This window comes from Cupriavidus sp. 01L46 (genome assembly GCF_056399905.1).
On record NZ_JBFTSF010000007.1, the window covers coordinates 1 to 57,671 of the forward strand.

General features: G+C 67.1%; 44 protein-coding genes, 1 tRNA gene and 1 pseudogene (1 of these 46 running past the window's edge). 16 read left to right on the forward strand and 30 right to left on the reverse strand.

Annotation, left to right across the window (positions count from 1 at the left end; genetic code table 11):
* From AC1DS3_RS02500 to AC1DS3_RS02535, 8 genes are all read right to left on the reverse strand, one after another.
* On the reverse strand, nt 1–712 hold a 712-nt coding region (locus AC1DS3_RS02500; RefSeq protein WP_477126629.1), incomplete at its 3' end, for a branched-chain amino acid ABC transporter permease.
* A gap of 179 nt (nt 713–891) precedes the next feature.
* Nucleotides 892–2,100 (reverse strand): ABC transporter substrate-binding protein, encoded by a 1,209-nt coding sequence (locus AC1DS3_RS02505; protein WP_477126630.1) that lies wholly within the window; start codon nt 2,098–2,100, stop codon nt 892–894.
* Between the two features lie 95 nt (nt 2,101–2,195).
* Nucleotides 2,196–2,921 (reverse strand): ABC transporter ATP-binding protein, encoded by a 726-nt coding sequence (locus tag AC1DS3_RS02510; RefSeq protein ID WP_043350837.1) that lies wholly within the window; start codon nt 2,919–2,921, stop codon nt 2,196–2,198.
* A gap of 9 nt (nt 2,922–2,930) precedes the next feature.
* On the reverse strand, nt 2,931–3,707 hold the full coding sequence (locus AC1DS3_RS02515; RefSeq protein ID WP_441635796.1) for an ABC transporter ATP-binding protein: 777 nt from the start codon (nt 3,705–3,707) through the stop codon (nt 2,931–2,933).
* A gap of 392 nt (nt 3,708–4,099) precedes the next feature.
* Nucleotides 4,100–5,800 carry a GMC family oxidoreductase gene (locus AC1DS3_RS02520; RefSeq protein WP_441635798.1) on the reverse strand — a complete coding sequence of 567 codons (1,701 nt, stop codon included), beginning with the start codon at nt 5,798–5,800 and terminating at the stop codon, nt 4,100–4,102.
* Nucleotides 5,801–5,970: 170 nt separating this feature from the next.
* Nucleotides 5,971–6,918, reverse strand: coding sequence for a lysophospholipase (locus AC1DS3_RS02525; RefSeq protein ID WP_477126631.1), 948 nt, complete (start codon nt 6,916–6,918; stop codon nt 5,971–5,973).
* Between the two features lie 50 nt (nt 6,919–6,968).
* Nucleotides 6,969–7,469, reverse strand: coding sequence for a Cu(I)-responsive transcriptional regulator (gene cueR, locus AC1DS3_RS02530; protein ID WP_441635802.1), 501 nt, complete (start codon nt 7,467–7,469; stop codon nt 6,969–6,971).
* Nucleotides 7,466–9,937: a heavy metal translocating P-type ATPase gene (locus AC1DS3_RS02535; protein ID WP_441635804.1), complete on the reverse strand. Its 2,472-nt coding sequence runs from the start codon at nt 9,935–9,937 to the stop codon at nt 7,466–7,468. Before AC1DS3_RS02535 ends, cueR begins: the two co-directional genes overlap by 4 nt.
* Nucleotides 9,938–10,198: 261 nt before the next feature.
* Here AC1DS3_RS02535 and AC1DS3_RS02540 point away from each other — a divergent pair, with 261 nt between their 5' ends.
* Nucleotides 10,199–10,411: a heavy-metal-associated domain-containing protein gene (locus AC1DS3_RS02540; RefSeq protein WP_441635806.1), complete on the forward strand. Its 213-nt coding sequence runs from the start codon at nt 10,199–10,201 to the stop codon at nt 10,409–10,411.
* A gap of 66 nt (nt 10,412–10,477) precedes the next feature.
* Here the strand turns inward: AC1DS3_RS02540 and AC1DS3_RS02545 are convergent, their stop codons facing one another.
* The 4 genes from AC1DS3_RS02545 to AC1DS3_RS02560 form a co-directional block, all read right to left on the reverse strand.
* Nucleotides 10,478–11,206, reverse strand: a complete 729-nt coding sequence (locus tag AC1DS3_RS02545; protein ID WP_477109312.1) for an OmpW/AlkL family protein — start codon at nt 11,204–11,206, stop codon at nt 10,478–10,480.
* 230 nt (nt 11,207–11,436) lie between these two features.
* Entirely contained in the window at nt 11,437–12,396 is a 960-nt protein-coding gene (locus tag AC1DS3_RS02550) for a delta(1)-pyrroline-2-carboxylate reductase family protein (protein ID WP_441635810.1), read from the reverse strand.
* Nucleotides 12,397–12,493: 97 nt separating this feature from the next.
* Nucleotides 12,494–13,498 carry an aldo/keto reductase gene (locus AC1DS3_RS02555; protein WP_441635812.1) on the reverse strand — a complete coding sequence of 335 codons (1,005 nt, stop codon included), beginning with the start codon at nt 13,496–13,498 and terminating at the stop codon, nt 12,494–12,496.
* 112 nt (nt 13,499–13,610) lie between these two features.
* Complete coding sequence (locus tag AC1DS3_RS02560; RefSeq protein WP_441635814.1) at nt 13,611–14,522, reverse strand: LysR family transcriptional regulator; 912 nt, start codon at nt 14,520–14,522, stop codon at nt 13,611–13,613.
* Between the two features lie 175 nt (nt 14,523–14,697).
* On the opposite strand from AC1DS3_RS02560, the gene AC1DS3_RS02565 reads away from it, so the two are divergent.
* Both AC1DS3_RS02565 and AC1DS3_RS02570 read left to right on the forward strand, forming a co-directional pair.
* A complete protein-coding gene (locus AC1DS3_RS02565) occupies nt 14,698–16,242 on the forward strand; it encodes an MFS transporter (protein WP_441635816.1) in 1,545 nt (514 codons plus the stop codon).
* A gap of 55 nt (nt 16,243–16,297) precedes the next feature.
* Nucleotides 16,298–17,224, forward strand: a complete 927-nt coding sequence (locus AC1DS3_RS02570) for a LysR family transcriptional regulator (protein ID WP_441635818.1) — start codon at nt 16,298–16,300, stop codon at nt 17,222–17,224.
* On the opposite strand, the gene pbpC is transcribed toward AC1DS3_RS02570, so the two are convergent.
* From pbpC to AC1DS3_RS02590, 4 genes are all read right to left on the reverse strand, one after another.
* A complete protein-coding gene (gene pbpC / locus AC1DS3_RS02575) occupies nt 17,225–19,426 on the reverse strand; it encodes a penicillin-binding protein 1C (RefSeq protein WP_477126632.1) in 2,202 nt (733 codons plus the stop codon). It lies immediately after the preceding gene.
* Nucleotides 19,423–20,124 (reverse strand): lysoplasmalogenase, encoded by a 702-nt coding sequence (locus tag AC1DS3_RS02580; RefSeq protein WP_441635822.1) that lies wholly within the window; start codon nt 20,122–20,124, stop codon nt 19,423–19,425. The genes pbpC and AC1DS3_RS02580 overlap by 4 nt, the downstream gene beginning before the upstream one ends.
* Nucleotides 20,121–26,147: an alpha-2-macroglobulin family protein gene (locus tag AC1DS3_RS02585; protein ID WP_477126633.1), complete on the reverse strand. Its 6,027-nt coding sequence runs from the start codon at nt 26,145–26,147 to the stop codon at nt 20,121–20,123. Before AC1DS3_RS02585 ends, AC1DS3_RS02580 begins: the two co-directional genes overlap by 4 nt.
* A gap of 87 nt (nt 26,148–26,234) precedes the next feature.
* Nucleotides 26,235–26,714, reverse strand: a complete 480-nt coding sequence (locus AC1DS3_RS02590) for an Lrp/AsnC family transcriptional regulator (protein ID WP_150987569.1) — start codon at nt 26,712–26,714, stop codon at nt 26,235–26,237.
* A 272-nt stretch (nt 26,715–26,986) separates the two neighbouring features.
* On the opposite strand from AC1DS3_RS02590, the gene phhA reads away from it, so the two are divergent.
* From phhA to AC1DS3_RS02610, 4 genes are all read left to right on the forward strand, one after another.
* Nucleotides 26,987–27,919, forward strand: a complete 933-nt coding sequence (gene phhA, locus AC1DS3_RS02595; protein ID WP_477126642.1) for a phenylalanine 4-monooxygenase — start codon at nt 26,987–26,989, stop codon at nt 27,917–27,919.
* A 147-nt stretch (nt 27,920–28,066) separates the two neighbouring features.
* Complete coding sequence (locus AC1DS3_RS02600; RefSeq protein ID WP_253929198.1) at nt 28,067–28,384, forward strand: 4a-hydroxytetrahydrobiopterin dehydratase; 318 nt, start codon at nt 28,067–28,069, stop codon at nt 28,382–28,384.
* Nucleotides 28,385–28,538: 154 nt separating this feature from the next.
* Nucleotides 28,539–29,243 carry a response regulator transcription factor gene (locus AC1DS3_RS02605; protein WP_043350877.1) on the forward strand — a complete coding sequence of 235 codons (705 nt, stop codon included), beginning with the start codon at nt 28,539–28,541 and terminating at the stop codon, nt 29,241–29,243.
* A gap of 25 nt (nt 29,244–29,268) precedes the next feature.
* Nucleotides 29,269–30,888, forward strand: coding sequence for a sensor histidine kinase (locus AC1DS3_RS02610; RefSeq protein WP_441635826.1), 1,620 nt, complete (start codon nt 29,269–29,271; stop codon nt 30,886–30,888).
* Between the two features lie 46 nt (nt 30,889–30,934).
* Here AC1DS3_RS02610 and AC1DS3_RS02615 read toward each other — a convergent pair whose 3' ends face one another.
* Nucleotides 30,935–31,492: an SET domain-containing protein gene (locus AC1DS3_RS02615; RefSeq protein ID WP_441635828.1), complete on the reverse strand. Its 558-nt coding sequence runs from the start codon at nt 31,490–31,492 to the stop codon at nt 30,935–30,937.
* Nucleotides 31,493–32,916: 1,424 nt separating this feature from the next.
* Here AC1DS3_RS02615 and AC1DS3_RS02620 point away from each other — a divergent pair.
* The 4 genes from AC1DS3_RS02620 to AC1DS3_RS02635 all read left to right on the forward strand — a co-directional run bounded on the left by AC1DS3_RS02620 (nt 32,917) and on the right by AC1DS3_RS02635 (nt 36,402).
* Complete coding sequence (locus tag AC1DS3_RS02620; RefSeq protein ID WP_006162250.1) at nt 32,917–33,195, forward strand: HU family DNA-binding protein; 279 nt, start codon at nt 32,917–32,919, stop codon at nt 33,193–33,195.
* A gap of 238 nt (nt 33,196–33,433) precedes the next feature.
* On the forward strand, nt 33,434–34,402 hold the full coding sequence (locus tag AC1DS3_RS02625; protein ID WP_477126634.1) for a DUF2272 domain-containing protein: 969 nt from the start codon (nt 33,434–33,436) through the stop codon (nt 34,400–34,402).
* A gap of 204 nt (nt 34,403–34,606) precedes the next feature.
* A complete protein-coding gene (locus tag AC1DS3_RS02630; protein ID WP_441635832.1) occupies nt 34,607–35,371 on the forward strand; it encodes a class II aldolase/adducin family protein in 765 nt (254 codons plus the stop codon).
* 47 nt (nt 35,372–35,418) lie between these two features.
* Nucleotides 35,419–36,402 carry a 2-dehydropantoate 2-reductase gene (locus tag AC1DS3_RS02635; RefSeq protein ID WP_441635834.1) on the forward strand — a complete coding sequence of 328 codons (984 nt, stop codon included), beginning with the start codon at nt 35,419–35,421 and terminating at the stop codon, nt 36,400–36,402.
* A 241-nt stretch (nt 36,403–36,643) separates the two neighbouring features.
* On the opposite strand, the gene rarD is transcribed toward AC1DS3_RS02635, so the two are convergent.
* Complete coding sequence (gene rarD, locus AC1DS3_RS02640; protein ID WP_441635836.1) at nt 36,644–37,534, reverse strand: EamA family transporter RarD; 891 nt, start codon at nt 37,532–37,534, stop codon at nt 36,644–36,646.
* A 106-nt stretch (nt 37,535–37,640) separates the two neighbouring features.
* Nucleotides 37,641–38,774: a TRAP transporter substrate-binding protein gene (locus tag AC1DS3_RS02645; RefSeq protein WP_477126635.1), complete on the reverse strand. Its 1,134-nt coding sequence runs from the start codon at nt 38,772–38,774 to the stop codon at nt 37,641–37,643.
* Nucleotides 38,775–39,251: 477 nt separating this feature from the next.
* On the opposite strand from AC1DS3_RS02645, the gene AC1DS3_RS02650 reads away from it, so the two are divergent.
* Complete coding sequence (locus AC1DS3_RS02650) at nt 39,252–40,973, forward strand: carbohydrate porin (RefSeq protein WP_441635838.1); 1,722 nt, start codon at nt 39,252–39,254, stop codon at nt 40,971–40,973.
* Here AC1DS3_RS02650 and AC1DS3_RS02655 read toward each other — a convergent pair.
* The 10 genes from AC1DS3_RS02655 to def all read right to left on the reverse strand — a co-directional run bounded on the left by AC1DS3_RS02655 (nt 40,957) and on the right by def (nt 51,588).
* A complete protein-coding gene (locus tag AC1DS3_RS02655; protein ID WP_441635871.1) occupies nt 40,957–41,757 on the reverse strand; it encodes an aquaporin in 801 nt (266 codons plus the stop codon). The two genes, AC1DS3_RS02650 and AC1DS3_RS02655, sit on opposite strands and share 17 nt — an antisense overlap.
* A 554-nt stretch (nt 41,758–42,311) precedes the next feature.
* A tRNA-Phe gene (locus AC1DS3_RS02660) sits at nt 42,312–42,387 on the reverse strand.
* Between the two features lie 60 nt (nt 42,388–42,447).
* Nucleotides 42,448–43,152 carry a response regulator gene (locus AC1DS3_RS02665; RefSeq protein WP_441635840.1) on the reverse strand — a complete coding sequence of 235 codons (705 nt, stop codon included), beginning with the start codon at nt 43,150–43,152 and terminating at the stop codon, nt 42,448–42,450.
* 52 nt (nt 43,153–43,204) lie between these two features.
* Complete coding sequence (locus AC1DS3_RS02670; RefSeq protein ID WP_477126636.1) at nt 43,205–45,673, reverse strand: sensor histidine kinase; 2,469 nt, start codon at nt 45,671–45,673, stop codon at nt 43,205–43,207.
* Nucleotides 45,670–46,539, reverse strand: a complete 870-nt coding sequence (locus tag AC1DS3_RS02675; protein ID WP_441635843.1) for a DUF4390 domain-containing protein — start codon at nt 46,537–46,539, stop codon at nt 45,670–45,672. The genes AC1DS3_RS02670 and AC1DS3_RS02675 overlap by 4 nt, the downstream gene beginning before the upstream one ends.
* Before the next feature lie 19 nt (nt 46,540–46,558).
* Nucleotides 46,559–47,911: a 16S rRNA (cytosine(967)-C(5))-methyltransferase RsmB gene (rsmB, locus tag AC1DS3_RS02680; protein WP_441635845.1), complete on the reverse strand. Its 1,353-nt coding sequence runs from the start codon at nt 47,909–47,911 to the stop codon at nt 46,559–46,561.
* Between the two features lie 232 nt (nt 47,912–48,143).
* The gene (gene htpX / locus AC1DS3_RS02685) at nt 48,144–49,004 is read right to left on the reverse strand and encodes a zinc metalloprotease HtpX (RefSeq protein WP_459372351.1); all 861 of its coding nucleotides are present in this window, start codon (nt 49,002–49,004) and stop codon (nt 48,144–48,146) included.
* A 187-nt stretch (nt 49,005–49,191) separates the two neighbouring features.
* A complete protein-coding gene (locus tag AC1DS3_RS02690) occupies nt 49,192–49,833 on the reverse strand; it encodes a LysE family translocator (RefSeq protein ID WP_441635848.1) in 642 nt (213 codons plus the stop codon).
* 91 nt (nt 49,834–49,924) lie between these two features.
* Entirely contained in the window at nt 49,925–50,938 is a 1,014-nt protein-coding gene (fmt, locus tag AC1DS3_RS02695) for a methionyl-tRNA formyltransferase (RefSeq protein WP_477126637.1), read from the reverse strand.
* Nucleotides 50,939–51,072: 134 nt separating this feature from the next.
* The gene (gene def / locus AC1DS3_RS02700) at nt 51,073–51,588 is read right to left on the reverse strand and encodes a peptide deformylase (RefSeq protein ID WP_477109315.1); all 516 of its coding nucleotides are present in this window, start codon (nt 51,586–51,588) and stop codon (nt 51,073–51,075) included.
* Nucleotides 51,589–51,750: 162 nt separating this feature from the next.
* Between def and AC1DS3_RS02705 the strand changes: the two genes are divergently transcribed.
* The 4 genes and pseudogenes from AC1DS3_RS02705 to AC1DS3_RS02720 all read left to right on the forward strand — a co-directional run.
* Nucleotides 51,751–52,923 (forward strand): LysM peptidoglycan-binding domain-containing protein, encoded by a 1,173-nt coding sequence (locus AC1DS3_RS02705; RefSeq protein ID WP_477126638.1) that lies wholly within the window; start codon nt 51,751–51,753, stop codon nt 52,921–52,923.
* Nucleotides 52,924–52,958: 35 nt separating this feature from the next.
* A complete protein-coding gene (dprA, locus tag AC1DS3_RS02710) occupies nt 52,959–54,074 on the forward strand; it encodes a DNA-processing protein DprA (protein ID WP_477126639.1) in 1,116 nt (371 codons plus the stop codon).
* A 98-nt stretch (nt 54,075–54,172) separates the two neighbouring features.
* Complete coding sequence (locus AC1DS3_RS02715; protein WP_441635857.1) at nt 54,173–54,577, forward strand: thioredoxin family protein; 405 nt, start codon at nt 54,173–54,175, stop codon at nt 54,575–54,577.
* Nucleotides 54,578–54,846: 269 nt separating this feature from the next.
* Nucleotides 54,847–57,447: pseudogene (locus tag AC1DS3_RS02720) on the forward strand (DNA topoisomerase III); the annotation flags it as partial.
* Here the strand turns inward: AC1DS3_RS02720 and AC1DS3_RS02725 are convergent.
* Nucleotides 57,378–57,671, reverse strand: the 3' portion of a protein-coding gene (locus AC1DS3_RS02725; RefSeq protein WP_477126640.1) for a LysR family transcriptional regulator. It continues 660 nt past the right edge of the window; the window shows 294 of its 954 coding nt (coding positions 661–954); the start codon falls outside the window, past its right edge — the gene reads right to left on this strand; its stop codon occupies nt 57,378–57,380. The pseudogene AC1DS3_RS02720 and the gene AC1DS3_RS02725 overlap by 70 nt on opposite strands.

A 57,671-nucleotide genomic window follows, 5' to 3' on the forward strand; every position in this document is an offset into this window, starting at 1 on the left:
CCACCACCGCGAACACGATGATGATCAGGTTCTGCCCCATCAGCGGCGAGATCTGGATCACCGGCGCAGCCAGCACGCCCGCAAACGCCGCCAGCGCCACGCCGAACCCGTAGGTCAGCGTCACCATCAGCGGCACGTTGACGCCAAAGGCTTCAACCAGCTTGGGGTTCTCGGTGCCGGCACGCAAATAGGCGCCCAGCTTGGTCTTCTCGATCAGGTACCAGGTGGAGAAGCACACCACCAGCGAGGCAGCCACCACCCAGGCCCGGTAGTTCGGCAGGATCATGAAGCCGAGATCCGTGGCGCCGCTCAGCGCCTCGGGCGCCGAGTACGGCAGCCCCGACACCCCATAGATCGAGCGGAAGATGCCTTCGATCACCAGCGTGATGCCGAGCGTCAGCAGCAGGCCGTAGATATGGTCGAGCTTGTAGATCCAGCGCAGCATGGTGCGCTCGATCACGATGCCGATCAGCGCCACCGCCAGCGGCGACAGCACCAGCATCACCCAGTAGTTGAGCCCGGCGTACTCCATGCCCATCCAGGCCAGGACCGCGCCGAGCATGAACAGCGCCCCGTGGGCAAAATTGATGACGTTGAGCAGCCCGAAGATGACCGCAAGGCCGAGGCTCAACATCGCATAGAAGGCACCGTTGACCAGTCCCAGCAGTAACTGGGACAGCATGGCGGGCAGAGGAATACCGAAGATGTCCATCGCAGGCGTTACCGTTTGCGCACCAGCCGGGATTCGTCGTTCCCCGCCAGGCAGGCGCTGTCAAAATGAAGCGAAGAAAGACACTGGCCCCCGCTCCCGATCCCGGTCAACATGCAACGGTCCCGGGCGGGGGCGCCATACCTCAATCAACTCAACGCAACTTAACTCAGTTCACACGCTTACTTCTTCATCATCGCGCACTTCGATTCCGCCACCGTGGTGAAAGCCTGCTCACCCGGGATCGTGGCCACCACCTTCAGGTAGTCCCACGGCTTCTTCGATTCGGCCGGCGACTTCACCTGCATCAGGTACATGTCGTGGATGCCGCGGCCGTCCTGGCGAATGTAGCCCTTGGTGTAGAAGTCGTTGATCTTCATCTTCTTGAGCTCGGCCATGACCTTGTCCGGATCATCCGTCTTGGCTGCCTCGACCGCCTTCAGGTAGGTATGCGCGGCGGAGTAGTCGGCAGCCTGCAAGCTGCTCGGCATCTTCTTCATCTTGGTGAAGAAGCGCGCGGCGAACTTGCGCGTATCGTCGTTCATGTCCCAGTACCAGCTGTCGGTCATCAGCAGGCCTTCGGTGTTCTTCAAGCCCAGGCTGTGGATGTCGTTGATGAACATCAGCAGGCCAGCGATCTTCATCGTCTTGGTGATGCCGAATTCCTTGGCCGCCTTGATCGAGTTGATGGTGTCGCCGCCGGCATTGGCCAGGCCCAGGATCTGCGCCTTGGACGATTGCGCCTGCAGCAGGAACGACGAGAAGTCGGAGGCCGACAGCGGATGGCGCACCGAGCCCACCACCGTGCCACCGTTGGCCTTCACCACGGCCGCGGTATCGTTTTCCAGCGAGTGGCCGAAGGCGTAGTCGGCGGTCAGGAAGAACCACGACTTGCCACCCTGCTTGACCACCGCGCTGCCGGTACCCTTGGCGAGCGCCACCGTGTCATACGCATAGTGCRCGGTGTACGGCGAGCACTCTTCGTTGGTCAGGCGCGCCGAGCCGGCACCGATATTGAAGTAGACCTTCTTCTTCTCCGAGGCCACCTTGTTCATGGCCAGGCCGGTAGCGGAATTGGTGCCGCCGATCAGCACGTCCAGGCCCTGCTGGTCCATCCACTCGCGCGCCTTCGAGGCGGCGATGTCGGCCTTGTTCTGGTGATCGGCCGAGACCAGCTCGATCGGCTTGCCCAGCACCTTGCCACCGTTGTCCTCGATTGCCATCTTGATGGCTTCGAGGCCGCCCGGGCCGTCGATGTCGGCGTACAAGCCGGACATGTCGGTGATGTAGCCGATCTTGACGGTATCGCCCGAGACCTGCGCCGATGCCGAACCCATTGCCACGCCCGTTACGATTGCCGCCAGAGCGACCGCCAGCCGAGTCATCTTCATTGTCTGTCTCCTTAGTTTCGGCGGCACCTGACGCCACCCGTTCCTGCCCTAAAACAATGCCTGCGATTCATGACAGCGCCGCGCGCCGATTCGAATCAGACCCCAAGCAGCTCGTTCAGCACCGGCATCTTGGCCTGCAGCTCCGCAGCCGCGAAGCGCTCGACGATCGTGCCGTGTTCCATCACATAAAAACGGTCGGCCAGCGGCGCGGCAAAGCGGAAGTTCTGCTCCACCATCACCACCGTGTAGCCCTTTTTCTTGAGCATCAGGATCATGCGCGCCAGCGCTTGCACGATCACGGGCGCAAGGCCCTCCGAGATCTCGTCGAGCAGCAGCAGGTTGGCGCCGGTGCGCAGGATGCGCCCGACGGCAAGCATCTGCTGCTCGCCGCCCGACAGGCGCGTGCCCTGGCTCTGGCGGCGCTCCTTCAGGTTGGGGAACATCTCGTAGATCTCGGCCTCGCTCATGCCGGTGACCGCGCTGGTGCCCTGCCCTTTCAGCAGCGGCGGCAGCATCAGGTTTTCCTCACACGACAGGCTGGCGAAGATGCCCCGCTCTTCCGGGCAATAGCCGATGCCGCAGTGCGCGATCTTGTGCGTCGGCATGCCGATGGTCTCGGTGCCGTTGACGCGGATCGAGCCCTTGCGCTGGCCGGTCAGGCCCATGATGGCGCGCAACGTGGTGGTGCGCCCGGCGCCGTTGCGGCCCAGCAGCGTCACCACCTCGCCGGCATTCACGGTCAGGTCCACGCCATGCAGGATGTGCGATTCGCCGTACCAGGCGTGCAGGTCCTTGATTTCTAGTGCGGGCGTTGTGCTCATCCTGGCTCCTCAGTGCGCGCCCTGCAGTTCAGCCTCGACGGTGCCCATGTAGGCCTCCATCACGCGCGGGTCTTTCGATACCTCGGCGTACGGCCCCTCGGCCAGGATCGCGCCGCGCTGCAATACCGTGATCTTGTCGGCGATCGACGAGACCACGTTCATGTTGTGCTCCACCATCAGGATGGTGCGCCCCACCGCCACCTTGCGGATCAGCTCGGTGACGCGCGCCACGTCTTCGTGGCCCATGCCCTGGGTCGGCTCGTCCAGCAGCATCATCTCCGGCTCCATCGCCAGCGTGGTGGCGATCTCGAGCGCGCGCTTGCGGCCGTACGGCAGGTTGACCGTTACCGTCTGCGCCACATCGGTCAGCCCGACCTGCTCCAGCAGTTCCATGCCGCGCGCGTTCAACGCGTCGAGCGTGCCCTCGCTGCGCCAGAAATGATAGGAAGTGCCAAGTTGCCGCTGCAGCCCGATGCGCACGTTCTCCAGCACCGTCAAGTGCGGGAACACGGCAGAGATCTGGAACGACCGGATCACCCCGCGCCGGGCGATCTGCGCCGGCTTCTCGCGGGTGATGTCGATGCCGTTGAACAGGATCGTGCCCGTGGTCGGCTCGAGGAACTTGGTCAGCAGGTTGAAGCAGGTGGTCTTGCCGGCGCCGTTGGGGCCGATCAAGGCATGGATGGAGCCGCGCCGCACCTTGAGGTTGACGTCGCTTACCGCGGTGAACCCCTTGAACTCCTTGGTGAGGTTCCGCGTCTCCAGGATCGTTTCTTGCTGATTCATGGTCTCCTGCCCGCCCTCTTGCTGCGGCGCCGGCTTCTGGTCGGCACCGCCAAATGGTCAGAACTGTGGTGCCAGTCGCACCACCACCGCACAGGTCACGCCAATCCAGTTGCGCTCCCCGTGGCTGTTGCGGCTCTCGCGCCGCTTGTATTTATTTACCGCCTTTATTGCTGCCTGGATGTCCGCCGTGCGCGCCCGTCCCGGAACGCGCGACGCGCCCTTGTGGGGGCGCGCCAATGTGAGCGGTGCTGCACGGCATCTCGGCGTCTATTGTGTGCGTCTGCTGCGTCGCAAAACATCCGGGTTTGCACTGATTATGAAACATGAACCAGATGTCAGGTTGGTGTCAGGTTCGCCGCGCGTTTGCCGCGCGTCCACGGCAGGCGGCGTACTCAAGCCTGGGTTGTGGCTCCCGTTTTGATGGCCTGTGGAGCCCCCGCAGGGGAAACAGCACCGAGCGCGGCCCCTTGCCCCACGCCGCTCGCGCGCCGGCGCCGGTCCTCGCGGATCATGTCGCTGGCGCGCTCCGCGATCATGATGGTCGGGGAGTTGGTGTTGCCCGAGGTGATCAGCGGCATGATCGATGCATCGACCACGCGCAGGCCATCGATGCCGATCACGCGCAGGCGCTGGTCCACCACCGCCTGCGGGTCATCGGGGCGGCCCATGCGGCAGGTGCCCACCGGATGGAAGATGGTGGTGCCGATCTCGCTCGCGGCCTGGGCCAGTTGCTCGTCGGTCTCGAACGCCGCGCCCGGCAGCCATTCCTGCGGCTTGTAGGGCGCGAGCGCGGGCGAGGCCACGATGCGCCGCGTCAGCCTCAGGGAATCCGCCGCGACCTTGCGGTCGGCGTCGGTCGTCAGATAGTTGGGCGCGATCACCGGCGCGTGGCGGAAATCCGGATCGGCGATGTGCACGCTGCCGCGCGAAGTCGGGCGCAGGTTGCACACACTGGCCGTGAACGCATTGAAGCGATGCAACGGATCACCGAACTTGTCGAGCGATAGCGGCTGCACGTGGTACTCSAGGTTGGGCCGCGCATACGATGCATCCGAGCGCGCGAAAGCGCCGAGCTGGGACGGCGCCATGCTCATCGGGCCGCTCTGGTTGACCGCGTACTGCAGGCCGATGCCAAGCTTGCCCCACCAGCTTCCCGCGCGCGTGTTGAGCGTGCGCACGCCCTCCACCTTGACCACGCTGCGCAGCTGCAGGTGGTCCTGCAGGTTTTCGCCCACGCCGGGCAAGGCATGGCGCACCGCGATGCCCGCCGCCTGCAGCCGCTCGGGCTGGCCGATGCCGGACAGTTCCAGCAACTGCGGCGTATTGACCGCGCCCGCCGCCAGGATGACCTCCTCGCGCGCGGCCACCGTGAATGGATTGCCGCCGCCGAGATAGTCCACGCCGGTGCAGCGGCGTCCCTCGAACGTCAGCGCGCTCACCTGGGCGCCGGTGACGATCGTCAGGTTCGGCCGCTCCGCCGCGCGGCGCAGGAACGCCTTCGCGGTATTCCAGCGGATGCCGCGGCGCTGGTTGACCTCGAAATAGCCCACGCCAAAGTTGTCGCCGCGATTGAAGTCATCAGTACGCGGGATGCCGGCCTGCTCGGCGGCATCGATAAAGCGCTCCAGGATGTCCCAGCGCAAGCGCTGCCCTTCCACCCGCCATTCGCCACCCGCGCCGTGGAATTCGTCGCCGCCGCGATGATGGTCCTCGCTGCGCTTGAACAGCGGCAGCACATTGTCCCAGCGCCAGCCATCGTCGCCCGTCAGGCGCGCCCAGTCGTCATAGTCTTCGCGCTGCCCGCGCATATAGATCATGCCGTTGATCGACGACGAGCCACCCAGCACGCGGCCGCGCGGGTAGCCCAGCGAGCGGCCGCCCAGGCCGGCTTCCGCCACGGTGCGGTACATCCAGTCGGTGCGCGGGTTGCCGATGCAATACAGGTAGCCCACCGGGATGTGAATCCAGTGGTAGTCGTCGCGCCCGCCGGCTTCCAGCAGCAGCACGCTCACCTCGGGATCCTGGGTCAGGCGGTTGGCCAGCACGCAGCCGGCCGATCCGGCGCCGACGATGATGTAGTCGTAAGTCTCCATGCTTTCTCTTGTCAGGCCTTGCGCCACGTTTGGAACGGTTGATGATGAGTCCGCGCGGGAACATCCCGCCAGGATGGCAAATGCATGCATCCATGCGCGGCATGCCGAGCTTGGGCCGTGGCTGCGTGCAATGGTTCAGCTGACGGCAGCCAGGCGCACATCATGCACGCTCACRCCGCCTGCGGCTGCAGATGCTTGCGCAGCCAGCCGGTGAGCGCGGCCAGCACCTCGCCGCGCAGCGGCTGTGCMTCGTTGAAGATCTCGTGGTAGCCGGTGTCGAACCAGAGCGCGTCGCGCAGGTCGGGCGGCGCGTTGTCGAAGAAGCGGCGGCTGCCGGCCGGGTCGACGATGCGATCGTCGCCCGCCACCAGCATCAGCATGGGCGCTTCCAGCATGGGCGCGTCGGTCTGCGCCTGCGCCATGCCGCGCAGGAAGGTCTCCAGCACGCCGGCGCTGATGGTGCCCTGCACCAGCGGATCGGCGCGGTACTGCGCCACCACCGCGGCGTCGTGCGACAAGTAGCGCGCATCGATCGGGTTGGGCACGCGCAGGCGCGGCACCAGCGTCAGCAGCATGCGGTGCAGGGCCAGCATCGGGGCGGACAGCCTCAAGGCCAGCGCCGGCGATGACAGCACGAGCGCGCGGATGGGCCGCACGCGCGCGGTGGCGAAGCGCGCGGCCACCAGCCCGCCCATGCTGTGCCCCAGCAGGAACGGCAGCTCCTGCCACTGGCCCACCGCGGCGTCGTGGATTTCGGTGAGGTCTTCGACGAACACATCCGGATGCTCCGCCACCATGCGCGGCCCGCCGCTGGCGCCATGGCCGCGCTGGTCGTAGGCGCGCACACGCAAGCCCAGGCCGCACAGCAGCTCCGCCACGTGCTGGTAGCGGCCGCAATGCTCGGCCAGGCCGTGCACCAGCAATAGCGAACCGGCGGGCTCCGGGAACAGCTCGGGATCGGGCTGCCAGGTGCGCAAGAACAGTTCGGTGCCGTCACGCATGCGCTGGCGGCTTTCGATAGGAGTGACGGGCCGCGCGGGGGCCTCCTCGGCAGGGCCGGCGCCATCGGCGCCGATGGCGGCCGGCTCGGCGCAAGCAGCGGTACTCGGTCGATCCATTCGGTTGATCTCCATCTGCGTTCCGCTACGATGCCGCCGGCCTTTCCTGACTAGGAGGCCGCGGTGCTGTCCTCGCCGTGGCGATGGCAGGCCGGCACCGCGCCATTGCTGCTGCCGCCCGTTTCCACTTCCTCCGGCGCCAGGCCATATCCCGCCTGCGCCATATCGGCGAGGATCGGGCAGTCGGGCCGTGCATCGCCGCTGCACGCCTCGGCCAGCTGGCGCAGCGTGTCGCGCATGGCGGCAAGCTCGGCAATGCGCTGCTCCAGGTCCGCCACGTGGCGCAAGGTAAGCGCCTTGACGTCGGCGCTGGCCCGCGCGCGGTCGTGCCACAGCGACAGCAGCCCGCGTATCTCGTCCAGCGAGAACCCGAGATTACGGGCACGCCGCACGAAGCGCAAGGTGTGCACCGCGCGCTCGTCGTAGCGGCGGTAGCCGCCCTCGCTGCGCGGCGGTGGCGCCAGCAGGCCGATGGACTCGTAGTGCCGGATCATCTTGGCGGAGACGCCGGAAGCCTGTGCCGCATCGCCGATATTCTTGCCCATATTCATGCTTGCTCTCCCGCCGGCTTCCAGCGCCGCAGCAGCAGCGCATTGCCGACCACGCTCACGCTGGAGAATGCCATGGCCGCGCCGGCCACTACCGGGTTGAGCAGGCCGGCCGCCGCCAGCGGGATGCCGATCACATTGTAGAAGAAGGCCCAGAACAGGTTCTCGCGAATCTTGCGCACGGTGCGGTGCGAAATCGCCAGCGCGTCGGCCACCAGCGCCGGGTCCCCGCGCATCAGCGTGATGCCGGCAGCATGCATGGCCACATCGGTGCCGGTCGACATGGCGATGCCGACATCCGCCGCGGCCAGCGCCGGCGCATCGTTGATGCCGTCGCCCACCATCGCCACCACGGTGCCGCCCGCCTTGAGCCCGTTCACGCGCTCGGCCTTGTCGGCCGGCAGTACTTCCGCCTGCACCTCGTCCAGCCCCAGCGTCTGCGCCACGCGCGCGGCGGCGCCCTGGTTGTCGCCGGACAGCATCACCGTGCGCACGCCAGCGGCGCGCAGCCGCTCGATCGCGCGCCGCGCGCCAGGCTTGATGGCGTCGCCAAAGGCAACCAGCCCCACCACGCGGTTTTGCGCTGGCGACGCATCCCGCGCGCCGGTCTCGATCAGCCAGGACACCGTGCGGCCCGCTTGCTGCAGTGCCTGCGCCTGCGCTTCGAGCGTACCCGCCGCTGCACCAAGCGAGGCGCGCAGGCGCTCGCTGCCAAGCTGCAACGCCACGCCATCGACCTTGCCGGACAAGCCCATGCCGGGCAATGCACGCACATCGGTCGCCGTCGGCGCGTGGATGCCGCGCGCCCGCGCCGCTGCCAGCACCGCGTGCGCCAGCGGATGCTCGCTGCCGGCCTGCAGCGCGGCCAGGCTGGCCAGCAAGCGTGGCTGCGCATCGTCACCGGCACCCGCCGGCACCGCCAGCGCCACCACTTCCGGCTTGCCCACCGTGAGCGTGCCAGTCTTGTCGAAGGCCACCACCTTGACCCGGTGCGCCACTTCCAGCGCCTCGGCGTCCTTGATCAGGATGCCGGCGCGCGCACCCGCGCCGGTGCCCGCCATGATCGCGGTCGGCGTGGCCAGGCCGAGCGCACACGGGCAGGCGATCACCAGCACCGCCACCGCGTTGAGCAAGGCCGCCTCCCAGTTGCCGCCGAACAGGCCCCAGCCTAGCAACGTGACCAGCGCGATGCCCAGCACCACCGGCACGAACACCGCGCTCACGCGGTCGACCATGCGCTGGATTGGCGCCTTGGCCGCTTGCGCGTGCTCGACCATGCGGATGATGCGCGCCAGCACCGTCTCCGCGCCCACCGCCACCGTGCGCGCCACCAGGCGGCCTTCGTAGTTGATGGCGCCGCCTGTCAGCAGCGCGCCGGGCTCCTTGGGCACCGGCAGGCTCTCGCCGGTCAGCATGGATTCGTCCGCATGGCTGCTGCCTTCGATCACCTTGGCATCCACGGGCACGCGTGCGCCCGGCAGCACCACGATCTCATCGCCGACCCGCACCGCGCCCAGCGGCACGCTCACCTCGGCGCCATCGCGGCGCACGATCGCGCTATCGGGGCGCAGCGCGGCCAGCGCGCGGATGGCGTCCGCCGTCTGGCGCTTGGCGCGGGTTTCCAGCCACTTGCCCAGGCGCACCAGTGTGATGACCACCGCCGCGCTCTCGAAGTACAGGTGCGGCATATCGTCCGCGCCACGCCACATCAGCCACAAGGACAAGCCGTAAGCCGCCGAGGTGCCGAGCGCGACCAGCAGATCCATATTGCCCGCGCCCGCGCGCACCGCCTTGAAGCCAGCCTTGTAGAAACGCCAGCCAAACACGAACTGCACCGGCGTGGCCAGCAGCCACTGCACCCAGGCCGGCAGCATCCAGTGCACGCCGAACCATTCGGCCACCATGGGCGCCACCAGCGGCAACGATAGCGCCGCCGAGATCGCCACCGGCCATGGCCCGGACCAGAAGCCTTCGCCAGGCACCGCCCCAGCCGGCAATTCGCCGGTGACCGGCACCGCGCCATAGCCGGCGCGCGCCACCGCAGCGGCCAGCGCCTCGGCATCCACGGCACCACGCAGCACGGTCACCTCAGCCTGCTCCGTCGCCAGGTTGACCTGCGCATCCACCACGCCGGGCACGGCTTTCAGCGCCCGCTCGACACGGGCCACGCAGGAAGCGCACGTCATGTCTCTGATGGACAGCGTCATGGCCTGGTGCGGCACCTCGTAACCGGCAGCCCTCACGGCCTCGGCGGCGGCCGGCAGCACGGTTGCGCTATCGGCCTGCAGCGTGGCTTCTTCGGTGGCGAGATTGACGGCGACCTGGCGCACGCCAGGCACCTTGCCCAGCGCGGTCTCGACGCGCCGCACGCACGAGGCGCACGTCATGCCGCCGATCGGCAGCCGCCATTCGGAGGCCGGCGCGCCTGCTGTGGCGCCGGGTACGGGAAGGAGTTGGGAGTGAGCGGGCATGGCAGGGATCGGGTCCACAGTGATGACAACCACATCATGGACCTTACCATGTTGGGAAGGTCAAGCCCGCACGCAAGCAATGCATTCAGCATGTGCCGCGCGCGAACGTTCGGAAAAGGCCTTGCGCTTCCCACAGTGGGAAGGTGCAAACTTCAGGGGTAGACCGAAGTCCGGCCCGGCCAGCGCAGCGATAGGTACGCTTTTTGGACGGCCGGGCGCTTGCCTTGATTCCGTATCCCAGGTACCAACAGGAGATTCCAGATGATCCAGTTCCAGGTTGAAGGCATGTCGTGCGGCCATTGCGTCGGCGCCATCACCCGCGCCGTGCAAGCGCTCGATCCCGCCGCGAAGGTGTCGGCCGACATCCCCGCGCAGGCAGTCACGGTAGAAGCCGCCGCCAGCGGCCAAGCACTGCGCGAAGCCATCGAAGCTGCCGGCTATCCCGTCAAGGGCAGCACCCAGGCCGCGGGCTGAGCCGGCAGCAGCACAAAGCAAAACGGGCGCCAGCAATGGCGCCCGTTTTGTCGTCTGGCGAGCCGCTTAGAAGCGGTAACCGACGTTCAGGTAGGTCACGACCGGATCGATCTTGATCTTGGTATGCGACACAACGGTAGCATTGCCTGCCGCACCCGCGTTCTGCGTGGTGAGCGTGGCCGTGCTGGACAGCGGCAGGTAGGACACCGACAGGCCAACGAACCAGTTATCGGTGACGGCGTAGGTCGCGCCGACATTGAACACCGGATTCCACGAGCTCTTGGCGCTCGCCGTCATCCTGGCGTTGGGACCAAATTCGGAGCGCACGAAAGTCTGGTTGTTGATGGTCTCGTCGGTGAACCACGTGTAGTTCACGCCAAGGCCCACGTAGGGGCGGAACTTGGTTTTCGCTTCCCCGAAGTAGTACTTCACAAGTACCGCCGGGCTCCATTGCTTCACATTGCCCAGCGTGCCGTATTTGGCAAACGTGCCAGCCCCCTCTACGTCGTGCTTCGGCGGGATCCCCGCCACGATTTCGCCTGCGATATTGTCGGTAAAGAAATGCGTGAACGCGATGCCAAGCGTATCCGCGGACTTGATCTTGGCACTCGTGCCGGCTTTGGTCTGGTTGACGGGGAAGCCACTGATGCTATCGACGACCAGCGCATCGGCCGAACTCGTCGGCATCACGCGGAACCAGCCCAGGCTGACAATATTGCTGCCGGCGCTCTGCGCTTGCGCGGCGCCAGCAATTAGCATGGCTACGCTGGCCAGCAGGATCTTCTTGGGGGACATGCCTCTTGCTCCTTATTAACTCTCTACCCGAGGCAGGCATTATCCCGTCTGGTGTGACCCGCCTGTTTCAAACGCTTAACACTTTTGTAGAAGCCCGCCCCTAAATCACGGGTTAACCATTAAAAACGCAGGCAAACGAGCCAAACCGGCCAGGCAAACCGTATGCAATTTGCGACGCTCGCCGGCTCAAAAACCTACTGCACGGTATAGGCCTACTCGCTGCAAGGGAATTACGCAGTGCCGGCGCTCGCCAGCACGCATGCCGCGAGATCCCACAGGGCATAGCCGACACTCTTGAAGACCAGCGGGCTGCCGCGGCGAGCGCGCAGTGCGTCCGCGGCGAGAATGGCGTGCTCGAACGGCTGCACGGTGGACCAGGCGATGCCCGCCTGCAGCAGGTCGCCCGCCTCCTCCTCGATGCCGAACAAGGTATCGGCCAGCAGCCGGCCGTGCGCCGAGGCCGCCTGGCAAAGCGCCGGGGGCAACTCGCACATCTCCGGGCGGAACGCGCCCACCGCGGCGATGAAATGATCGTCGCGCCACAGGCCGCTATCCAGGTCCGGCAGCACCGGTACCAGGCTGGACGTCACCGTCACCACCATCGACACGCGCGGCAAGACGGCGCGCACGTCATCCACCGTCTGCGCCTCCACGCCCAGCGTGCGCGCATGCGCGGCGAGGGCTTCGGCCTTGGCGGTCGTGCGCGAATGCAGCCACACCCGGCGCGGCGAGAGGCCGGCGGCAAAGGCTTCCAGATGGGTCAGCGCCTGCACGCCGGCACCGATGATCAACAGCTCGCCAGCGGGATCCGGCGCGAAGCTCTGCGCCGCCAGCAGCGACACGGCGGCGGTGCGCCGGCCCGTCACGGTCGGCCCGTCCAGCAGCGCCAGCCGGCGTCCCGTATGGGCGTCGGCCACCACCACCTCGCCGAGGATGTTGGGCAAGCCGCGTTGCGGATTCCCGGGGTGCACGGTGATGTTCTTGGTCATCACCAGCTCCCGGTTGCGCGCCGGCATCACTAGCAGCGTGCCTTCCCCGCCGGCGGGGTCCCCCACAGGCAACGCAATGCGCGGCGGCGCCATGGCCGTGCCCGCGCGCAGCTCGGCCAGCATGGCGGCAATGGCGCGGGCCAGAGCGGGGTAAGGCAGGCGGGCCGCGGTCTGGGCGGCGTCTAGCAGGGCAACGGACATGGCGGGTGACTCCGGAGGCGGTTCGCGATGCTGGATTATCGGCGAACTCGCCGCCGGCCTCCCCCCACGCTCTACTGGTTCAGCCGATTCAGCCGGTTCAGCGCGCCAGCAAGGACATCACCTGCCCCGGATAGCGCGTACCCGCTACTGCGTCCACCGGGAACACGGTATCGATGGCCGCCATGTCGGCCGCGTCCAGCACCACGTCCAGCGCGCCAAGGTTGTCGTCAAGGTTGGCCACGCGCCGCGTGCCGGGGATCGGCACCAGCATGTCGCCACGCGCCAGCACCCACGCCAGCGCCAGTTGCGCCGGGCTGCAGCCCTTCTCGCGCGCCAGCGCGTTCACCTTGTCCACCAGCACCAGGTTGCGCGCGAAGTTCTCGCCCATGAAACGCGGGCTGGAACGGCGGTAATCGTCCGGCGCGAAATCCTCAGGGCTGCGGATGGCACCGGTCAGGAAACCCCGGCCCAGCGGGCTGTATGGCACGAAGGCAATGCCGAGCCGCTGGCACGTAGCGAGAATGCTCTGCTCCCCACCCGCCTCCACGTCGCGCGTCCACAGCGAATACTCGCTTTGCAGCGCGGTGATGGGATGCACAGCATGCGCGCGCTCGATGGTCTGCGCACCGGCCTCCGACAGTCCCAGCCAGCGCACCTTGCCCGCCTTCACCAGTTCCGCCATCGCGCCCACGGTTTCCTCGATGGGCACCTGCGGATCGACCCGGTGCTGGTAGTACAGGTCGATATGCTCCACCCCGAGCCGCTTGAGGCTGGCGTCACAGCTGGCTCGCACATACTCGGGCCGGCCATCCACGCCGCGCGCCACCGGGTTGGCGGCGTCGCGCACGATGCCGAACTTGGTCGCCAGCACCACGCTGTCGCGGCGATCCGCGATGGCCCGGCCTACCAGGCTTTCATTGGTGTACGGGCCATATATATCAGCCGTATCGATAAAATTAACGCCTTTATCTATAGCGTGATTGATAGTGCGAATAGATTCGGCGTCGTCATGCGCGCCGTAGAACTCGCTCATGCCCATGCAGCCCAGGCCAAGCGGGAATACCTGTGGGCCATGCCGGCCCAGCTTGCGTAGTGCGGTCATGCGGAACTCCTTGGTTGAGGAACCTCGGCAGTATCGCCAAGGCCGGGGCGCGGAAACAGTCGGCTGCGCTGCATGCGTCATGAAGCACAGCTTCACAATCCGGAGGCCCTTTTTAGCTGGACACAGTGGGTTCTGATCCCGGGTTCTCCCGGCGGGACAGGAAGTCAACCAGCACCCGCAGCTTAGGCAGCATGTGCCGGCTCGATGGCCACAGCATCCAGAATGTGCCTTGCACCACGTTGTACGTGTCCAGCGCCGTCACCAGGCGCTGGTCGCTCAACGCCTCCTGCGCGACGAAATCCGGCACGTAGCAAATGCCCAGGCCGCCGATCGCCACGGCCAGCACGCCTTCGATGTTGTTCAAGGCGAACGTGCCCGGCAAACGCACTTCCTCGTCACCGGCATCTTGCGTCAATACCCAATCCTGGAGTTTCCCGCTGGAGGGAAAACGATAGCGCAGGCAAACATGCTGCTCCAGGTCCTTCGGCCGCCTGGGCATGCCACGCCGCGCAAAGTAGTCCGGCGCGGCGCAAACCACCTGGCGAAAAGGCCGCAGGCGCCGCGCCATCAGCTGGGAATCCACCAGCGCGCCGCTGCGGATCACCAGGTCGAAGCCCTCCTCCACCACGTCCACCATGCGGTCGCTGAAATCCAGGTCGAACTCGATCTCCGGATAGGCGGCGCAAAACGCAGCCAGGTCGGGCAGCAGCAGGCGATAGCCGATTGCCGGCACGCTGATGCGCAGCCGGCCGCGCGGCGCCTCCCGCAGCCGCGACAACTCCAGTTCCGCGTCGTCGATTTCCTCGAGGATGCGGCGGCAGCGCTCGAAGAAAAGCGCRCCCTCATCCGTCAGCCGGATCTGCCGCGTGCTGCGGTGAAACAGCCGGATGCCRAGCCTGGCCTCGAGCCGCATCACGCTCTTGCCGATGGCCGATGGCGAGACACCAAGAAGCCGTCCCGCCGCGACGAAGCTCCGGGTCTGCGCCGCGCGCACAAAGGCGTACAGGCCACTAAGACTATCCATGACGATCCATGCCGCTTCATTAGAGAATTATTGTCCATTAAACACGGAAATCCAGGTGCTTTAAGACGTATTAAGGCCATCCTATCATCAGTCCACTTTCGCGAATGGCCATAGCCACGTGACATCGGCGGCAGCAACATGCGACCCCCGCCCCGCCCTCCAAACCGGACTCCCGATGCCCAAACCTGCACCTGACGCAGCGCGCACCACGGCGCAAACACTGTTGATCCTTGGCGCGGTCTGTCTCGCCGCGCTGGCCATGCCCCTGAGCTTCACCGGCCCGGCGGTAGCCCTGCCAGCGATCGCCGCCGATCTCGGCGGCAGCCCCATCGCGCTGAACTGGGTCACCAACGCCTTCATGCTGTGTTTCGGCAGTTGCCTGATGGCGGCCGGCGCGCTGGCCGACCGCTTCGGGCGCAAGCGTGTCTTCCTCGCCGGCATGGCTGGCTTTGCGCTTAGCTCGCTGGCCCTCACGGCAGCGCCCGACATCGCCTGGCTGGATGGCCTGCGCGCAGCGCAAGGGGTGGCTGGCGCCGCCGCCTTCGCCGGGGGCATGGCAGCGCTGGCGCAGGAGTTCGAGGGGCAGGCTGCAACCCGCGCCTTCAGCTTGCTGGGCACCACGTTCGGCGTGGGACTCGCCTTCGGGCCGGTGCTGGCGGGATGGCTGATCGGGCAAGCCGGCTGGCGCGGCGTCTTCCTCAGCGCGGGCGCGATCGCCGTTTGCGCAGTGGTGCTGGGCGCACGCTGCATGCGCGAGTCGCGCGACCCCGCCGCCAGCGGGCTCGACTGGCCGGGCGCGGCCACCTTTACCGGCGCGCTGACCTTGTTCACCTACGCCGTGCTGCGCGCGCCGGACAGCGGMTGGGGCAGCTTGCCGGTGGTCTTGCTGCTGGCCAGCGCTGCCGTGCTGATGCTGGCGTTCGTCATGATCGAGCAGCGCGTGCGCGCGCCTATGCTGGACCTGTCTCTATTTCGCTATCCGCGCTTTGTCGGCGTGCAATTCCTGGCGGCCGCGCCCGCGTATTCGTACGTGGTATTGCAAGTGCTGCTGCCGGTCCGCCTGATCGGCATCGAAGGCTACAGCGCGATCGAAGCCGGCCGCACGATGATTGCACTGTCCGCACCCATGCTGGTGGTCCCGCTGCTGGCCGGCCATCTGACCCGCTGGCTCTCGGCCGGCCTCATCTGCGGCTTGGGCTTGCTGGTGTGCGCCGGCGGCCTGCTATGGCTGGCCCAATACGCACCGGGCCAGCCGAGCGCCGGGCTGGTGCTGCCCATGCTGGCGATTGGCCTTGGCATCAGCCTGCCCTGGGGCCTGATGGATGGCCTCGCCGTCAGCGTGGTGCCCAAGGAGCGTGCGGGCATGGCCACCGGCATCTTCAGCACCACGCGGGTGGCGGGTGAAGGCATTGCCCTGGCCATCGTCGGCGCCATGCTTGCCGGGCTTGCCCAGTCCAGGCTGCACGCCATCGCCACTGCGCCCCCGGCCACGCTGGCGCAGGCCGCTCAGCGGCTCGCCATGGGCGACCTGCCCCGCGCCATGGCCCTGCTGCCGCAGGCGAGCGAGCAGGCACTGGTGCAAGGCTATGACGATGCCTTCCGCCTCCTGCTGTATATCCTCGCCGCGATCACCGTTGCGTCGGCGGCGTTGGTCTTCGGCTTGCTTAGCCATTCACGGTTGCCGCATCTGGCGGCATCCGCGCCAGAAGCCTTGCGCTAGCGACGCGCCGCCGCACGCCTCGCGGCAAGGCGCGCCATGCTACCCTCGCCGCACTATGAAGCCTGACGTCTCCCTTGACCCCGACCTGCTGCCCGCCATGGCCGCCTTCGTCCGCGTGGCGCGCCTGGGCAGCTTCACCGCCGCCGCCGCCGCGCTGGCGGTGAGCCCATCGGCCATCTCGCAGACCATCCGCCAGCTTGAGCAGCGCCTGGGCGTACGCCTGCTGCAACGGACCACGCGCCGGGTCGGCCTGTCCGAAGCCGGCGCCGCGCTGCTGGCTCGCGTGGAGCCCGCGCTGACGGAGATCGCGGCCGCTGCCGACGACACGCGCCAGCAGCGCGAAATGCCCGCCGGCACGCTGCGCATCACCACTTCGTACTCGGCTGCGGCCACCGCGCTGCAACCGGTGCTGGTGGAGTTCATGCGGCTCTATCCGTCGATCTGCGTCGACGTGGCCGTCGACGACCGCTTGACCGACCTGATCGCGGAGGGCTTCGATGCGGGGCTGCGCCTGGGCGAAGCGCTGCAGCGCGACATGGTGGCGATTCCCATCACCGGCCCGATGCGCATGGTGGTGGCCGGCACGCCGGACTACTTCGCGCGCCGTGGCAAGCCCAAGCTGCCGCGCGACCTGCAGGCGCATGCCTGCCTGCACTACCGCTTCGGCCCCGCGGGCCAGGTCTATCGCTGGGAGTTCATGCACGCCGCGCGCCAGGCCACGGTCGATACCGGCGTCGCGCTGATCGCGAATGACAAGGCCCTGCTGCACCAGGCCGCGCTCGCCGGGCTCGGGCTGCTTTACGAGTTCGAGGCCTTGCTGCGCGCGCCTCTCGCCTCGGGCCAGCTGGTCACGGTGCTGGACGACTGGCTGCCGCCGTTCGATGGCTTCTACCTCTACTACCCGGGCCGCCTGCTGATGCCGGCCAAGCTGCGCGTGTTCGTCGACTTCCTCAAGGCGCGCGCACCGCTCGCGCCGGCGTGATCAGCGGCGCGGCGCCTTGGCTACGGCGCCGCGCACTTCGATGCCGATGCGGTCAACCACCTTGCCCGCAGCATCCAGCAACTCCACCTCGTGCCGGCCCGGCCAGGGCAGCCAGGAAAGCTGTCCGCCGCGCCCCAGCGGCTTGCCGTCGATGCGCCAGCTCACGCGTTGCGCGGTCTGTCCGCTGACGCCCTCGGCATGAAACCAGACACGCTGCGCCGCCGGCGGGATATCGGGATCAAGCGCGAACACAGTGCCGTCGGCAGGGCTGGCGATGGCGGCGACGCGATCCTTGGTGGCACGCACGCTATCCGCGCTGGCTATGTTGACAACGCGCATGGCGGTACCCGCGAGGAAGACCTCATCGCGCGCGGGCTCGAGATCATCGGCGAAGCGCAACGCCACACGCTCCACGCCGGCAGGCATGGCCGGCGCCACGCTCGGCACCGAGCGGTGCAGCGCCTCCATGATCTCGTGCCACACTGGCGCGGCGCCGGATACGCCCGAAACCTCATGCATGCTTGCGCCGCTGGCGTTTCCCACCCACACGCCAACCGTGTAGCGCTGCGACCAGCCCACGCACCAGTTGTCGCGCATGTCCTTCGACGTGCCCGTCTTGACCGCGGTMCAGAAGCGGGTGGTCAGCGKGCTGTCCAGGCCAAACGTGCGCGCCCGCGCATGGCGATCCGACAGCACGTCGGCAACCAGGTAGCTCGCCGCGGGCGACATCACCGCGCGCATTGTCACCGGCGGCGCATCGGCGCGCAGCCGCGCGCCCGCAAAACGCCCGCCGTTGGCGAACGCGCGATAGGCATTGGTGAGCGCGACCAGCGGCACATCGGCGCTACCCAGCGCAAGGCTGTAGCCGTAGTAATCGCCCGCCTGCGCCAGCGGCAAACCGAGCGCGGTCAGCCGCTGGTGAAAGCGATACGGCGTGACCATCACCAGCGTGCGCACGGCCGGCACGTTCAACGACGACGCCAGCGCGGCCCGCATGCTCACCCAGCCCGCATATTGCCGGTCATAGTTCTGCGGCACATAGAGGCCTCCGCCGCCGCCCGTGGGCAGGTTGACCGGCCGGTCGTCCAGCAGCGACGCCGTGGTCAGCCGCCGCCCCTCCAGTGCCTGCCCATAGAGGAAGGGCTTGAGCGTGGATCCCGCCTGGCGCGGCGCCCCCGCGTGGTCGACTTGCGCGGCCGCCGACAACGCGCCCGACGAACYCACATAGGCCAGCACGTCGCCACTCGCGTTGTCGATCACCACCACCGCGCCGTCTTCCACATTGCGCCCGGCAAGCTCGCGCAGATGTCGATCCAGGCTCGCCGTGGCGATGCGTTGCAGGCCGGCATCGAGCGTGGACGTGATGGTGGCAGGCATCGGGCCAGCGCCGCGGGCTTGCGATACCAGCAAGCGCGCCAGATGCGGTGCGAGGTTCGGCGTGAGGCCCGGGGTCGATGTTGTGCCCGCGGTGCTGCCGCTGCTGCGCAGCAGCGCCAGTTGCGCGAAGCCGTCCAGCCCATCGCATGCCTTGGGCAATTGCTGCTCGCGCAGGATGCCGCACGCGCGCTGCGCCACCTGCGGCGCACGCGCGTTGGGCGCACGCACCAGCGCCACCGCCAGCGCCGCCTCGCGTGCATCCAGGCCACTCGGATACTTGCCGAACAGCGCCTGCGACAGCGCGGACAGGCCGACCAGCTCGCCGCGAAACGGCACCAGGTTGAGATACGCCTCGAGGATCTGGTCCTTGCTCCAGTTGCGCTCCAGTGCCGTTGCGCGCACGGCCTGCGCCATCTTCTGGCTCACGCTGCGGCCGCTGTCGGCTCGCCGCAGGTCCTCGTCGAGCAAGCCGGCGAGCTGCATGGTCAAGGTGGAGGCGCCGCGCGTGCGCGTGTTCCACAGGTTGGCCCACGCGGCGGCGGCAACGCCCTGCCAGTCCACGCCGCTGTGTGCATAGAAGCGGCGGTCCTCCGACAGCACGATCGCCGTGCGCACCGCGGGCGATATCTCCGCCAGCGTGACCCAGTCGCCGCGGCGCGCACGGAAATCGTCGCGCACGCGGGACAGGGTTTCGCCATGGCGGTCGAGCACCACCACATCCGCGCTGCGCCAGCTGGCGCGCACGCTGTCGAAGGACGCAAGCGCATACGCGGGCGCGCAGGCCACGCAGGCCAATACGGCTACCGCGCGCAGGCCCGTGTTCATTTGTCCCGCCCGGCAGCCACGCCGGCCACCAGCAGCACTTGCGCGGCCGCGTAGGTCCACCAGATGCCGAGTGCAAAGGTATCGAACGGCACGAGGAACCGCGCGGTGCCGAGCAATCCGTCGGACACGGCGAAACACAACGCACCGATTGCCGCCAGCGGCGTCGGCAGTTTCGCCAGCAACGCGGCGCAGGCCATCGCCGCGAGCGCGCCGACATAGACCGAGACCGGCACCGCCAACGTGCCCAGATTGGGCCAGAAGCGCGCGAGCATCACGCCGGCCGCGCCCACGACCACACCGCAAGCAATCAGGCGATGCGCGCGCCCGTCGCCCGCCATGGGCACGAACAAGCCAAGGTAAGCAAAGTGCGCGATCAGGAAAGCCCCAAGGCCGCCGATGAAGGAGAACGACAGCCACGGCATCGCCAACAGAAAGTCCCCCAGCGCGGAGAACAGCAGCGCCGCCATCAGCCAACGCCGCTCGCGGCGCAAGGGATGGAAGTGCGCGGCGCGCACCAGCAGCAGCGCCATGGCGGTCTTCCACAACGGCTGGAAGGCGATCTGCCCGTTCAACGGCGCGCCGGGCGGCGAGTCCATCGCGACGGTGACCAGCAGGCCGCCGTAGACCAGGCCGGCCATCGTGCCGGCCAGCCACCACTCGCGCACCCGCGCGGGCATCATCATTGCAAGCCAGCTCAAGGGCGTGCTCCTACGGTCAGTCTGGCATTGGGTTGCGCGCCGAATACATCCGGCGCGTACATCGCCTCTACCCGGGTGGGCGGCAAGGCGAACTCGCCGGCATTGTTCAGGCGCACGGTGTATTCCACCGTGGCACTGCCGCGCGGCATGTAGGCGTAATACTCACGGAAGGCCTGCGGCGTGCGCTCGGTGAACGCCGGCCATGCGCCCTTGCGCCGCTCGCCGCGCGTGGCGATCTCCGAGTCGCGCCCGAGGCCGCTGCCGAGGATGGTGGCGCCRGCGGGCACCGGGTCGCTCACCACCACCCAGGTCATGTCGGCCTGCGCATCGATCTCCAGCTTCACGCGGTACGTGTCGCCGCGCGACCACTTGCCCGCCACCGCCTGCTCCACCGCCGTCACGCTGCGCGTGATGCGGTAGCCCGCCGAGAGCGGCGCGGCGAGCGGCACCGCCGCCAGCGCCCGCACCGTGGCCCAGGGTTTGCCGGCGCCTTGCTGCACGGCCTGCAGCGTGGCGGATTCGCCAGCGCGTGGCCACGGCAGGCTGATGCTGCCGCTTGCCACGCCATCCACCTTCCCGGCGCGCGCCCAGTCGAAGCTGCGCGATGCATCGGCCACGCCTTCCAGCGTCACGCGCGTGGCGCCCGACACCGGCGTCTTCTCGAAGGCTTGCGCAAAACGCGTGATCGCCAGCGAGCCCCAGGCGTTGGCCGTGGTCGTGCCCCAGGCGCCGCGCATCTGCCGGCCGAGCAAGCCGGTAGCGAGTTGCGCGCTTTCGTCCTTCCAGCCGGGCAGGTCGAGCGACAGCGCCAGCAGGCGCGCGGCGTTGAGATCGCCGCCGCTCATCAGCCACCACCAGTTGTCGTCGCGCTCGGTCGAAAACGCCAGCCGCGTGCCTTGCACGGTCAGCCGCGAGCGCAGGATCTGCTGCGCTTGCGCGAGGCGCTCGTCGCCTTGCGGGATATCCTGCACGCGCGACAGCACGGCAATCCAGTCGAGCAGCGCGGAGGTGGGCCACTGCGCCGGCAGGATCTGGATCGAGCCCAGCATGCGCGCCTGCGCGTGCCCGCTGCGCGAGAGCGCCTCTAGCGCCGCCAGCTTGCGCACTTCCAGGTCTTGCGTCGGTGCCCAGCGTTCGCGCTTGATGCGGCCTTCGATGAACGCGGCCAATCCGCTTTCCATGCGCGCCCGCGATTCGTCGGGCAGGCGCAGCGGCAGCCCCGCGCGCACGGCTTCGTCGGACACGGCCAGCAGGTAGGCGGTCAGCACCTCACTGCCGGCGTTGCCGTCGTTTTGCAGCGGGAAATACGAGGCCAGCCCATCGTTGTCGAGATAGCCGGGCAGCTGCGTAGCCAGTGCATTCCACTGCGCCGCATCGCCCAGCCCGATCGCGCGCGAGGCACGCTGCTCCAGGCACGAGAACGGATAGTCGCGGAACCACGCGCGCACGCCCGGCATGCCGCCTGCCAGCGAGGCTTGCAGGTTCACCTGCAGGCCACCGCGAGGCTGGCCCGCACCATCGGCCAGCGCACCCTGCGGTGCGCGTACCGGCACCGACAGGTTTGGCGCGAGCTGCGCCAACGTGGCTTGCTGCACGGTAAGCGGCACCGCCGGCACCAGTTGCTGCGAGAGCTTGACGCGGTCGCTGGCGCCGCCCGTCCTGCCGGCCTCGGTCGCTTCCACCTCCCACTGCACCGTGCCGTCCTGGGCCGGCGAGCCCGCCGGCAACAGCGGCGCGGCCACATCCCAGCCGATCTCGCGCGATTCGCCCGCGGGAATCTCCACCGTCTGTGCAGCCAGCGCCTGCGGCTGCACGGATTGTCCCGGCGGGCTCACGCGCGCCACGGCCTGCACCGTCATCGCGCGCTGCGTGGTATTGCGCAGCGTGAACATAGCGCGATAGCGGTCTTCCTCGCGCACCAGCGGCGGCAGTCCCGAGATCAGCTGCAGGTCCTGCGTGGCAGCAATGGTGGCGCTGCCGTTGCCGAAGCGGCCCACGCCCAGGTCGGCCACGGCCACAATGCGGAATCGCGTGAGCGAATCGTTGAGGGGCACTGTCAGCGTGGCGCGCCCTTCGCCGTCTAGCTGCACGCGCGGATTCCACAGCAACAAGGTATCGAACAGCTCGCGCGTCGGGCTCTTGCCGCCGCCGCCGCCGCCGCCCGCCGGCACGGCCTTGCGACCGTAGTGGCGCCGGCCGATGATTTCCATCTGCGCGGTAGCGGTCTCCACGCCATAACTGCGCCGGCGCAACATGGCGTCGAGCAGATCCCAGCTCGTGTTAGGCATCAGCTCCAGCAGTGCTTCATCCACCGCGGCAAGCGCGACTTCGCCATTGGCGGCAGGYTTGCCGTCGGGCAGCTTCACCTGCACGGCTACCTGCGCCTTGCCGCGCACGGGGTAGCTCGTCTTGTCAGGCGTGACCTTCACATCGAGCCTATAGCCGTCGTTGCCCACGCGGATCTCCGCCAGCCCGAGGCGGAATGCCGGCTTGGACAGGTCCACCAGCGCGCTCGGCGCGGCATACTCGCGGCCCTCGCTGCGAAACGCCTGCCACCACTCGGTCGGCTGGCGCCAGCCCCAGGTGAAGAATGAATACCAGGGCACCTCGCGCAAGCGCCCGCGCAACGCCAGCACCGACACATACACATTGGGGCCCCACTCCGGCCTTACCTTGACCCGCACCGTGGGATCGCGCCCGTTGAGCTCCACCACGCTGGTCTCCAGCACCCCCTCGCGCTCCACCGCCACCAGCGCGGTGGCATGGCGGAATGGCATGCGTACCTGAAACACGGCGGTCTCGCCTGGCGCGTAGGCCTTCTTCTCGGGCAGCAGGTCGATGCGGTCGTTGTTCTCGCCGCCGAACCACAGCTCGCCCTGGCGCGTCACCCAGACCGAGGTGGCAGCCTGCGATACGCGTCCCGCGTTATCCCGGGCCTGCGCGATCAGTTCCACCTGGCCGGCCTCGGGCAACGTCACGTCGCATTGCATACGGCCTTGCGCATCGGTACGGCCCTCGCACACGATGCCCAGATCCTTGTTCTCGTTGCGGTTGTCGTAGCGATAGAAGCCGCCCACCACACGCTTGCGCACCGAGCTGGTGATGCGCACCTGCGCGCGCAGCGAGATCGGCACGTTGGCCTGCGGCCGCCCCTGGGGATCGAGCGCCACGGCATGCACGGGAAGCTTCTGCCTGACCGAGACCCAGCTCTCCGTGCGGATGCCGGCTACCACGCCCGCCGGCCACATCGGCACCGTCTGGCGCAGCGTCTGGATCTCGCCGTTGGGATCGGCAAAGCCCGACTCCACCACCAGGTCCTTGGGTGCGTCGAGCCTCGGCATGTTCTTGAGGGTGAGCGTGCCGCCGCCGTTCTTGTCGAGCTTCAGCGGCAGTTTGTCCGCCACCAGCTTCTGCGCATCGTCGCGCTGCGTATTGCCATCCTCGCCCTCGTCCTCATCGCCGCTGCTATCCTTTTGCGGCTTGCGCGGGGCGGCGAAGGCATAGCTGTCGTAGTCGGCAAAGCGCACGTACTTGTCGCGCAACAGCGCCGACACCTGCACCGGCAAGCCTGCCGCGCCGCCACCCGAGACGTAGTGCACTTCCAGGTTGAGCGGCACCTCCGCCGGGGCTACCAGCGCCCCGCCGCTGCCGGCCTTGAGCGTGCCCGCGAGCACCGGCAGGCGGAAGGCCTCGACGCGGAAACTGCCGCTGTCCAGCACACGGTCCTTCGCATCGCTGAACGACACCGTATAGACGCCCAGCTTCGCCGCGGCGGGAATCGCGAACGTGCTTTCGGCGCTGCGCCCACCGGTAGCGGTGCTGCGCCATTGCACCGGCTGCTCGTAAGTCTGGCCGCTGCCTTCATGCCGGATGACCAGCTTCTCCGGCAAGGGATCGCCCGCGCCCGGCAAGGCGAAGCCATTCGCCGTCTCGGTGCGGATCATGTGCTTCATCGACACGGTCTCGCCGGCACGCAGCAAGGTACGGTCGAAGATGGTGTGGACGCGCACGTCCGGCACCGCGCTGGTGTCGGTCGGCACATTGAAGCGCCAGCTCTCGATGCCCCGGTTCCAGTCGGACATCACGAAGGCCATGTCGGCCTGGCCGCGTGCCTGCGGATGGTCCGCGGCGATGCGCGCCGAAACGAAATAGCCCGACAGCCCGGTGTCGTCGCAACTGCGCTCGCGCACGTCGTCCAGGCCGTTGAAACGCGCCAGCCCGGCGGCATCGGTGCGGCCCGAGGCCAGCAGCTTGCCGCTGCAATCGCGCAGCGCCACCGCGGCGTTGGCCACCGGCTTGCCGTCGTCGAGCGTGGTGACCCATGCCAGCGCGGTCATCTTGCCGGGGCCTCGCGCGAGCTTGAAATGCACGCCGAGGTTGGTCACCAGCGCGGCGGTGCGCACGTACATGGGTGCCGGCTTGCCAAGCAGCGCCTCGCCCAGCATCGGCGACGCGATCTCCACCACATGGAAGCCGGCTTCGGGCAGGGGAATGCCGACCACCTCGAACGGGCGTGGCACCTTGCCGCCCGGCTCAACCAGTTGCGGGATGGCGAGCTTGCGCGCGCCGGCCACGCCATCGAGCAGCGAGATGGAGCGGGTCTCGATGGCAGGCGCATTGCGCGGGTTGTTGACCGCGGACGGCGAGCGGCCGGCGAGAATGGCATCCAGCTCGCCGCGCGTCCAGCTGCCTTCGTGCAGCCGGCGAACCAGCCCGTACCAGCGCAGTACCGCGCCGTCGTCGTCCACCTTCAGGYGGCGTACCGTGCCGGCTTGCGCGCGCACGCCTTGCGCCGGCAGGTCGGCCTCGACATTGCGCAGCGTCACCGGCAGCAGCGCCGGATAGTCGGCCGCTGGCTTGCCCTTGGGCAGCTCGCCAAAACGCTCGAGCACGCCGAACGGCGCGGCCGAGAATTTCGCCAGGGGCGGCATCGCGGCCATGCTCACCTTGAGCGGGAACAGCTCGGCATTGGACAGCACGCGGCCGCTGTCGTCCTTCAGGCCAGCGGGTACAGACAACGTGAACTCGGCCTTCTCGGCAAAGGGCGGCTTGAAGCTGACACTGCTGACGGGCGCGTCGCGCGCCGCTTCCGGCTCGAACTGCGGGGCGCGCGGGCCTTTGGGCGTATTGAGCAGGATATGCTCGGCGTCCTTGCGCGAAATCGGCGCGGAGAACGACAACGAGATCGGCCGCAACGGCGTGCAGGGCGACTGCGCGCGCTCTCGCTCGCAGGTAAAGCTCGCGGTGAAGGGCTCACGCACGGTGTAGTCGAAGCGCCGTTCATCGCGCGTGGCCAGCCCCGAAGGCGTGGCGATGCCGCTGCCCAGCACCAGTTGCATGCGCGCGCCGGACGGCAGGCGCTGCTGGCAGGCCAGCAGGTGGACGGAATCCGCCTCGTCGGCCTTCAGCTTCCAGTGCAGCGCGCCCAGCACGGCGTCGCGCTCCTTGCCGGCAACGAGACGCACGGGGATGCGCTCGCCCAGGCCCTGCGCCTGGCACCAGGCGGCGTTGCGCACCGAGTCGGCGGTGGCCGGGCCGTTGAAGCGCAGCGCAAAGACCTGGTCCTCTTCGATCTCGCCGCCGCCGGGACGCGCGGAGACCACGGTGGGCCCGCCGGTCTCGAAGCGATACTCCGGCTTGCCGGTGTACGCCTTGCCGGCCTCGCTCTTGAGGCCGGCCGCCATGCGCACCGTGCAATTGACGCCCGGCGGCAGGTCGCGCGCAAAATCGAATGCCCAGTTCTTCGCGTCGATCCAGCGTGCCTGTCCGGTGATCGCGCTGCCTTTGCAGGACACCGTGGCGGGCGGGCTCGCCTGCAGGTCGCCCAGCGGCACCATGGCTTCGTCAAAGCGGATCGCCACCTGCCGCACGCGAGCGACCTCGCCCTCCGGCGAGAAACGGACCACCTGCGCGGCCTGGCCGGAACCCGGCATCGTCGCCAACATTGCCTGCAGGCAGGCCGCGGCGGCCCACCAGTACCCACGTCTCTCACGCTTGTCCATCCGCGCGACGATCTGCGTCATCCTGCCCCTCCCGATTACGGCACCCGGCGAGGGTGACATGCGCCGATGGCAAGCGCAAGTCCGCGCGCGCTGCGAGCGATCCGCAGGCTAGCGCAAATGCGACAGTGGCAACGGCCCGTCGCGCTTGAGCGCGGTCAGCACGATGTTGGAACGCACGCTCTCCACGCCTGGCACGCGCATGAGCTTCTTCATCGTGAATTCGGCCAGCGTCGGCAGGTCGGGCACCATGATGCGCAGCAGGTAGTCGGCCTCGCCCGCCACGGAGTAGCACTCCTGCACTTCTTCCAGCAGCAGGATGTCCTCGCGGAAGCGCTCGACAATGGTGTCGCCGTGATGGGCCAGCTTGACGCTGGTGAACACCAGCACGCCAAGCCCGAGCGATGGCGGCGACAGCACCACGCGGTAGCCGGTGATCACGCCGTCGGCCTCCAGCCGCGCGAGCCGGCGCCCGATCTGGCTGGGTGAAAGATGAATGCGCTCGGCGAGCTGCTGGTGGGTGGACCGGCCGTCGGTCTGCAACGCCGCCAGCAGCGCGAGGTCGAATGGGTCGAGATTGATCATGGTCATGTCGCTTCGGTCGCGTTAGACGCGTTGGTCGAGTCGGAATCGCTTCTTGTTGTGCACTGGGCCTGCKGGTAGGAATGCTACCCCCGCCGCCGCCCGGCGGCGCGCCGGTTGTCACTGGCAGCGCACCCGCGCACATTTCCCGCAGACAATACCAAATTTTTGCGTACTTGACGCATCGCCTGACGAAACCAAGCCGTTTTTGCGGGCCATTTGCGTCACCTCCTCGCTAAACTGTGCGGTAAATCTGCAGGAGATAAAACATCATGGACGCAATGGCTACCGCCACCCACGCTGGCGACGCCCAGGCCAGCTTTTCCGGCACCCTGACCGACAAGCTCAAGGAACAATTCGACGCCGGCCTGCTGTCCGGCCAGGAATTGCGCCCCGATTTCACCATCGCGCAGCCGCTGGACCGCTATACGGACACCGACCACGCGGTGTGGGCCAAGCTCTATGACCGCCAGGCCTCGATGCTGCGCGGCCGCGTCTGCGATGAGTTCCTGCAAGGCCTGTCCACGCTGGGCATGGGGCGCGACCGCGTGCCCAGCTTCGACCAGCTCAACGAAACCCTGATGCGCGCCACCGGCTGGCAGGTGGTGGCGGTGCCCGGCCTGGTGCCGGATGCCGTGTTCTTCGAGCACCTGGCCAACCGCCGCTTTCCCGCCAGCTGGTGGATGCGCAAGCCCGAGCAGCTCGATTACCTGCAGGAGCCCGACTGCTTCCACGACGTCTTCGGCCATGTGCCGCTGCTGATCAACCCGGTCTTTGCCAACTACATGGAGGCCTACGGCAAGGGTGGGCTCAAGGCCGCCTCGCTGGGCGCGCTCGACATGCTGGCGCGGCTGTACTGGTACACCGTGGAGTTCGGCMTGATCCGCACGCCGGAAGGCCTGCGCATCTAYGGCGCGGGCATCCTGTCGAGCCAGGGCGAGTCGATCTACAGCCTGGACTCGGCCAGCCCCAACCGCATCGGCTTCGATGTGCGGCGCATCATGCGCACGCGCTACCGCATCGACACCTTCCAGAAGACGTACTTCGTGATCGACAGCTTCGATCAGCTGTTCGACGCCACCCGCCCCGACTTTGCGCCGCTGTATGAGGAACTGCGCACACAGCCCACGCTGGGCGCGGGCGACGTGGGGCAATCCGACCTGGTGCTCCAGCGCGGCTCGCGCGAAGGCTGGGCCGACAGCGACGACGTCTGACACGCGCTACCCGCGCGCGTCCTTTGTGAAACAATGACGGCGTGCCCGCTCCGCCCCCGCCTCGATGCACATCGCAAGGGCCGGGAGGCCGAGCAGGCGGGCCGGCATTGACCCTTGCCAACTTCCTTTTCGACCATCGAGCCCATCATGTCCCCTGCGCCTGTCGTGCCCCTAACGCTTGAAGAACGTGCGCCGCTGCTGGCCAGCCTGCCCGGCTGGAGCACGGTCGATGACCGCGACGCGATCCACAAGCGCTTCACCTTTGCCGACTTCAACGCCGCCTTCGCCTTCATGACGCGCGTGGCGCTGGCCGCGGAGAAGGCCGACCACCATCCGGAGTGGTTCAACGTCTACAACCGGGTCGACGTCACCCTGTCCACCCATGACGCCAACGGCCTGACCCGACGCGACACCGACCTGGCCGCCTTCATGGACCGCGCGGCGGCTTCGCTGGCGAAAGCCTGAGCACGCATGCGGCAAGCCGGGACACGCTGGAGACCGCTGGAGACTGTAGGCAGACCGAAAGCTCGCTGGTGGTCGTGCGCTGTACAATCGGTGGCTGACCGTTTGTAACTTTCGTTACTCTCCCGATTCCTTTCCAGCCTCCCAGCCTGCCACCATGCGTATCCTTCTGATCGAGGACGACCGTCAGATCGCCAGTGGCGTCGAAGCCGGCCTGGCCCAAGCCGGCCATCAGGTGCGCGTGGTGCACGATGGCGTCTACGCCACCGAGCACCTGCTGCGCGAACAACACGACCTGGTGATCCTCGACCTGGGCCTGCCCGGCATCGACGGCATGACCCTGCTGGCGCGCTACCGCGCCCGCAACCGCACCACGCCGGTCATCATCCTGACCGCGCGCGACGAGCTCGAAGACAAGCTCTCCGGCCTGAACGCCGGCGCCGACGACTATCTGGTCAAGCCCTTTGCCCTGCCCGAGCTGGAAGCGCGCGTGCGCGTCTTGCTGCGCCGCAGCCAGCACGGCGAGGCCGCGCCCGAGCGCGACGTGCGGCTCGGCCGGCTACGCCTGTCGGGCAACGACCGCCGCATGTTCATCGATGGCAAGCCGCTGGAGCTCTCGCCGCGCGAATTCGCCGTGCTGGAGTTGCTGCTGCAGCGCCAGGGCCGCGTGGTCAGCAAGGCGCAGCTGCAGGACCACCTCGCCACTTTCGCGCATCCCGCGGGGGAAGGCGGAGACACGGTCGGCGATACCGCCATCGAGGTCTACGTGCACCGCGTGCGCAAGAAGCTCGAAGAATGCGACGTGGAGATCGTAACCGTGCGCGGCTTCGGCTACCTGCTGCAGATCCGCGCCGGCACCTGACGCCGCGCCCAGGGAGAAGCCTGCCATGTGGCTGCGCCCACGTCCTCCCCAGCCTCCCAAGGCCCTGACCGACGCCGCCGCCGGCGCGTCCGGCAAAGCTGCAACCGCCGCCGCGACGCCATCCGCGCGCTCGGCCTCCACGCAAAGCCTGCGCGTGCACTTGCTGCGCGCGCTGGCCACGCCGCTGTTCGCGCTGGTGCTGACCAGCGGCTCGCTCTCCTACTGGCTGGCGGCGCACTACACCACGCAGGTATTCGACCGCGCCCTGTATGGCGTGGCCAACAATATCGCCCAGCAGATCCGCATTGCCGGCCCCCGGCTGGAGCAAGACATTCCGATGATTGCGCAGACGCTGGTCGAGGCCGAAGGCACCGACCGCATCTACTGGCGCATCCACGGCCCCGACGGGCTGATCGGCGGCATGGACACCTGGCTGGGCTACGGCACCGGGCAAACCTCGCTGCACGATGCGCGGCTCTTCTACGCCTGGTTCAGCGGGCGCCAGGTGCGCGCCGTGCGGCTGCCGGTCAACCTGCCCAGCCCGGCCTCGGATGAACTGGCCACCAGCGAGGCCGGGCGCGTCCCGCGCGGGCCCATCGTGGTGGAAGTGGCCGAACTGCTGGACCGGCGCGAGACCGCCGCCAACGAGATCCTGCTTTCGGTCTCCGTGCCGCTGATCCTGCTGCTGGTGGTGGGCAGCCTGATCCTCTCGCATGTGCTCAAGGAAGAGCTTGTGCCGCTGCAGATCCTCACCGACAAGCTCAATCGCCAGACGGCGCGCTCGCTGGCGCCGCTCGATGAAACGCAAGTACCGGCGGAAGTGGAGCCACTGATCCGCGCGCTCAACGCGCTGCTGGCCAGGCTGCGCGATGCGCTGGACGCGCAGCGCAAGTTCATCGCCGATGCCGCGCACCAGTTGCGCACCCCGCTCACCGCCGTCAAGCTGCATGCCGACCGCGCGGTGCAGTCGGCGGATCCCGCGGTGACGGACCACGCGCTGCGCGAGCTGCAATCGGCGGCCGACCGCGCGGTGCGCCTGTCCAACCAGCTACTCTCGCTGGCCCGCGCCGAGCCTGGTCTATCGCTGGAGCGGCTCGGCCCGATCGAGCATTTCGACCTGGCCACGCTGGCCTTCGAGACTGGCGCCGAGTGGGTGCCGCAGGCGCTGGCCCGCCAGATCGACCTGGGCTTCGAGACCTTGCCCGGCCCCACCTTTACCGGCGCGGCACCCTCCACGGTGCGCGGCAACCGCCTGCTGATGCGCGAAGCGCTCAGCAACCTGATCGACAATGCCGTGAAATATGTGCCGCCTGGCGGGCGCATCACCGTGCGCGCCGGCGGCGAGGCGCTCGGCCATCGCGGCATGGCGGTGGTGATGGTGGAAGACAACGGGCCTGGCATCGCGCTGGCGCGCCGCGAGGAAGTCTTCAAGCGCTTCTTCCGCGGCGACCATACGCCGGGGCCCAATGCGCCGGCGCAACCGCCCGGCGGCGCGGGCCTGGGTCTGGCGATCGTGCATGAAATCATCGGCCTGCATCACGGCACCATCCGCATCGAGGATGTGCCCGCCTCCGGGGAGGAGGCCGAGGTGCGCGGCATGCGCTTTGTGATCCGCATCCCGTGCGAGGCCGCAGGGACGGTCTGAGGCGGGACAAGCCGCGGCGCGGCTCGCCCTTCTCTTTTCCAGTGTTCTAGCTGGCCTTCTTTTCCTTCGGCGCCAGCATGGTGCCGCGGCATTTCGGGCTGCCGCAACGGCACTCGAACTCCTTCTTGAGCTTCTTGGTGTAGCGCGCGTCGATCACCAGCCCATAGTCATAGAACAGTTCCTCGCCGCCTGCGATGTCGCGCAGCGCGTGGATGAACACCCGCCCCTTTTTCTCGCGCGCCTCGCAATTGGGCTGGCAGGCGTGGTTGATCCAGCGCGCGCGGTTGCCGCCGAACTTGGCGTCGATCACGTCGCCGTCTTCCAGGCTGAAGTAGAAGGTATGGTTGGGATCCGCCGGATCGTGCGGATGGCGCTTGAGCGCCTCCTTCCAAGAAATGTGCTCGCCCTTGTATTCGATGATGCGCTCGCCCTCGGCAATCAGCGCGTTCGCATAAACGCCCTTGCCATGCACGCCCGAGCGGCGCACTTCGACGCGGTCGGACGCGGTCTTGCGCTTGCCTTCCTTCGGGCTCTTGACGCGCTTGGCGTCTTTCGCGTCAGTCCCTTCCTGCTTCAATTCCTCTTGCTTTGCCTGTTCCGCCATGTGCCATCCCGTATAGATCCGCCTGCCTGCCACCCCGCGTGGCTGCGCGCCGCCCCGGGCGCGATGGCGATGATACCTGCCCATATTGGCCGCGGCATCCCCTTGCCGGCAAATAGCCGCGTATACGGACAACGTGGGGCAACCCAGGGCAACCCGCCTGAACCTGCACACGTCAAGCCAGGTATACGACGCACTGGTTTACGGGGGAGGCCCACCATCAAGAACAGCCTTAATCAGCGCTTCGGTGTTTACGTATACGACCGCGACCGCGTTGATCGCCTGTGGATAACCCGGCAAAAATCTGGGGATAAAGACATGCAATTCATGTGGGCTGCCTGGGGTTGGCATGGGGATGCATCAGGCATAAGTCGGAGGGTTTCACCCGACCCCCTCCGCCAAATGGCTAAGTCATCCACGTCCGCCAACACCGGGTCCCACCACTTCTGCTTCTTGCAACGCACTGATTTAAAAAGCGTTTACAGAGTTATCCACAGAAAAGGCTGCCGTTTACCTACTACTACTATCTGTATACATTAAAGAAAGAAGTAAACAGAAAGGACTACGTCCGGCTACCGGTGAGCAAAAAGAACCCGGCAAAAATAAATGGCTGAAAAGCCGCTTCAGGCGTGGCTTCTTTTTTGAGCAGAAGGAATCCGCTGGCCACGGCACGGTTTACTGCCGTGTATCCATGGTTTTTTGATGAGAAGGATTGCGTATACGTCCGTAGGCTGGACGCGGACGTATACGCGACAAGGGCTGTCTGGCAGCGGCATACGTCGGCCCCGCCAGGCGCGTAAACGCGMATCGTTTGCCGCGTTGGCCAGCGCATGCATGAGGCGAATAGCCCTGGATTCCGGCTGCGCCTTGTCAATCGAGCGTCATGCACAATAGTGCATGCCCCTCCCTGGCGGCCCCTTGAGCCTCGCTGCTACGCTGCAATGGGTACGCAGTCCCCGCAGCTCGGCACCAGCGAAAGAATCTCCCACAGCGCCTGTCAGGCCCCTTTACGGGCAGGGATAGCCGCTGCGCGCCGGCCAACAGCCGTTGGCACGCGCCCAAGGCCCGGGCATCAGAGGGATTTCGCCCTCCGCGCACCGGGCTGCGCTTCTGCGATGCAATGCCCCTGAGAGGGCCTGCGGGGCGATTAGAGCCGTTTTTCAAGCGTGGATGCCCTCTGGGACACCTGGGTGCGTTAACTCGCCTGAGGCCCATCCTGACGCTGCCGAAGGCCCTGCTTATCTCCCCGAATCCCCACAAAGCCCCAGCCAGCGCGGCCTGGAGCGGGGTGCGCTGTAACAATCTGTTCCCGGTTGGCGTGGCCCGACACGGTATGATGTGGCCCGCGGCGCCTTTGCCGGCGCCGGTGCGCAGTGCGCCGGCCCAGCCAGGCGTCCTTGTTTTATCAACTCGACACGGAGTGAAGCATGACGAAAACCGAACTGATCGACGCCATCGCGGCCGGCGTGGACGGCCTGACCAAAGCCAAGGCAGAACAAGCGCTGAACGTGACGCTTGGCGCCATCATGGAAGCCGTGGCCAAGGGCGACACCCTGAGCCTGATCGGCTTTGGCACCTTCAGCCAGGGCGAGCGCGGCGAACGCATGGCGCGCAACCCGCGCACCGGCGAAGAAATCAAGGTCGAAGCCGCCAAGACCGTCAAGTTCAAGGCTGGCCAGAAGTTCAAGGACGCAGTGAACCAGTGAGTCCCGCGGGCGGTCTCGTGCCAGCCCAGTTGGATCAACCCCGCCGTGCCGCCACCAGTTGCCTGATGGCATGGGTGAGCGCCAGGCGGGGCGCGTTATCCACAGTGTTCGACCCGCGGTTATCCTGCCGCTTCGCGGTATACGCCGCATCCTCCGCCAGCCCGGTAAGATAGTGCCCTGTCGGCGCCTTCCCTCTGTAAATACAAGGGTCTAGGGCGTCCTGCTCAGTAGGCCTCTCATGCACCTTCGTTCGCCGCGCGGCAGATTTCCACAGCTTTATTCACAACGTTTCCCACAAAATTTTCCACAGGCACGAGGGCTTGGCCTGAGCCTGCTGATGACGCTCGCGCTGGTCTCCKGTTGCACCACGCCTTCTCCGCCCGCCCGGCCTCAGGCGACCCCCCTCCCCGATACGGAAAGAGCCGTGACAACGCCCGGCGCCACGCAGCGCCAGCGCATCGTCGAGATCGCCTGGCAGGAATGGCAGCGCTGGGGTGGCCAGACCGTGCGCCTGGGCCGCGACGACACCGCGTGCGTAGCCGATAGCCCGCTGCCCGCGCCGGTATTGCCCGGCATGCCGGTGGCGGGGGCCAATGAGGAGGGAGTGGATGCCGCGGACCGATCCGCCGATCGCGAGGAAGAAGAAAGCAGCGAGTCCGCCTGCCTGCACTTTCMCGATGGCACCGGCATGGAGGCCACGCCCCAGGGCTGCAAACTCGCCCAGCGCTATTGGGCCATCGTGGGCAAGGCTGTCACCTGCCGCCAGATCACCCAGGGAAACTGGGCCTGGTCCGCGGTGTTTATTTCCTGGGTGATGCGCAAGGCCGGCCTGGACGACCGCCAGTTCCTGACCGGCGATTCGCACTCGATGTACGTGGTGGACGCGCGCGACGGCATTTTGCCCGCGCCGGCRTTCCGCATCGAGCCGTTGCCCGCCATGCCCCGCCCGGGCGATGTGGTCTGCGCCGCGCGCGGGCGCGACAAGTACCTCGACAGCGCGGCCGAGATCGGCTTTGGCACCACGCCCATGCACTGCGACATCGTGGTCGAGGTCGACCCGGCGGCACGCCTGGTCAAGGCCATCGGCGGYAATGTCCAGCAATCGGTGTCGATGGAGCTGATCGAGCTCGGTGACTCCGGCATGATCGACAACGTCACCAACTCGCACATGCCGTGGCTGCTGATCATGCGTAACACGCTGCCTTGAGCCTGAGGCGTTGCTGGATGGCCTGCCCTCAGGCTGGCGCACGCGGGTAGCCCCGGCTTGACCAGTCCTGCAAAATCATTAACATGGTAATTAATCGGGCAGCGGCATGGTTTTTCCCGCGCTGGCATCCTGGCCCGACCCCACCTGAACCGCATTCCGAAAGCGCGCGCACCGACGCCGCGAGCAACGCGAGAGGAGACCTGCATGGCTGTAGCCAACTGTCATCCGGCGGAATGGGAGGCGCGCGTCAAGCTAGCCGCCTGCTACCGCATCTTCGACCGGCTGGGCTGGACCGAGCTGATCTACAACCACATCACCTTGCGCCTGCCGCCGGAGGCTGGCGGCGGTGGCAGCCATCCCCATTTCCTGATCAATCCCTTCGGCCTGCGCTATGCGGAAGTGACCGCTTCCAACCTGGTGAAGATCGATCTGGCGGGGCAGGTCATCGGCGAGAGCCGCTGGCCGGTCAACCCGGCCGGCTTCACTGTGCATGCGGCCATCCACGCCGGGATCCCGGGCGCGCACTGCGTCATGCATACGCATACCACGGCGGGCATGGCGGTCGCCTGTTCGGCGCAGGGCCTGTCGATGAGCAACTTTTACGCAGCGCAATTGTTCGGCAAGGTGGCCTACCATCCGTTTGAGGGCATCACCGTGCACGACGACGAAGGGCCGCGCCTGGTGCGCAATATCGGCGACAAGCCTGCCGTGATCCTGCGCAATCATGGCCTGCTGGCCTGGGGCGACAGCATTGCGCGTACCTTTTCCACGCTCTGGCTGCTCAACCGCGCCTGCGAGATCCAGCTGGCCACGCTGGCCATGGGGGCGGCGCTGCCGGTGCCCGAGGAGATTCAGCGCAAGTGCACGCGCGACTCGCTGCAGTTCAATCCCAAGTTTGGCGCGGGCGAAGATGTGTTCGCAGCACTGACGCGGGAAATTAACCACATCGATGAATCGTATCGTGATTAGTAATCATTGATTCGTCGCGGGAATAAACGTACAGGAACAAGGCAGTCATGACATCCCTATGCATCGTCGGCGCAGGCGCCGTCGGCGGCTTTATCGGCGCGCGGCTTGCCCGTTCCGGCCAGGCGCTGAACATACTGGCGCGCGGCCAGACGCTGGAGGCGCTGCGCTCGCAAGGCCTGACCCTGATCGAGGGCGAGCGCACCGAGACGTTTCCGGTCAATGGGCAAGGCGATCCCGCAGCGCTAGGTACGCAAGATGTGGTGATCCTGGCGGTGAAAGCCCCGGCGTTGCCACAGCTGGCGCAGACCATCGGGCCGCTGATCGGCCCTGATACGGTGGTGGTGACAGCGATGAACGGCGTGCCGTGGTGGTTCTTCGAGCGGCCCGGCCCGCATGCCGGGTTGTCGCTGCGCACCGTGGATCCGCAAGGTGCCATTGCGCGCGCCATCCCGGCCGCGCAGGTGATCGGCTGCGTGGTGCACCTGACCGCCTCCACGCCGGCCCCGGCCACTGTGCGCCACGGCTTTGGCGCGCGCTTGATCCTGGGCGCCGCGGGTGGCGCTACCGGCATGGCAGCCGGCAAGCTCGAGGCCGTGGCCAGCCTGCTCGCCAGCGGTAGCCTGGAGGTCGAGCGCAGCGCCGCGATCCAGCAGGACATCTGGTTCAAGCTGTGGGGCAATATGACGATGAATCCGGTCTCCGTGCTGACCGGCGCCACCTGTGACCGCATCCTCGACGATCCGCTGGTCAATCGTTTCTGCCTGGCGGTGATGGAAGAAGCTGGCGAGATCGGCGCGGTCATCGGTTGCCCGATTGCGCAGAGCGGCGAGGAGCGCAGCCAGGTCACGCGCAAGCTGGGCGCCTTCAAGACTTCGATGCTGCAGGATGCGGAGGCCGGGCGGCCGGTGGAGATCGATGCGCTGGTGGCATCGGTGCGGGAAATCGGCGAGCACGTCGGGATCGCGACCCCCAATATCGATGCGCTGCTGGGGCTGGTACGGCTGCATGCGCAAGTGCGTGGGCTTTACTGACCAGGTGTGTCCGGGTAACGGGGATTTGTATTCTTGCTACCAATCAAGAAGACTTATTTTTGTTTAGTTTAATAAATGGTAAGAATTATTTTGAGCTGGATTGCCAAGACTTGGCTCACTGCTCGCTGAGTGAACTGCCTCGAAGGCACGCAAGATATCCATGTGATGAATGTTTTATATTGGCGCCAAGTAAGATTCATAGTTGGTGCAAATATAAAGAGGCCTCTATGAGGCCCCTTTTTCACCCTTGCGTCGCCAGCTTCGCGCGCTGGCGCCCCGCCCATATCCCCTCGACCGCATAAACAACCAGCGATATCCAGATCATCGCGAAGCCGATCTGCTTGCTGGCCGGGAACGGCTCGTTCCAGAGCCATACGCCGAGCAGCAGCTGCAGCGTCGGGCCGGTGTACTGCAGCAGCCCCAGCAAGGACAGCGGGATACGCCGCGCGCCGGCCGCGAACAGCAGCAAGGGGACGGCGGTGACTGGCCCGGCAAGCAGCGCCAGCAACTGCACCCCGCCGCCCACCTCGGTGATGTCGGCCTGGCCCGTCGCGAACAAGTACGCCAGAGCGCTTGCCGCCAGCGGGAACAGCAGCATGGTCTCCAGCGAGAGGCCTTCCAGCGCGCCCAGCGTGGCCGTCTTGCGCAGCAGCCCGTAGCCGCCAAAGGTCGCGGCCAGCGCCAGCGCAATCCATGGTAACTGGCCCGCGGCTACGGTCAGCCAGACCACGCCTGCCGCAGCCAGCGCAATGGAGGCCCACTGGCCGGGACGCAGCCGCTCGTGCAGGAACAGCACGCCCAGCAGCACATTGAACAGCGGGTTGATGAAGTAGCCCAGGCTGGCGTCGACCACCCGGCCGTTCGATACCGACCAGATGTAGAGAAACCAGTTGCCGCTCAGCAGCAGCGCACTGGCGACGAAGCCGGCCAGCAGGCGCGGATTGGTCCAGACGCCGCGCAGCCAGCCCCAGTGGCGCCGCCAGGTCAGCACCAGCCCGAGGAACACCAGCGACCACACCATGCGGTGCAGCAGGATCTCCATAGGCGCGATGCCATGGAGGGATTTGATATAGAGCGGCAGCAAGCCCCAGATGATGTAGGCGAGCAGCGCGTAGATGATGCCAGTTTGCATGAAGAGTCCCAAGGAATCGGGGGATTCTACCGGCGTAAAAAAGCCCGTGCTGAGCACGGGCTTATGGTTGGCTTGCACCACCATCGCATGGATGGCGGCAGCGCGCTTACAGCTTGCGCGCGAAGCTGAACTGCGAAAATGCCTGCTCGGCCACGTTGAACCACGCTGCTTCGTTGTTGCGGAATACGCGCCAGTCGTCGTAGATCTTCTTGAACGACGGGTTCTTGGCGGTTTCCTCGGCGTAGGCGTCCTGGGTGGCCTTGAAGCAGGCTTCCATGATTTCCTTGGAGAACGGACGCAGCTTCACGCCGTTTTCCAACAGGCGGGCCAGCGCTTGCGGATTGACCGCGTCGTACTTGGCCATCATGTTGGTGTGGACTTCGATCGTGGCCGTTTCCAGCGCGCGCTTGTACAGCGCGGGCAGCTTCTCGTATTCGGTTGCCGACGAGTAGAAGGACAGCTGCGCGCTGCCTTCCCACCAGCCCGGGTAGTAGTAGTACGGGGCGACCTTGTAGAAGCCGAGCTTCTCGTCATCGTACGGGCCAACCCATTCCGCCGCGTCGATGGTGCCCTTTTCCAGTGCGGGATAGATGTCGCCGCCAGCGATCTGCTGCGGCACCACGCCCAGGCGCGACAGCACCACGCCGGCAAAACCGGCGATCCGGTACTTCAGGCCCTGCAGGTCGGCGACCGTCTTGATCTCCTTGCGGAACCAGCMGCCCATCTGCGCGTTGGTATTGCCGCCCAGGAAGTTGACGACGTTGTATTCCTTGAAGAATTCGCGCATCRGCTTCATGCCGTTGCCCTGCATCATCCAGGCGTTTTGCTGGCGCGAGGTCAGGCCGAACGGGACGGTGGTGTCGAAGCACAACGTCGGGTTCTTGCCGAAGTAGTAGTAGCCGGCGGTGTGGCCGATCTGGACGGTATTGTTCTGCACGGCGTCCAGCACCTGCAGGCCCGGCACGAGTTCGCCGGCGGCGAAGACCTTGATGTTGAATTTGCCGTCGGTCAGTTCCTTGACCCGTTGCGACAGCAGCTCGGCGCCACCGTAGATGGTGTCAAGCGACTTGGGGAAGCTCGAAGCCAGGCGCCATTCCACGGCCGGATTGCTGCCGATCACGGCCGGTGCGCTGGCACCGGCGGCGGCCGGCGCGGCGGCCTTTTCTTCCTTGCCGCACGCGGCCAGCGCACCCGTGGCGGCCACGGCCGATGCCTTCAACAGAAAGGAACGACGTTCCATGACTTCTCCTCTTTTATAGATTTTTAGTGCGGCAGCAGGGGGGGGCACGCCCGCGTCATGCGCGGGCATTCCGCTCTGCACCGAGACGCGCAAGCAGCCGGGGTAAAGCCACCGCGCAACAATGAGCCTGTTACGGAGACACGCCAGGAATGTGGCGTATCCTGGCATGCCTTCGTAACAGGCTCGGGGGCCGGTCCGTACCCGTCGGACAGGCCAGATGATTATAGCGGTGGCCCTTTCGCCACGGGGGGCCGTGCAAGTGCGGGTTTTCGCTAGGAAAGTGCAGATTCAGCGGCTGCTGTACATCGTCCTGTCATCCCGCTCCGCTCCCATTGGCATGGCCGCACCGTCGCGTGCCAGATGGCGCAAGCGATGTATTCCATATGGTGAGAAGGACGCCTCGCCGCGGATTTTGTAACCCCGCTTGCGGTCCAATCGGTCGACTGTTAAAAAATCACGCCTTACTGGTCCCGCCCTATGTTGTTTGCCGTTTCGCCCGCTTCCGGCCGCCTGCCGGCGCTCCGCTCGCGTTGCCTCGCCGTTGCCGTGCTGGCCGCCTGGGGACTGAACGCGTGCGCGCAGACCGGGCCTGACCTGGCGGCAGCCGATGTGCCAGCCACGCCCACGATGCCGCAGCGTCCGGCTCCCCCGCCTGGCGCCGACCCGCTGGCAGCGTTGATTGCGGACGAACAAGCGGCTGCGGCACCGGCATCCGGCGACACTCCGGCTGCGGCTGTCGCGCAGGAAGCGCCCAAAGTCGCCGCTGCGGATGGTGCTTCGCCCGCCCCTACCCCCGCCCTGCCAGAGCCGCCCCCGCCTGCTACCTGGGCCAATGCCGGCCTGGATGACAACGGTAACGAGCTCGCCGGCCCGCCCGATCCACCCTTGCCCCCGGAGCCGGTTGTCGCGCCTCCCCCGCCCGTCGTGCTCTTTCCCAAGCGCCTTGGCGAGTTCGTGGCGGAGGCCGTGCCGAAGGTCGCCACGCCCGCCGAGGGCGAAGTCGCCGACACGCCGGCCAGCGCCGACGAAAGCTATGCGCTGGTGTCCCAGCTGCCCGCCGATGATCCTGCCGGCAACCAGGTCTGGCGCCTCAGCTACAGCGGGCGCGCCGCGTATGACGATCGCACCACCGCCACCCGTGCCTGCGCTGGCGGCGGCACCTTGTCCACCGGCATCGGCGGCGGCCTCGCGTGCCGCAGCACCGGCGAGGTCAAGGTCAAGGAGTCCCTGTTCTCGCTCGACGGCGGTGCGCAGGTGCAACTGGTGGCGCAGGCCAAGGGGACCGATGCCACTTCGATCAATGGCCGCCCGGCCGCAGTCGATCCCTATGCCCTGCTGCCGCAGATCTATACCTCGGTCAGCGGGCTGTCGGTGCTGGACGGCGCCACGATGTGGGCCGGCCGGCGCGAGAGCTCATCGTTCCTGATGTCGTCGGGGCTGCTGCCGCCTACGTCGCCGGCGATGCGTTTCGGCGTGGATAACGCCCGCTTTGGCGACATCGCGCTCAACTACCAGTACACCGCGCGCAATGACCTGAATGGCGCCAACCTGCCGAGCTATCACTCGCTGCGTACCGCGCCCATCGCCACCAATGAGAAAGGCTCGGTGCAACTGGGCTATACGCGGGTGGAAGCGCAGCCGCTGATCCAGCAGACCGGCAGTGCGTGGTGGGTGTCGGCCATGCATGAGCAGCAAGGCGTGCTCGCCGGCACCAACCGCTTCGGCATGCAGTTTGGCGAGGGCAGCCGTAACGCGTTGACCGGCTACACCGGCATGGGGCCCGCCTTGTCGCGGGTACGCGTGGCCGAATCGATGGAGTGGAAGCAACGCTCGGGGCTGGGCCTGGCGGGCTCGGTCGAGTCCAGCATGCAGTTCGACCGCTCGCCGGTGGGCACGCTGCAATGGATGGCCACGCGTGTGCGCCCCGCCTATATCGCCAGCGACCAGTTCAAGCTGACCTTCGAAGTGGCGCACGACCAGATCTCTTCGGGCTTCGGCGCCAGTGGACAGCGCACGGCGGTGACCGTGGCGCCTACCTTCACGCTCGGCAAGGCGGCCGGCAATGCCAACCTGCGCGCCTTCTACACCTACAGCAGGGCCAACGACGTGGACGGCATCGCCTTTTCCTCACCCACCGATACCTGGGCTTCGCAGACCTCGGGCTCAATCTTCGGCGTGCAGCTCAATCGCCGCTGGTAGGCGCAATAGCGGCTGCGGCTGCTCGTCGCCATGGCGCCTTGCGCGTGAGCGGCGCGCGGCCCGGCAGCACCGCCGGTGCTCGCAGCAGCCAGTGGAAGACCAGCGTGGCGCTCAGCCCGCCCGCTAGCTGCGCCAGCACGAAGCCCGGCACATCGATGGCGCGAATGCCGGTGAAGGTTGCCGTCAGCGCGCACGCAAGGGTCAGCGCCGGGTTGGCGAATGACGTCGATGCCGTGAACCAGTACCCCGCGGTGATATAGCCCGCCACCGCGAACGGCACCAGCCCGGGCCGGCTGCGCCCGGTGCCGATTGCTATGCCGATGAGGCCAAAGGTGGCAACAAACTCGCTCCACCACATCGATGGCCCGGTACGGCTTTGCGCCGACCAGGCCAGCATCGGCTCGCCAAACATCGCATGCGCGCAGGCGACCCCTGCGATGGCGCCGCCCATCTGCACCAGGCCGTAGCGCCAGGCATCGCGCGCCGGCAGCGCGCCGCGCACCATCGCCGAGAGCGTGACGACGGGGTTGAAGTGCCCACCCGAGACCGGTCCCAGCGCGAGCAACAATGCAATCAGCCCGCCGCCCGTGGCCAGCGAGTTCGCCAGCAAGGCCAGCGCGACATTGCCGCCGGCCAGCTGCTGCGCGCGAATGCCCGAACCCACCACCACCGCCACCAGCAGCGCCGTGCCGAGTCCTTCCGCGACCAGGCGCTGACAGAGCGTGCTCGCAGCCGCAGGTACGCTTGCGCTGTGCGGTTCGGCAGCGTGGACCGGGGCKGCCATGGTATCGGGGGAAGGCGCGTGCATCGGGTTTGCAGTGATGGGCGGGAGCGCGCAGTGTTTCGTCTTTCGCCTTGCAGCGTCAATGCATGCTTGGGTAGTTTTGAATGAACCGGTGGTATCGAATGCTTGGYGTGCTTTGCTGAATCGCGATCGGGATGGCATGGATGGTGACATGACATCGCGAAAATCGGAGGTCAGGACCCAATGCGAAAAGCGGATTTTGGGGGTAATTGGCGCAATGCCGATAATCGCGGGCGCGATGGCACTGGACAGACGAATTCGTGCCTGAACATTAGGCGGCGACAGGTGATATTGCAAGGGTTTGCGCGCGTGGGGCGAGGCCGCCGCAACGGAGGTGATAGACGCGTCCAGGCCGTGTTCCAAGCGGCTAAATGCGTGGGATGAGGGGGTAGGGTCTAGCGCTCAGGGCTGGGCCTTTCAGACGCGCCGGAAGAAGGCCCTGCAAGGCAGCGATGAAACGATGGCCACAATGGGATGTGGTCACAATGAAAAAAGCCCAAGACCTTTTCAGATCTTGGGCTTTTTCGTAATGCTGGTGGCCTGGGACGGAATCGAACCGCCGACACAAGGATTTTCAATCCYCTGCTCTACCGACTGAGCTACCGGGCCAAAGAAGCGAAACTATAACAGCGCTTTTCGACCCGGTCAAGCGCTGCGTGCATCACCGCATCATTGTTCCGCAGGTTCCGGCTTGTTGCGGCCGAGTTCCACGCCAAGCTGCTTGAGCTTGCGGTACAAGTGGGTGCGCTCGAGGCCGGTTTTCTCGGCGACGCGGGTCATGCTGCCGTGCTCGCGCAGCAAGTGGTATTCGAAGTAAGCGCGCTCGAACAGGTCGCGTGCTTCGCGCAGCGGCATGTCGAAAGAGAAATGCATCTCGGCTTCGGGCAAGCGTTGCGGGCTGCCATTGGCGGCCTCGGCGGCGCTTTCCGCGGCAATCGCCGCCGTGCCCTCGCCATTGCCGTTCGCGGCGAGTGCCGCGGCTGCGGCCACGCCCGAGCGCGGACGCTCGATGCCACGCGCCAGGCCCTGCTCGACTGCCGAGAGCAGCTTTTGCAAGGCAATTGGCTTCTCGAGGAAATTGAGCGCGCCAATCTTGGTTGCCTCCACCGCGGTATCGATGGTTGCGTGTCCCGACATCATGATGACGGGCATGGAGAGCAAGCCTTGGGCCGACCACTCCTTGAGCAGCGTGACGCCGTCGGTATCGGGCATCCAGATGTCAAGCAGCACCAGGTCTGGCGTATTGCCGGCACGGTACTCGCGCGCTTTCTGCGCGTTTTCTGCCACTTCGACCACATGGCCTTCGTCGCTGAGGATTTCCGAGAGCAACTCCCGGATACCCATTTCGTCGTCGACTACGAGGATGGTTGCCATACTTCCCCTCTTGACCCCACCGCGGCTTGCCGGGTTCGGGGCCGCACATTGACTATGCCAGTTTAACGAACAGGATGGAGATCTGCGCCCCGATGATGTCGGAGCCCTCCATGCGATTGCGCAACTCGATGCGTGCGCCGTGTTCGTCAATGATCTTCTTCACCATCGCAAGACCCAGGCCTGTTCCTTTGGCCTTGGTGGTCACATACGGCTCGAACGCGCGACTAAGGATACGCGGAGCGAAACCGGGACCGTTATCCGCAATGGTGAGCTTGACGGCCTGCCGGTCTTCGCCGGCAGAATCTTTGTATTCTACAGTCTCGGTGTGCAGAGCGATATGGGGCGCCGCCCTAGCCGCGCCGAGGTTGTCCGCCACCGCATCCTGCGCGTTTTGCAGCAGGTTGTGAATCACCTGGCGCAGCTGGGTCGGATCGCCCTTGATTTCGGGCAGGCAGGCGGCCAGCGCCGGATGGATCACGGCATGCTCGTGCGCGCCGGTGTCGTCGATGCCGTAGAGATGCAGCACTTCGGCAACCAGGCCGTTGAGCTGCAGTGACTGCAACAGCGCAGGCGGCGTGCGGGCGTAGTCACGGAAGTCGTCGACCATGCGCTTCATGGCCTGCACCTGGTTGACGATGGTGGTGGCGCCGCGCTTGAGCACGTCGACGTCGGCGCCCTCCAGTTTGGGCGAGAGCTTCATCTGCAGGCGCTCAGCCGAGAGCTGGATCGGGGTCAGCGGATTCTTGATCTCATGCGCGAGGCGCCGTGCCACTTCGCCCCACGCCACCGAGCGTTGAGCGGAAATCACATCGGAAATGTCGTCGAACACCACCACGTAGCCAGGTTCGTCGCGCTCGTCGCCGTGCCCGCCCGGCAGGCGCGCGCCGCGCACCAGCAGTGTGAGCGCTTGTTCCTCGTCGCTCTGCGGCAGCTCGATCTGCTTTTGCCAGTGCTGCGCGCCGCCCAGCATTTCACTGGTGCTCTGCTCGGAGAAGGCCTGCCGCACGATGTCGCCGAACTCGCCGAGGGCCGGGATGCTGTCGATGGGCTGGCCCAGCGCGCCGGAAAACGGCTGGCGGAAGATGCGCTCGGCCCCGGGATTGGCGGTGATCAGCACAAAGCGGCGATCGAACACGAACACGCCGGCGGTGAGGTTCTGCAGCACGCTCTCGAGATACGCCGTCGATTTCTCGAGCGCGCTGCGGTTCTGCTCCACCGCGATGCGCGCTTCCGACAGCTGGCGCGTCATCATGTTGAACTGCTGGGTCAGCATGCCGAGCTCGTCGCGGCTCTTGAGCTCGCGTTTGGGCGAGAGGTCACCCTCGGCCACTTCCTTGGTCCCTTGCAGCAACATCAGCAGCGGCCGCGCCAGCTGCCCGCCGAGCAGCAGCGCCAGCATCACGGCAATGAACACCGCGAGGAACAGCGTGAGCGTCAGCGTGCCGATATACATCTTGCGCAGGCCGGTGCGGCCGAGCGCCTTTTCCTGGTACTCCTGGTAGGCGCGCTGGACTTCGTCGGCATTGCGCGCCAACGCTGCCGGCACCGGATGCACGACCTGCAGGTAGCGCTCCTCGCGCACGGTGTCGCCCACCAGCCCAAAGCCGGACGATGCGGCGTCCTCGGGGCGGCGCTCGACAGACAGCCCCGATCCGGCCCAGCGGCCGGCACCATTGAGGCCCGGCTTGCCCGCGGGCCGGCTGGCGCTATCCGCGGTTGGGGGTGCGTCGGTTTGCGCGGTGGGCGCGGGGCCCAGCGGCACGATGACGCGCAGCCGGTACAGGTGGGAGCCATCGGTACGCTCGGGCTGGTGATGGCTATCGACGGATGAATCGGTGCCCCCTTCCACCGCGGCATAGCCGCCGGCCAGCCGCGCCTGCTCGGCCAGCACGCCAGAGGGCAGGTCCGGCACCAGCGACGCATAGTTGCTCGACGCCGTGGCGATCACGCGGCCGCTGCCGGTAAAGATGGCGGCTTCCTGCACGCCGTATTGCTCGCGCAGCCGGTTGAGCTGCAGCGAGGTGGCGACATTGGGCGAGCTGGTGAGCTGGTCGGCCATTAGCCGCGCCTTGCCTTGCAGGTCCGACAGCGAGCTGTCGATGGTGGAGCGGCCAAGGTTGAGGCCGGCCTCGAGCGCGGTCTCGACGCGAACGTCGAACCAGGACTCGATGCTGCGCGAGACGAACTGCAGCGACACCAGGTAGATCAGCACGCCGGGCAGCACGCCCACCACGCCGAAGAACACGGCGAGCTTGGTCATCAGCCGCGTGCCGAACTTGCCGCGGCGGTAGCGCAGCCACAGGGTCAGCGCCAGCGCGCCGATGATCAGCACCAGCAGGATGCCGATCACCAGGTTGATCTTKAACAGCAGCGTGAAGTACCGATCGAAGAATTCGGTATTGGCCGAGGCGCCGGCGAGCAGTGCTACCAGCACCAGCGCCAGGAACACGATGATGCCCGCCACGACGCGGTAAAGCACGCGCCGGAACCGGCTGTCCCACAGGCTGGGGGGCACGCTCATGGCTGGCCCGCGGCCGGCTGCACCAGGGTGGTGGGAGAGAGCACGGTCGATACGGTCTGCGCGAACGGCACCGCACGCGTTTCGCCGGCCACCGCGGCGGACGCGGCAGACGCCGGCGCCGGCACAGGCACCAGTTGCGGCGGTGGCGCTGGCGCGGGCGGCGGCGGGAATTCGCTCGGCACGGTGAAGTTGAAGCGCCGCCATTCCGATGCCAGGTTCCACTCGCGGGTGTTGACGGCGTTGATCTGGAATGGCTTGGGCAGTTGCGTCAGGTCCAGGCGCATGCGCGCCTCGGCCTGGTAGGTCTCGCCCGGCTTGACCATGCTGCGCTCGAACACGCGCCAGCCCCGCACGCGCTGGATGAACTGCAGCGCGCCCTTCAGGCGCATGAACGGCAATTGCAGGCCGCCGGTCGACACACGGTACTGGCGCGTGAGCGGATGGTAGGACAGCCGCACGCTGCGGCTGGCATTGACGGGTTTTTCATCGAACCAGTACCAGCGTGGGCGGGTGAGCTGGAAATCGACGACGAAATACAGCGAGATGCCTTTGTTGAGCGCGTCTTCAAGCGGCGGCGGCAGATCGAAATCGAAACTCGCGGCCAGGTCGAAGCCTCCGTCCTGGTACTCGATGCGGGCCTCGTTGACTTCAATGCCGTCGGCGCGGGCCGTGCCCGGCAGCGCGACCAGCGTCATCAGGATACCGAGCACGATCGTCGCTGCGAGCCACCACGACGCCAGCCGCGCGCGCACGCTGCATATCGGGCCGGCGCCGGCTACTGAAGCAGCTGCCCGAGCTGCAGCAAGGGGCACGCACGCACTGTCGTCTGGGACGCGAAGGACGAACAAGCGAAGCGGGTTCGGCATTGGGATCGATTGGGATCGGTCAGGGTCGTTTCTGGAAACGGGCGTAGAAGAAGCCATCGTGATCGGTGGGCAGGCCTTCCTGGCTGCCATTTCCGCCACCGGCCAACTGATCCTTGCTACCCGGCAGCATCTGGCCGGGCGCTTGCAATCGTATCGCATCTGGTAGCTGTGCACCAAACCAGCGCGCCTGCTCTTCGTTCTCCGTTGGGAAAATTGAACAGGTGACATAGACCAGGATGCCGCCCGGCTTGAGCAGATTCCAGAGCTGCGACACGATGCGCCGCTGCTCGGTGACCAGCCGGGGGATATCCACCTCGCGGCGCAGCCAGCGGATGTCCGGGTGGCGGCGCACGATGCCCGAGGCGGAGCACGGCACGTCAGCCAGGATGCGGTCGTACTGGCGGTTGTCCCACCAGTCCTGCGGGCGGCTTGCGTCGCCTACCACCACGGTGGCTTGCTGGCCCAGGCGCGCAAGGTTCTCGTCGATGCGGGTGGCGCGCTGCGCATCGCTCTCCAGCGCGGTGACTTCCACGTTGGCGAGTTCAAGGATGTGGCCGGTCTTGCCGCCGGGCGCGGCGCACGCATCGAGTACGCGCTGGCCGTCGGCCAGGTCCAGCAGCGGAGCGGCCAGTTGCGCGCCGGCGTCTTGCACCGAGACATCGCCCTCGGCAAACCCGGGGATCTGCGACACGGGAAACGCGCGCACCAGCCGCACGGCCTGCGGGCCGATGGCCACGCCCGCCATGCCGGCATTGAGCACGCGCTTGAGGTAGTCAGGCACCGAGACCCGCGCCGTATTGACGCGCAGGGTCATGGGCGGGCGCACATTGGCACTCTCGGCCAGCGCGGTCCACTGGTCCGGGTACGCCTTGCGCAGCGCATCCAGCCACCATGCGGGCAAGTTCCAGCGTGCTTCGTCGTCCTGGCGCACCTCGGCCAGCAGTGCCTTGCGTTCACGCAGGAAACGGCGCAGCACGGCGTTTACCAGCCCGCGCGCGTGCGCGGTCTTGGGCTCGGAGGCTGCCGCGCTGACGGCCTGGTCGACCACGGTGAACTCGGTATAGCCCCCTTCTCCCTGCTCGTCCTCGACCAGCAACGCCAGGGCCACGGCCAGCAGGGAGTCCACCAGCGCGCCGGGCGGCCGGGTCACCAGCTTGGTGACCAGCGCGCGCGCCGTGCCGAACTGGCGCATGGTGCGGTAGGCCAGGTCCTGCAGGGCGCCACGCGTGGCGGCGTCGCGCACGCGGTCCAGGCGGTACTGGGCGGCGGCGTTCTCGATGGCCAGTGGCAGCGCGCTGCCTTCGTTGACGCCGCGTACGGCAGCCGCGGCGGCGAGCATCTGGAAAGCGAGGGATTCGTGTTGCAGGCGCATGACAGTGGGGCAGTGAGACGGTAAAACGGGGTGGCAGGAGGCAAGCCGCAAGCGGCGAGGACTGGCGGCAAGGCCGGGCAAGGCCAAAAACACACTGCCCGCCGCTTCCGGGGAAGCACGGCGGGCAGTTTACCCTGTATGTGGCGGGGGCCGGCGTTTTTGCGCCTGGCTGGCCGCAGCGAGGGGGTAGCGCGGCGGCTTGGACCGCGCTTGGACCACGCTTGGACCGCGCCTACACCGGATAGACGCCGGTCTGTGCCATCTGCATCAGCCGCGCCACGCGTTCCTCGGTCGCCGGGTGGGTCGAGAACAGGTTGGCGATGCCGCCGCCCGAGAGCGGGTTCATGATCATCATCTGCGCCGTGGCTGGATGCTGTTCCGCGGTCTGGAACGGAATCCCTTGCGCATAGCGGTGGATCTTGTCGAGCGCCATCGCCAGCGCCTGCGGGTCGCCGCTGATGGTGGCGCCGCCGCGGTCCGCCTCGAACTCCCGGGCGCGGGAAATCGCCATCTGGATCAGCGAGGCCGCCAGCGGGGCCAGGATTGCCACCGCGATGCTGGCAATGGGGTTGGAGCGGTTGCCGTTCTCATCGCGCCCGCCAAAGAACATGGCGAAGTTGGCCAGCGCGGCGATGGCGCCGGCCATGGTGGCGGCGATGGTCGAGATCAGGATATCGCGGTGCTGCACGTGAGCCAGCTCGTGGGCCATCACGCCGCGCAGTTCGCGCTCCGACAGCACCCGCAGGATGCCGGTGGTGGCCGCAACGGCGGCATGCTCCGGATCGCGGCCGGTGGCAAAGGCGTTGGGCGCATCCTCGTTGATCAGGTACACGCGCGGCATCGGCAGCTGGGCGCGCTGCGCCAGCTCCTGCACCATGCCGTAGAACTGCGGTGCCGTGCTCGCGTCGACTTCCTGCGCGTTGTACATGCGCAGGACCATCTTGTCCGAGAACCAGTAAGAGAAGAAGTTCATGCCCAGCGCCATGATCAGCGCGAACATCATGCCGCTGCGGCCGCCGATCATGCCACCGATGACGATGAACAGCGCCGTGATGGCGGCCATCAGCATGAAGGTCTTGACCCAGTTGAACATTGTCGTGATCTCCGAAAAAACCATCCTCGCGCGCGCACCGGGTGGCCGGGCTGGCCGTGCTGCGCAAARCGTGGCGCGGTGCTGTTTAGATAGTACCCCGGCCCGGAAATTCAACCGTCACCTGCCTAAAAAAAGGGCAGGCGGCGCCGGCAGCCGTTCGTTGTGCCAGCGGGTTTGGCAACCGTTCCTAGCGTTGGGCAAAGGCCAGGCGCGCGCCCAGCCCGATGAATGCCATGCCCACAATGCGGTCCATCCAGCACTTTAGGCGCGGCACCTCGCTGGCGCGGCGGGTCAGGGTGCCCGCCATCCATGCCACCAGGCTGTTCCATAGCGTCGACATCGCCACCATGATGCCGCCCAGGGCCAGGAATGCCAGGGCCTGGTGCTCGGCGTTGCGATCCACGAACTGCGGGAAGAAGGAAATGAAGAACAGGATCACCTTTGGATTCAGCACATTGGTGAGGAAGCCCTGCATGAACAAAGCGCGCAGGCCGCGCGTGCCCGGCTGGGCAGCGGGGGCCGCGTCCGCGCCGGGGGGCGCGGATCGCTGCCAGATCAGGCGCAGCCCAAGCCACACCAGATAGGCAGCACCGGCAAACTTGATCAGGGTAAAGGCGGTGGCCGATGCCGCCAGCAAGGCAGTCAGGCCGAAGGCGATGGCCAGCGAGTGCACGCAGCATCCGGCACTGACCCCGAGCGCCGAGACCACGCCTGCCGCCCTGCCCTGCGCCACGCTGCGCCCGACGATATAGGCGGTATCCGGGCCAGGCGTCACATTGAGCAGGAACACCGCGCCAACGAACAAGGGAAGGTCAGTAATGCCGAGCATGGTTGGCTGCCGGTGGATGGGATGCGGAAATGGCTTGCGGAGCATGCTGCGGCAAGCCGGGCATCGTGGCTTTGCCGCAAGCGCAGGGCGATTATGCCGTGCCGCCAGGCACGGCGCAGCGGGTACCCGGCGGCAGCGGCATGCTTTGCAGGAACTGCTGGGCCGGCACGCGGCGCCCGCCCGGCTTCTGCAGCTCGGCCACACGCAGCGCGCCCTCGCCGCAGGCGATCACCACGCCATCGGCATCCGCCGCGAGCACAGTGCCCGGCGCCTGCGGGTGGCTGGCCGTGGACGCCAGGGGCTGGGCCTGCCAGCACTTGATGACGGTCTCGCCGACCTGCACGGTGGCGCCGGGGAACGGGTTGAAGGCGCGCACCTGGGCGGCCAGCGCCGCAGCCGGGCGGCGCAGGTCCAGCGGGGCTTCTTCCTTGGCGATCTTCTCGGCATAGGTCACGCCCTCGGCCGGCTGCGGCGTGCCGGTGAGCGGCTGGCCCGCGGCGAGGCGGCGCAGCGCCTCCACCACCATGCGCCCGCCTAGCGCGGCCAGCGTGTCGTGCAGGGTGGCGGTGGTGTCGCCGGGGCCGATCGGCACGGTTTCGCCCTGGATCATCGCGCCCGTATCCAGCCCTTCGTCCATCTGCATCAGCGTGATGCCGGTCTGCGCATCGCCGGCCTCGATGGCGCGGTGGATGGGCGCGGCGMCCCGCCAGCGCGGCAGCAGCGAGGCATGGATGTTCAGGCAGCCGTAGCGTGGCAACGCCAGCACCTCGGCCGGCAGGATCAGGCCGTAGGCGGCCACCACCATGACATCCGGGGCGATCTGCGCCAGCGTGTCCACGGCGGCGCCGGCCTCTTCGGGATACTTGCCGTTGCGGCGCAGCGAGCGTGGCTGCAGCACCGGGCCCAGGCTGCGCTCCAGCGCGTACTGTTTGACCGGGCTGGCCTGCAGCTGCAGGCCGCGGCCGGCTGGCCGGTCGGGCTGGCTGAGCACCGCCACCACCGGGAAACCGGCGGCGTGGATGGCTTCGAGCGCCACGCGGGCGAATTCGGGCGTGCCGGCAAAGGCAACGCGCAGCGCTTGGGATGGGCTTGCGGCTTGGGACATGGCACGCTCCGGCATAAAGCGGCACCGGCCGCATCAGCGGCCGGTAACTTGATTCATCGGGAAGGCAATAAGATAGCAGACCGCTAGCTGGCCGGTAGCAGGCCAGCGCCGGCGCGCGGCCGGCCGCGGCGGCCTTACATACGGGTGCGTTCGCGCTTGTGCAGCTTGATCAGCTTGGACTTGATGCGCTGAAGCTTGAGTGGCGACAGGTACTCGACGAAGACCTTGCCCTTGAGGTGGTCCATCTCGTGCTGGATGCACACGGCCAGCAGCTCGTCGGCTTCGATCTCGAATGGCTCGCCCTTCTCGTTCAGGGCACGCACGCGCACATGGTCCGGGCGCTCGACCCGGTCGTAGACCTCGGGCACCGACAGGCAGCCCTCTTCCGCCACCTTGCGGGTCTCGCTGGACCAGACGATCTCAGGATTGATGAAGACCTGTAGTGCGTCACGGGTCTCGGAGATATCGATCACCACCACCTGTTCGTGCACGTCCACCTGGGTCGCGGCCAGGCCGATGCCGGGGGCTTCGTACATGGTCTCGGCCATGTCCTCTACCAGCTTGCGAATGCGGTCGTCCACCACGGCAACCGGTTTTGCCACGGTATGCAGGCGGGGATCAGGGTAGGTCAGGATGTCGAGTTTAGCCATGATGCTGGGGCGCAACGCCTGCCGCTCACACATGTGACCCGCGCGTTGCGGCTACGGGTGTTTACATGCAGAATCGGGGCGCAAGTACAAAAATTCAAGGCGCGCCGCAACAGGCACGCTCTCCAGGGTCAATCCGGCTGTTCTGCCAGCCGGTTCGAGAAAATGCGCGATCTTACCAAAGAACACCAGGCGGCGCCGGGCCGCAGGCCGTACGCGTTTGCCCGTTGGATATTGTGTGCGGCCGGAATCACCGCCGCCACAGGGGCGCCAGTACATGCCGCCGATCTTACCGTCACCCCGGCCCAGCGGGCCCAGGCCAGCGTTACCGCGCAGCAGGGCATTGCCGCCGCCGACCTGGCTTCGGACGCGCCCCAGCAGTATGTCGTGCGTGGCGGCGACACGCTTTGGGGKATCTCCGGGCGCTTCCTGCGCCAGCCCTGGCGCTGGCCCGAGCTGTGGGGGATGAACCAGCAGCAGATCCGCAATCCACACCTGATTTATCCCGGCCAGGTCCTGTACCTGATTCAGCGCGACGGCCGCGCCTGGCTTTCCACTAGCCCCGATGCCGGCGGCACGGTGCGCCTCACGCCAGCCGTGCGCAGCGAAGGCGGGCCCGATGGCGCCATCGCCAGCATCCCCGCCAAAGACATCGAGCCGTTCCTGATCCGCCCGCTGGTGGTGGACCAGGGCACGCTGGAGACCTCGGCGCGCATCATCGCCCTGCCCGAGTCGCGGGTCTACCTGGGCATGGGCGACATCGCCTATGCGCGCGGCATTTCCCCGCCCGAGGCGGTGGTCGGCAGCGACTGGCAGGCCTTCAAGCCGGTCAAGCCGGTCAAGGACCCGGTTACCGGCCGCGTGCTGGGCTATGAAGCCGAGTACCAGGGCAATGTCCGTGTGTCGCGCCCGCCGGAAGGCTTCGATGCGGTAACTACCGTCAAGGTCACGGMGGCCCAGCAGGAAATGGGCTCTGGCACCTTGCTGGTGCCCCAGCCGGCGCGCGAACCGGTGCGCTATGTGCCCCGCGCGCCGGATGTCATGCTTGATGGCCGCATCGCGGCGGTCTACGGCGGCGTGCAGTTCGGCGGCGCCAAGCAGGTGGTCGTGCTCAATATCGGCACCGCCGCGGGCCTCGAGCCCGGCCACGTGCTCGCGCTGTCGCGCGCCGGCCAAGTGGTGCGCGATCGCACGGACGGCAACCGCGCCATCCAGTTGCCCGACGAGCGCTATGGCCTGGCTTTCGTGTTCCGCGTGTTCCCCGGCTTGGCCTATGCCCTGGTCACCGACGCCTCKAACGCGATCGAGGTGGGCGACCGCGTGACATCGCCGCGTTGACCGGGCTGGCAGCAACCGGCGCCAACCCGGCGCCCGTGCCCACCACCACCCGCAGCGCCGCCGATATCGAGGCGTGGCTGCGGCTGACCGGTGCCCGCGGCCTGGGCACCGGCGCTTTGCGCCAGTTGCTGGCCACCTTCGGGCTGCCGCACCAGCTGCTGGCGCAGACCGTCAGCGCACTGGCGGCGGTCATCCCCGAGAAGCACGCCCGGGCGCTGCTGGCACCGCCCGATGCTGTCACGGTGGCGCTGGTCGAGCGCACCGTGGCCTGGGCCGCCGAGCCCGGCAACCATGTGGTGACGCTGGCCGATGCCGCCTATCCCCGTGCCTTGCTGGATCTGTCCGACCCGCCGCTGGTGCTGTACGTCAAAGGCCGGCTGGGCGCGCTTGGCGGCCCGGCCATTGCCATGGTCGGTGCGCGCAGCGCTACCGTGCAGGGCGTGGAGGACGCGCGGCGCTTCGCCCGCGTGTTGTCCGGCGCCGGGCTGACGGTGGTGTCAGGGCTTGCGCTGGGCATCGATGGCGCAGCGCACGAGGGGGCTCTGGAAGGCGCTATGGAAGGGACTGGCGGCACCGTGGCGGTGATCGGCACCGGCGCCGACCTGGTCTACCCCGCCCGCCATCGCGACCTGGCCCACCGCATCGCGGCCCACGGCGCCATCGTCAGCGAGTTCGCGCTCGGCTTGCCCGGGCGCAGCCACCACTTTCCCCAGCGCAACCGCATCATCGCGGCGCTCGCGCGCGGCGTGCTGGTGGTGGAGGCGGCCGCGCGCTCGGGCTCGCTCATCACCGCGCGGCTGGCAGCCGAGATGGGACGGGAGGTCTATGCCATTCCCGGCTCGATCCATGCGCCGCTGTCCAAGGGTTGCCACCTGCTGATCCGCCAGGGCGCCAAGCTGGTGGAAACCGCGCACGATGTGCTCGAGGAACTCGGCATGGCCGGGGACGCTGCCCGGCCGGTGGCGCCTGCGCCCATGCCGGCGCTGGACGATGTCCTCGGCCTGACGCTCACCCATGACCCCGTCACGCTGGACGCGCTGTGCGCGCGCACCGCCCTGCCGCCCGAGCAAGTGGTGGCCAGCCTGCTGTCACTGGAACTGGCGGGCACGGTGKAGCGGCTGCCGGGCAATGTCTATCGCCGGATAAGCTAGTGAGCAACCCTGGTACCGCCGGCCGAAATACGGATTTCCTGGCGGCCGCTACAATCAAACGATTTCCCGTGCCTGAAAAGGCTCATGTTTCCCCCATCATGACCGTTTACTTTCCGGAGCAGGACCCGGGTGCAATCGCCCAGGTGTTGGCAGCGCGTCCGCAAGGCCGCCTGGTAGCCTGCCTGTGCGCAGCCTGGTGCGGCACCTGCGGGACCTACCAGGAGGCGTTCGCGGCGCTTGCCGCCCGGTTTCCGGGCGATTGCTTCGTCTGGATCGATATTGAAACCCATGCCGACCAGCTGGGCGACCTCGATATCGATAATTTTCCGACGCTGCTGGTGCAGCCGGCGGCGGGCGGCGCACCGCAGTTCTACGGCACGCTGCTGCCGCATATTGAAGTGCTCGAACGCATGCTGGCGCGCGGCGCGGCGATGGTGCCAACGGCCGGCGCAGCGGTGCCGAACGTGCTGGAGTGGCTGGCGCCGCACGCTAACGGCGACTAACCCCGGTCATCGGCGCCCGGCGCAAGCCAGGAGCACGAGCACCGGACTGCGGTCAAAAAACGAAGTGGGCGGCGGCTGTTCAGGGCCGGCCCGCATGCCAGCAGCGCCCGTTTGACGGCGACGGCGGAGGCAGCTTGCTTGCACCGCCGTCGGAACCGCGCTTATTATTGGCGCCTCAAAGCCCCAAGCTCGCTGTTTACATATAGTGCAGAGCCCTTAGTGGCAATAATTCGCAGGCCGCCAGAGTGCGGCCAGCAAGGACCCGATCCATGTCAAAAGCCCTCATCATCGCGGAAAAGCCATCGGTTGCTGCCGATATAGCCCGTGCCCTCGGGGGCTTTACCAAGCATGACGAATACTTCGAAAGTGACGATTACGTTCTTTCGTCGGCCGTCGGCCACCTGGTTGAAATCGCCGCCCCGGACGAATACGAAGTCAAGCGAGGCAAGTGGAGCTTCGCGAACCTGCCGGTGATTCCCCCCCACTTCGACCTGCGCCCCATCGCCAAGACCGAGTCGCGGCTGAAGGTGCTCAACCGCCTGATCAAGCGCAAGGACGTCACCGGCCTGGTGAACGCCTGCGACGCGGGGCGCGAAGGGGAACTGATCTTCCGCCTGATCCAGCAGCACGCCAAGGCCAAGCAACCGGTGCAGCGCCTGTGGCTGCAGTCGATGACGCCGCAGGCGATCCGCGACGGCTTTGCCCGCCTGCGCGACGATGCCGACATGCTGCCGCTGGCGGACGCCGCGCGCTGCCGCTCGGAAGCCGACTGGCTGGTCGGCATCAACGGCACGCGCGCCATGACCGCGTTCAACAGCAAGGGCGGCGGCTTCTTCCTGACCACGGTTGGCCGGGTGCAGACCCCCACGCTGTCGATCGTCGTGGAGCGCGAAGAGAAGATCAAGAAGTTCGTCCCCCGTGACTACTGGGAAGTGCGCGCCGAGTTCGTCGCCGCCGCCGGCCTGTACGAAGGCCGCTGGTTCGACCCCAAGTTCAAGAAGAGCGAGTTCGATCCCGAGACGCGCGAGTCGCGCCTGTGGAGCGAGGCCGAGGCCAAGAGCATCGTGGCGGCCTGCCGTGACAAGACCGGCACCGTCACCGAAGAGTCCAAGCCGTCCACGCAGCAGTCGCCGGCGCTGTTCGACCTGACCACGCTGCAGCGCGAGGCCAACTCGCGTTTCGGCTTCTCGGCCAAGAACACCCTCGGCCTGGCCCAGGCGCTGTACGAAAAGCACAAGGTGCTGACTTACCCGCGTACCGACGCGCGCGCGCTGCCCGAGGACTACATGGACACGGTCAAGCAGACCATGGACATGCTGGCCGAGAGCTCGCCCAACTACCTGCCGCATGCCAAGAAGGTGCTGGCCAGCGGGTGGATCAAGCCCAACAAGAAGATCTTCGACAACAGCAAGATCAGCGATCACTTCGCTATCATCCCGACGCTGCAAGCCCCGAAGAACCTCTCGGAGCCGGAGCAGAAGCTGTATGACCTGGTGGTGCGCCGCTTCCTGGCGGTGTTCTTCCCGGCGGCCGAGTTCCAGGTCACCACCCGCGTTACCGAGGTGGCAGGCCATCATTTCAAGACCGAAGGCAAGGTCTTGGTCAATCCGGGCTGGCTGGTGGTCTACGGGCGTGAAGCCCAGGGCGATGATGCCAACCTGGTGGCGGTGGCCAAGGACGAGCGCGTCAAGGTCGACAAGGTCGACGGCGTGATGCTGACCACCAAGCCGCCCGCACGCTACAACGAAGCCACATTGCTGTCCGCCATGGAAGGCGCCGGCAAGCTGGTGGACGACGATGCGCTGCGCGAAGCCATGGCCGGCAAGGGCCTGGGCACGCCAGCCACGCGCGCGGCCATCATCGAAGGCCTGCTCGCCGAGAAATACCTGGTGCGCGAAGGCCGTGAGCTGATTCCCACCGCCAAGGCCTTCCAGCTGATGACGCTGCTGCGCGGGCTCGGTGTGCAGGAACTGACCCAGGCCGAGCTGACCGGCGAATGGGAGCACAAGCTGTCGCAGATCGAGCGCGGCGGCTTGAAGCGCGACGAGTTCATGCGTGAGATCGCGCAGATGACGCAGCAGATCGTCAAGCGCGCCAAGGAATACGACAGCGACACTATCCCGGGCGACTACGCCACGCTGGCCACGCCGTGCCCGCAGTGCGGCAGCCAGGTCAAGGAGAACTACCGCCGCTTTGCCTGCACCGCGTGCGAGTTCTCGATCAGCAAGATCCCGGGTGGGCGCCAATTCGAGATCGACGAAGTCGAAGAACTGCTGCTGAAGAAGGAAATCGGTCCGCTGCAGGGTTTCCGCAGCAAGATGGGCCGGCCGTTTGCCGCCATCCTGAAGCTGGGCAAGGACGACGAAGGCCACTACAAGATGGAATTCGACTTCGGCCAGAATGACGACGACAACGACGGCGAGCCGGTCGATTTCACCGGCCAGGAAGCGGTTGGCGCTTGTCCGAAGTGCGGTGGCTCGGTCTACGAGCACGGCATGAAGTACGTGTGCGAGAACAGCGTGGCCGTGCCCAAGAGCTGTGACTTCACCACGGGCAAGATCATCCTGCAGCAGGAGATCTCGCGCGAGCAGATCGGCAAGCTGCTGGGCGCGGGCCGCACGGATCTGCTGACCGGCTTCAAGTCATCACGCACCGGGCGCAACTTCAAGGCCTTCCTGGCCAAGCAGCCGGACGGCAAGATCGGCTTCGAGTTCGAGGCACGCGAGCCCAAGGCGGGCGCCAAGACGGCGGCCAAGGGCGCTGCGGCCAAGACCGCGTCCGCCAAGGCTGGCGACGAGGATCAGGCTGCGGAGACGGTGAGCAAGGCCAAGGCGCCGGCCAAGAAGGTGGCGGCCAAGAAGGCCCCCGCTGCCAAGAAGGCTCCTGCTGCGAAGAAAGCCGCGGCCAAGACGCCAGCAGCCAAGCGCGCTGCCGGCAAGTCCCGCGCCGACGACGAAGCCACGGCCGATGCCGAGGAAGAGTGAGTCGCGCGCGGGGCCCGCGCCTCGATATTGGGGCGCGCCAGGTAGGACGACAGCATCGCCACACCCATGTCGGCCAGTGCCGCCTGGTGCGCCAACTCGGCATTGCTGCA

Excerpts from the sequence above, each read along its gene's own strand:
- AC1DS3_RS02510 (WP_043350837.1), bottom strand. The coding sequence starts at position 2,921 with ATGAGCACAACGCCCGCACTAGAAATCAAGGACCTGCACGCCTGGTAC.
- AC1DS3_RS02515 (WP_441635796.1), bottom strand. The coding sequence starts at position 3,707 with ATGAATCAGCAAGAAACGATCCTGGAGACGCGGAACCTCACCAAGGAG.
- cueR (WP_441635802.1), bottom strand. The coding sequence starts at position 7,469 with ATGAATATGGGCAAGAATATCGGCGATGCGGCACAGGCTTCCGGCGTC.
- AC1DS3_RS02535 (WP_441635804.1), bottom strand. The coding sequence starts at position 9,937 with ATGCCCGCTCACTCCCAACTCCTTCCCGTACCCGGCGCCACAGCAGGC.
- AC1DS3_RS02540 (WP_441635806.1), top strand. The coding sequence starts at position 10,199 with ATGATCCAGTTCCAGGTTGAAGGCATGTCGTGCGGCCATTGCGTCGGC.
- AC1DS3_RS02545 (WP_477109312.1), bottom strand. The coding sequence starts at position 11,206 with ATGTCCCCCAAGAAGATCCTGCTGGCCAGCGTAGCCATGCTAATTGCT.
- AC1DS3_RS02550 (WP_441635810.1), bottom strand. The coding sequence starts at position 12,396 with ATGTCCGTTGCCCTGCTAGACGCCGCCCAGACCGCGGCCCGCCTGCCT.
- AC1DS3_RS02555 (WP_441635812.1), bottom strand. The coding sequence starts at position 13,498 with ATGACCGCACTACGCAAGCTGGGCCGGCATGGCCCACAGGTATTCCCG.
- AC1DS3_RS02570 (WP_441635818.1), top strand. The coding sequence starts at position 16,298 with ATGAAGCCTGACGTCTCCCTTGACCCCGACCTGCTGCCCGCCATGGCC.
- AC1DS3_RS02590 (WP_150987569.1), bottom strand. The coding sequence starts at position 26,714 with ATGACCATGATCAATCTCGACCCATTCGACCTCGCGCTGCTGGCGGCG.
- AC1DS3_RS02600 (WP_253929198.1), top strand. The coding sequence starts at position 28,067 with ATGTCCCCTGCGCCTGTCGTGCCCCTAACGCTTGAAGAACGTGCGCCG.
- AC1DS3_RS02605 (WP_043350877.1), top strand. The coding sequence starts at position 28,539 with ATGCGTATCCTTCTGATCGAGGACGACCGTCAGATCGCCAGTGGCGTC.
- AC1DS3_RS02610 (WP_441635826.1), top strand. The coding sequence starts at position 29,269 with ATGTGGCTGCGCCCACGTCCTCCCCAGCCTCCCAAGGCCCTGACCGAC.
- AC1DS3_RS02615 (WP_441635828.1), bottom strand. The coding sequence starts at position 31,492 with ATGGCGGAACAGGCAAAGCAAGAGGAATTGAAGCAGGAAGGGACTGAC.
- AC1DS3_RS02620 (WP_006162250.1), top strand. The coding sequence starts at position 32,917 with ATGACGAAAACCGAACTGATCGACGCCATCGCGGCCGGCGTGGACGGC.
- AC1DS3_RS02630 (WP_441635832.1), top strand. The coding sequence starts at position 34,607 with ATGGCTGTAGCCAACTGTCATCCGGCGGAATGGGAGGCGCGCGTCAAG.
- AC1DS3_RS02635 (WP_441635834.1), top strand. The coding sequence starts at position 35,419 with ATGACATCCCTATGCATCGTCGGCGCAGGCGCCGTCGGCGGCTTTATC.
- rarD (WP_441635836.1), bottom strand. The coding sequence starts at position 37,534 with ATGCAAACTGGCATCATCTACGCGCTGCTCGCCTACATCATCTGGGGC.
- AC1DS3_RS02650 (WP_441635838.1), top strand. The coding sequence starts at position 39,252 with ATGTTGTTTGCCGTTTCGCCCGCTTCCGGCCGCCTGCCGGCGCTCCGC.
- AC1DS3_RS02665 (WP_441635840.1), bottom strand. The coding sequence starts at position 43,152 with ATGGCAACCATCCTCGTAGTCGACGACGAAATGGGTATCCGGGAGTTG.
- AC1DS3_RS02675 (WP_441635843.1), bottom strand. The coding sequence starts at position 46,539 with ATGCCGAACCCGCTTCGCTTGTTCGTCCTTCGCGTCCCAGACGACAGT.
- rsmB (WP_441635845.1), bottom strand. The coding sequence starts at position 47,911 with ATGCGCCTGCAACACGAATCCCTCGCTTTCCAGATGCTCGCCGCCGCG.
- htpX (WP_459372351.1), bottom strand. The coding sequence starts at position 49,004 with ATGTTCAACTGGGTCAAGACCTTCATGCTGATGGCCGCCATCACGGCG.
- AC1DS3_RS02690 (WP_441635848.1), bottom strand. The coding sequence starts at position 49,833 with ATGCTCGGCATTACTGACCTTCCCTTGTTCGTTGGCGCGGTGTTCCTG.
- def (WP_477109315.1), bottom strand. The coding sequence starts at position 51,588 with ATGGCTAAACTCGACATCCTGACCTACCCTGATCCCCGCCTGCATACC.
- AC1DS3_RS02715 (WP_441635857.1), top strand. The coding sequence starts at position 54,173 with ATGACCGTTTACTTTCCGGAGCAGGACCCGGGTGCAATCGCCCAGGTG.